The following is a 57,671-nucleotide window of genomic DNA, read 5'->3' on the forward strand; positions in this document are numbered from 1 at the left end:
AGTTTTTCACCACGGTGCCCTTTGGTCTGACCGCGCAGGAAATGAACGGCTGGCTCTATTACGGTGGCGGCCTGGAGCTGTGGCAGGAACTCTATGCCCAGTTCAATCTGGTGCCGGCAGCGGCGGGCAATACCGGTGTGCAGATGGGCGGTTGGTTCAACAAGGAAATCAACTCGCTCGACGACATTAAGGGCATCAAGATGCGCATTCCCGGCCTGGGTGGCGAGGTGCTGAAACGCGCCGGCGGTACACCGGTCAATCTGCCGGGCGGGGAGATTTTCACCTCGCTGCAATCCGGTGCCATTGATGCCACCGAATGGATCGGCCCCTATAACGATCTGGCCTTTGGGCTCTACAAGGCGGCGAAGTACTACTACTACCCCGGCTGGCATGAGCCCGGCACTACGCTGGAGGCAATCGTTCACAAGCCCAGTTTCGACAAGCTGCCCGAGGATCTGCAAGCCATCGTCATGGCCGCGTGCAAGGTGGTCAATATTGACATGCTCTCAGAGTACATGGCGCGCAATCCAGCTGCGCTGACAACCCTGGTTGAAGAACATGGTGTTGAGGTGCGGGCCTATCCCCAGGATGTGTTGGTGAAGTTGCGCGACCTCTCGGGCGAAGTGGTGGCCGAGATTGCTGAGAAAGATGACTTCTCCAAGCGGGTCTATGCGTCTTATCATAAGTTCCTCAAGCAGTCGCAGGACTGGAGCAAACTCTCTGAATACGCCTATCTGAACGCTCGCGATCACGCCTGAGTGCGCGTTCAGTTGCGCTAGTGTGCATCAAGCGCCGTTTTGCGGCTGGTCCGCCACCACTGGCGCTTTATGTGCACTGGCCTTGGTGTCTGCGCAAGTGTCCCTACTGCGATTTCAATTCCCATCCGCTGTCGGCGCAGCGGGCCTCACTCCAGCCTCAGGCCGCCTATGTGGATGCGCTGCTGGCGGATCTTGACGCCGAGCTGGTCTGGCAGCCGGTTACTCAGCCCGTTGAGACTCTATTCATCGGTGGCGGAACTCCAAGCCTGTTGGCTGGTTCTGAGTTGGCACGCTTGCTGGAGGGCATTCGCGCGCGGCTCGATCTGAGTGCCGAAGCCGAACTCACCCTGGAAGCCAATCCCGGCGCTGTCGATGCGCAAGTCTTTACCCAAGCGCTAGCCGCCGGTATCAATCGGTTGTCGCTGGGGATACAGTCACTCAGCGACAGCAAGCTGCATACTTTGGGTCGGCTGCATGATGCCAAGCAGGCGCGCCAGGCTGTGGCGGCGGCCCGACAGGCTGGCTGTCGAAATCTGAATCTCGATCTGATGTTCGGGCTGCCGGGGCAGACGCTGGCCGAGGCGCGTAAAGATTTGCAAGCTGTCCTGGCTCTGCAACCAGAACACCTTTCCTACTATCAGCTCACCCTGGAACTTGATACCGCCTTTGCCCGCCAGCCGCCGTCGCCGCCGCTGCCCGAGGACGATGTGCTGGCCGAAATGGCTGAGCAGGGCCAGCGACAATTGGCGGCCAGCGGCTATCGGCACTATGAGGTGTCTGCTTATGCCCGACTAAGTCAGGTTTGTCGGCATAACCTCAACTACTGGACCTTCGGCGACTATCTGGGGCTGGGGGCCGGCGCCCATGGCAAACGCACCGACATCACCACCGGCCAGGTATGGCGCCGTGCCAAGTGGTCGGATCCGCCGCGCTATCTGAGCGCAAGCCAGGCCAGCCAGCGCGATCCTATGGCGCTGTTGGCCGACAGTCATACACTGCACGAGAGCGATCTGGTACTGGAGTTCGCGCTCAACGCCCTGCGGCTGCACGATGGGGTGCCGTTGTCACTGTTTGAGTGTCACACCGGCTTGCCCTCAACCCGGCTGGCAGCCGCCTGTGCCCATGCGCAACAGCAAGGGCTGCTGGAGCGCAGTGCTACCCATCTGCGTGCCACAGCCTTGGGGCAGCGGTTCCTAAACCAGCTGCTGGAATGCTTTGCGCTGGACTGATTTCGCGCCTGGGTGTTATTGCACCTGCCTCCAGAGAATTCCAGTGATGGGTGCAATTACAAGCAGCAACACCAGCAACAATGGGATAACAAAGGCCTTGAGTTTATAATGCCTTGCAACAGTTTTCAGGCAGTCATCACACCAGCTGCCAGTATAGGGAACCGCTCCGGGGAAATGTTGCGTATGCCCGGGTTTTCCGCATACTTCACAGTTGCCGCAATAGCCCAGGGGAATTCCATTGTTCTCACGATATTGGTTGTCGATGGTGTCGCAATAACATGGGTTTTTCATTGGTTGGGGGCAACCTTCACGTAACTCGAATCTGGTATAGGTTGAATCGTACGTGTAATTTACAGGGCGTCGATCATCAGGGTGGCCAGCCCGAGAAAACTGAAAAAACCGGCAATATCGGTGATTGTGGTCAAAATAATGGAGCCAGACTGCGCCGGATCCTGCCGTAACAGCGTCAGAATCAATGGAATCGCCGCACCGGCCAGGCCGGCAATGATCATTGAGAGCACCATGGCGATGGCGACAACCAGCATCAATCCAACCGATTGGCTCCAGACATACACGCCAATTGCGGTCACCAGGGCGATGGCTAAGCCGTTGAGTGCGCCCACTAGCGCCTCCTTAAACAGCACCCGCGGACCGTGACGCAAACGGATCTCGCGCAACGCCAAACCGCGCATGGTGACGGCCAGTGCTTGGGCGCCAGTATTGCCGGACTGGCCCGCTACCACCGGCAGCATCACCGCCAGCGCGGTGACCTGGGCAATGGTGGCCTCGAACAAACCGACCACCGCTGCGGCAGCAAAGGCAGTGAGCAAATTGATGTTCAGCCAGGGCAAGCGCCGTTTCACCGACAACCAGGGCGAGGACAGTGCGCGTTCGTCCTTGCTGACACCGACCATGGTTTGATAGCCGACCATGGCTTCGCTTTGTACCGTCTGTATTAGAGTTTCGTGACGAATTACGCCCAACAGATGCCCATCAAGATCGACTACGGGCAGTGCCGCCATTTGACTGTGCGTCAGGATTTCAACGACTTCCTGCCGGGGGGCCGTGGCCTGCACGGTGAAGGACGCCGGTTTCATGTAGCGTTCGAGCATTTCTTCCGGTTCGGCTAGGGCGGCATCGACCAGCGGCACAATTCCCAGCAGCTTACGATCATCGCCCACCACCGTGAGGTACTGGGGCGCGGTGCGGCGCAAGGCCGATGATCGACGCAGGATCTTGCGTGTGCCAAGCAGGGCATCACCGATGGTGGTTTGCAGACCAAAGGCGGGCACCCGGCGATCCATCAGGCTGCCCGCGCTGTCGAGTGGATAATCCGTAATTTCGCGGACTTCCCGCGCTAAGGCGGCGGGTAATCGATCCAGGTACAGGGTTCGCGATTCGGCATCCAGTAAGGCAAAAATTTCAACGATCCGTGCTTCATCAAGCGCGGTTAAGAGTTTGGTGGCGCGCTCCTCGCTAAGCAATGACAAGCATTGGGCAGCCAATTGCGCGCCGATTCTGCGAAAGATCGCATCGGCGCGCGCCAGGGTTTCGTTCTCCAGCAGGGTTGCGATCTCCTGCTGATCTTCGCGGCCGAGGAGCGTTGCGGCCTCATCCGGATATCGATCCAGGACATGCTGCACAAGAACGTCTGAGTAACTCATCATTCACCGCCATTTTGATCAAGCCTTTGCGGGATTACCTCTCAAGAGCGCATTCAGGCCGGCAAATGCTCCTCCAGCCAGTGACGAATCTGCTGTGAGGAGCGCGAACCGCTAAAGCGTCCGCGTTCCTCGCCAGCACAGAACAAAATCACGGTTGGAAAACCGCGCACGCGTAATCGCCCGGCAACCTTCATATTCTCACCCGCATCGACTTCGAGCTGCGCCAGGCGCAGTTGGCCTTGATAGTCATCCAGTACACGAAAAAGATGGGGTGTCAGCGCATGGCAGGGGCCACACCAGTCGGCCCAGAAATCCACTAACACGGGGGCTTGGTGAGAGGCTTCAAGGACAGCGGCCTCAAAATTTTCGTGTCCGACATGGAAGCTGTGCGGGCTGTCGTGATGGTTGAACGTCATGGGAGAGTGACCTCGCGGGCTTGGGATATGCGACAAGTGATCCTATCATGCGCGACTGTTTTGACGACAACAGCCGCCCTGTCAATGGCCCCTGAGCCTTGGCTGGCGTGTATTGCCCGGATCCGTAAGTTTGAGGCGCCTAATAGCCAATGGAGCGCTGTCCCAAGTGTCACGCCCGCAGCAGCGGCACCCTCATGGAGTAGGCGGTTGAACTTTCGGATGATGCCGCCAGAGTCGATCACGCTGCTGGCGTGACAACTTGGGTGGCTCCAGCGGTGCCGCCGCAGACGGTGCCGCCGGCCATCGAAACTCGATGGCTCCTGTGGTAGCCGTATTGAGAGTCGGGATACCCAGGCGCTTGGCGCGCTCGACAACCCCCTGGGCTGGGAAGCCGTAACGGTTGGCGAAGCCGGCCGAGACAATCATCCAGCGCGGCTGGACCTGCTGCAGGAAGGCGCGCGATGACGAGGTCGCGCTGCCATGATGACCGGCGACCAGCACATCCGCCTGCAACGTTTGGCCATAGCGGGCTATAAGCTGTGCCTCGACCGCCTGGCTGGCGTCGCCGGTCAGCAGTACGCTGGCGCTACCCGTTGTCACCTTCAGCACACAGGAGCTGTCATTGCCTTCCAACTGTTGGCTGGGTGGCGGGTAGAGCATGTCAAAATCAATCCCATCCCAGTGCCAGTGCTGACCAGCCTGGCAAGGCTCGGCACGCACGGAGCTCTCCGCTGCCAGCTCCGGCTTTAGCTCCAGCTCAGCGGGTTCGCCACTCAGCAGGCGTGCAATGGGTATCTGACCGACCAACCCCTGGAGTCCGCCGGCATGATCCTGATCGGCATGGCTGATGACCAGCACATCGAGTGATCGGATTCCCAAGGCACGCAGATAGGGCAGTACCACCGCCGCGCCGGTGTTGAAGCCGCTGGGATAGCGCGGCCCCAGATCATAGACCAGCGTATGGCGTGCGGTGCGCACACTGACCGCCAGTCCCTGACCGACATCCAGTACTGTAACCACGGCGGCGCCCGGTGCGGGTGGTACGGGGCGCACCAGCAGCAGTGGCAGCAGATAGACAAGTCCCAGCCAGCGGGCCGGCAGTCCGCGCGGGGCGAGCAGCAGTCCAACCCCCGCAAAGGCCGCCAGCCACACCCACCCGGGGCGCTCACCCAAACCTAGGCTGGTCCAGGGTAGATCGGCCAGCCATGCCAGCCCCGCGAATCCCTGCTCCAGCCCCGTGCCGACCAGTGCCAGGGGTAGTGCCCAGCCGCTAGCCAAACTCATCAGGGTCGCCAGCAAAATCAGCGGTAACAGGATTGTGAATAAGGGGACGGCGAGCAGATTTACTGGCGGCGCAATCAGTGAGGCGCGCCCAAACAAGAGGAGCAGCAGTGGCAGCAGCCCCAGTGCCACCGCCCATTGTGCCTGGCTCCAACGCAGCAGATGACTAGGCTGGCGCAGGCGACCGCTTAGGGCATAGAGCAGGGCGCTGACAGCGGCGAAGGACAGCCAGAAGCCGTAGGACAAAATCGCCTGTGGATCGAGACTCAACACGGCGATCAGCGCCAGGCTGATGGCCGACCAAGGGCGCAGGGTGCGTCCGGCCAGCTGGGCGATTAGCACCACCGCCAGCATGGCCAGCGCGCGCTGGGTGGAAATGGCGAATCCGGCCAGGGCGGTGTAGCCGATGGCGGCGGCCATGGCCAGCAGGGCCGCTGCACGCGGGGCGGGTAGATAAAGACTGAGCACCGCCACCCGCGTCCACAACCAGCGGCCAACCCACAAAGCGACAGCCGCAATCAGGCCGATATGCAGCCCCGAGATGGCCAGCAGGTGATTGGTGCCGGTGCGTGTCAGCACCTGCCAATCTTGTGGTGAGAGTCCATCGCGATCCCCGAGTACCAGCGCGCGCACCAGGGCGGCAGCGCGGGTGGCGCCTAGTTCGGCTTCAATGCGGGTGCGCAGCGACTGGCGCAGGCGGTGCAATCCATAGGGGCCGGGGTCGGCATCCAGGCGCTCATTGTGCTCGCTGTTGCGCACATACCCCGTGGCACCAAGGCCGTGCTGAAACAGCCAGCGCTCGTAGTCGAAGCCAGCGGGATTCACAAAGCCATGCGCGGGCTTCAGGCGCACCAGCAGACGCCAGCGCTCGCCGGCCTGTAGTGGTGGCGGCTGCTGGTACCAGCTGAGTCTGACCCGGCGCGGCAGGCGCACCGGCTGTCCGGCATGGCTGGCATGCTCGATGGCGATGACAAAGCGGGTGCGCTGCGCGTTCTGATCGGGCAGATCGGCGATGCGCCCTTCGATCAACAGATTCTGCCGCACCAGGGATTCGGGAAAGGGCTGATCCAAGGCGGCGGCAGTCCTCCAGTGCGCATAGGCAAAGCCGCAGGCGATACCACAGGTGAGAATGATCGCTACCGCCAGCCAGCGCCAGCGCCGCGCACCCAGCGCCAGCATCAACACCAGCAGTAAGCTCAGGCCCAGGAGCAGCAGGAGCAGGGGCGTTGGCAGTCGCTGCGTTTGCAGGAAAAAGGCCCCGATGCCAGCGGCAAAGGCCAGCGCCGCTGCGGGCAGCATGCGGTTATCCCGTGGTGTCTCCCGCGACCAGAGCACCGTCTTCGAGTCGCCAGGTCTGATCGGCGCGGGCAGCGAGTTCCAGATCATGCGTGACCAGCACCACGCTGCTGCCCAGGTCGCGGTTCAGGCCCAGCAGCAGCTCATGAATGTCGGTGGCGGTACGTCGGTCGAGATTGCCGGTGGGTTCGTCGGCCAGCACGCAATTCGGGCTGGTTACCAGCGCTCTGGCAATGGCCACCCGCTGACGCTCGCCACCGGACAGCTCGGCCGGTTTGTGATCCATGCGCGCACTCAGACCGACGCGCTCCAGCAGCTCGGCAGCCTGAGCGCGCGCTTGGGCGGCGCGCAGACCGCCAATCAGCAAGGGCAGGGCGGCGTTCTCGAGTGCGCTGAACTCGCCGAGCAGATGATGAAACTGATAGATAAAGCCGAGCCGGCGATTGCGCAATTGGCCACGGCGGCGCTCCGAGAGCTGCGCGATGGACTCACCCGCCCAGCGCACCTCGCCGGCACTGGGTCGATCCAGGCCACCCAGGCAATGCAGCAGGGTGCTCTTGCCGGACCCCGAGGCGCCCACCACCGCAATACGTTCGCCCGGATTGACGCGCAAATTCAGTCCGCGCAGGACGCTGACCTCTTGCGGGCCTTCGCGAAAGGACTTGCTCAGCTCAATGGCCTCCAGTGCCGGGGGGCAGGGTGGATTATTCATAGCGCAAGGCCTCGGCTGGGTCGGTGCGTGAGGCGCGCCAGGCCGGGTAGAGGGTGGCGAGGATCGACATGGCAAAGGCACCACCGGCAATGCTCAGCACATCGCTCAGGCGCACATCGGAGGGCAGGGCGCTGATGTAGTAAATACTCGGGTCGAGAAAATGCACGCCGAACACCTGCTCAATGTTGGCGACAATGGTTTCGACGTTCCAACCCAGCAGTACGCCACCAATCACTCCCAGCAGGGTGCCGACCAGTCCGATGCTGGTGCCCTGTACCATAAAGATGGCCATGATGGTGCGCGGCGCGGCGCCCAGGGTGCGCAACACGGCGATGTCACCGCGTTTGTCGGTTACCACCATGACCAGGGTTGAGACAATGTTGAAGGCGGCCACGGCGACAATCAGAAACAGAATAATGCCCATCATGCGCTTTTCCGTGCGCAGTGCGGCGAAGAAATTACGATGCACCTGGGTCCAGTCCGTCACCCGATAGTAGCCGCCGAGGGCTGCGGCCAGTTCGCGTGCCATGCGTGGTGCCTGAAACATGTCGGTGAGTTTCAGCCGGATGCCCTCGGCCGCATCATCGCCCAAGCGCATCAGCTTGGCGGCATCCTGCATGTGCAGGAAGGCGGCGCCACGATCATATTCCGCCATGCCAACTTCAAACAAGCCGACGATCCTGAACCCTTTCATCCGTGGCATGACACCAATGGGCGTCGCGTTCAACTGCGGAGTGACCACAGTCACCTGATCCCCCAGGCCGACGCCGAGCGCCATGGCCAATTCGACGCCGAGGATGATGTTGAAGTCGCCGGGAGTCAGGTCCTCAATGCGACCGGCCGTCATATCGGCGCGCAGGGTCGAGACCTCATCCTCCTCGGCCGGCAAGATGCCGCGCAGCAGGGCCGCATTGGTTTGGCCGTTGCTCATAAGCATGGCCTCGATCTCGACGAAGGGCGCGGCCCCGAGCACCTCGGGCGCGGCGCGCACCTGAGTCAGCAGCTCCCGCCACTGGTGGAGTCCTCCAGGCTCGGGGTTGCTGAGGGTGGCGTGCGAGGCCATGCCCAGGATGCGCTCCTGGATTTCCTTATGGAAGCCGTTCATCACCGAGAGCACTACGATGAGTGCGACGATACCGAGCATGATGCCCAGCATCGAAATCAGCGAAATAAACGAAATAAAATGGTTGCGACGCTTGGCGCGGGTGTAGCGCAAGCCAACGAACAGCGGCAGGGGGTGAAACATCAGATGGCGTGACAGAAAAAATTGCGGCGAAGCGGGGCATGAACGGATTGCACCCATGGGGCAATGCACGTTATCATTGTCGGTTGTTTTATTCCAAACGGTTTTTTGCTTGTTCTAACTACCGCAAGCAAGGCCGCTCAATCCATGCCACTTCTAGCTAATTAGGATTCATGCATGCCTAACGTTCGTGTCAAAGAAAACGAGCCATTCGAGGTCGCCCTGCGTCGCTTCAAGCGTTCTTGTGAAAAAGCCGGCGTTCTCGCCGAGGTTCGCCGCCGGGAATTCTACGAAAAGCCCACCGCTGAGCGGAAGCGCAAGAAAGCCGCTGCTGTGAAGCGCCATCACAAGAAACTGTCACGTGAATCGCGCCGCTGGGAACGCCCATTCTGACCCCAGGCCTGTTTGAGAGCCACGCATGTTAAAGCAACGCTTGCAGGATGACATGAAAGCCGCGCTCAAGGCCGGCGACAAAGAACAACTGGGAACCATCCGCTTGATCAACGCCGCCATCAAGCAGCGTGAGGTCGACGAGCGGATTGAGCTCAGCGACACCGATGTGCTGGCGGTGCTTGAGAAAATGGTCAAGCAGCGGCGCGATTCCTTCGCGCAGTACCAGAACGCCGGGCGTGAGGATCTGGCGGCCAAGGAAGCAGCCGAAATCGTTATCTGTCAGAAATACCTGCCCGAGCCGCTCAGCGAGGCGGACATTGATGCCTGCATTGATGACGCCATCACCGAGGTGGGGGCCAGCTCCATGCGTGACATGGGTCAGGTGATGGGGGTGCTCAAGCCCCGCATTCAGGGTCGCGCGGACATGGGGCAGGTCAGCGCCCGCATCAAACAGCGCCTTATGGCCTGAAGTCCTTCGCCTTCAAGGGCGCAGACATTTTACAAAAATCTGCTAGCTTTAAAGTTCATGGTCGGCAGAATCACACCAGAACTCAAAGAGCAGATCCTCGCGCGCACCGATATCCTGGAGATTGTCGGTGCGCGTGTGCCCCTGCGCCAGGCCGGCCAGCTCTATAAATCCTGTTGCCCTTTCCATCAGGAAAAGACCCCGTCCTTTACCGTCACCCCGGCGCGGCAAAGCTACCATTGCTTTGGCTGCGGCGCCCATGGCAATGCCATCGATTTTCTGATCGAATACGATCGCCTGAGTTACCCCGAGGCCATGGCCGAACTCGCTCATCGCGCCGGTATGCTGCTGCCGGAGGCGGGCACTGATCAGGAGGCTGCGCCGCCGGTGGATCTCAGTCCGCTCTATCGGATACTCGCAGAGGCTGCGGCCCTGTACCAGCAGCAACTGCGCGACAATCCACAGGCGGTAGCTTATCTGAAGGGACGCGGGTTGAGCGGCGCCATGGCGGCTGAATTCAGGCTTGGTTTTGCACCGCCTGGTTGGGATTTTTTGCTTGGTCGGCTGGGGCGCGATCCGGATCAACAACAGCGGCTTATTGAGGCTGGTCTGGTGATTGAGCGCACCAAGGAAGGGGAAACCCGCCGCTATGATCGCTTTCGCCATCGCATTATCTTCCCGATTCGCGATCAGCGCGGGCGCATCATCGCCTTTGGCGGGCGCGTGCTCGATCAGTCCGAACCCAAGTATCTGAACTCACCCGAGACCGCTGTTTTTCACAAGGGACACGAGCTGTATGGCCTCTATGAGGCGCGTCAGCGCCAGCATCAGATGCCCCGGCTGCTGCTGGTTGAAGGCTATCTGGATGTGATCGCGCTAACCCAGTTCGGTCTGCCCTATGCAGTGGCTACTCTGGGCACTGCCACCACACCTGAGCAGTTGCAGCGCCTCAAGCGCCACACCGATGAACTGGTGTTTTGTTTCGATGGTGACCAAGCCGGACAGGCCGCCGCCTGGAAGGCGCTACGCATCAGCCTGCCGCTGGTCAGTGAGCGCCTGAGTATTCGCTTTTTGTTGCTGCCCTCTGGGTACGATCCCGATTCGCTGCTGCGGGCGCAGGGCCGCGCGGCCTTCGAGGCGCGGCTGGAACAAGCGCAGCTGTTGTCCGATTTTCTGTTCGACGGTCTGCGCGAGCGCGCCCAGCTGGAATCGGCCGAGGGCCGCGCGCGCTGCGATGCCGAAGCACGCAAGCTCATTGCGCTGGCGCCTGAGGGAACCTATCAGCAACTGCTGCTCCAACGTTTGGAATCCCTGGTGGGCATTCAGCGGTCATCTTCCACCGCTGCGATGCCGGGAGTGCCAGCCACGTTCGCCCGCTCGTCGCAGCGACCGCCATACGCTAGACCGCTCCAGGGGGCAAGAACGCATCCCGTGCCGGTGCGCCCCCAGCTCACTCCGGTGCGCCTCGCCACCGCGCTGCTGCTGCAACGCCCACAACTGGCGCTGGCGGCGCGCGCGATGCCCGAGCACTGGACCAGCTTGGCGGTGGAAGGTCGGGAACTGTTGAGCGAACTCCTGGCACAGGCCGATGCCGATCCCGCAATGACCCCGGCAAAACTGCTCGAACAGTGTCGTCATTGCGAGCAAGAGCCACTGATGGCGGAACTTGCAGACCCAGAAACGACTCAACATATCCCAGCCGAGGGTATGGAGGCTGAATTCATCGGTGCCCTGTCGGTGCTCAACCGTCAGGCCGAGCGCGAACAGCGCTACCAGTGGCTCAGTCGCGGCGATCTGGAATGCCTGTCCGCCAAGCCGCAACAGGCTCTAACCCCATAAGCTACCAGCAAAAAGACGCAATGATCGCACGCCAACGGGTAAATTTTTCTGGAGAAATTCAATTTATCTGTTACAATTGTGAGTTTTCCCCGTCGTTCGTATCGATTCGATCGGTCGTCTTCGGTCAAGCTTCTTTAGCGTGCCATGTCACGGGTCTTCTTGCGGGAAGATCGTAATGTTGTGCGCAAGCCAGATACAATAGGTGCTATATGGACCAGGAACAGCAACAGGCGTCGCTGTTGAAGCAGTTGATCGCGAAAGGTAAGGAGCAGGGCTTCCTAACCTATTCAGAAGTGAACGACCATTTGCCGGACAGCATTGTTGAGCCTGAGCAGATCGAAGACATCGTGCGCATGATCAACGACATGGGCATCACGGTCCATGAATCAGCCCCGTCCGAAGTTGATTCACTCAGCGATTCTGTCATCTCTGACGACGAGGCGGCCGAAGCCGCCGCCGCCGCCCTGGCTTCGGTGGACAGCGAGTTTGGCCGTACCACTGACCCGGTGCGGATGTATATGCGCGAAATGGGTACGGTGGAACTGCTCACCCGCGAAGGCGAGCTGCGCATCGCCAAGCGTATTGAGGAAGGCCTGAATCAGGTGCTGAGTGCGCTCTCGATTTACCCCAAGACGGTGGGGATGCTGCTGGAACTGTTCGACCAGGTTGAGCGCGAGGAAATGCGCATCACCGATGTGATCACTGGCTTTGATGATGGCAGTGACGAGATCGCTGAGCCGATCAACAAAGGCGCCGCCAAGGATGCGAAGGACGCCAAGGATGTGAAAGAAACCAAGGATGCGAAGGACGGCGGCGAAGCGAACGACGACAGCGACGAAGAAGCCGAGGTCATCGATACCGGCCCTGATCCGGAAGAATTCGCTCAGCGTGTCAAAGCCCTGCGCGAAAACCATGAGCACCTGATCGTCTGTCTGCATGACTATGGCCGTGACGATGAGCGCACCCGTGCCGCTTTGCAGCGCACCTCGGAAGAATTTCTTGGCTTTAAGCTGGTCGCCGGCGTCTTTAACGATCTGATTCGCACCCTGCGTCAAAGCATCGAACGCATCCGTGCACAAGAACGCCAGATCATGGGGCTCTGCATCGACGGCGCCCGTATGCCGCGCAAGGTCTTTATTGACTCCTTCCCTGGTAACGAAACCAACGCCGACTGGCTCAATCAGCACCTGGAATCTAAAGCCAAATATGTCAACCGTCTGGGCGAATATGCTGAGGAAATTCTCCGTGCCCAGCAGCGCCTGCGGGAACTGGAGGAAGAAAACGTTCTCAGCATTGGCGAGATCAAGGAAATCAACCGTAAGATGTCCATTGGCGAGGCCAAGGCCCGTCGCGCCAAGAAGGAAATGGTCGAGGCCAATTTGCGTCTGGTCATCTCGATTGCAAAAAAATATACCAATCGCGGCTTGCAGTTCCTGGATTTGATTCAGGAAGGCAATATCGGTCTGATGAAAGCGGTCGACAAGTTCGAGTATCGTCGCGGCTACAAATTCTCGACCTATGCCACCTGGTGGATTCGCCAGGCCATCACCCGCTCCATTGCCGATCAGGCGCGCACCATCCGCATCCCGGTGCACATGATCGAGACCATCAACAAGCTCAACCGCATTTCCCGGCAGATGATCCAGGAAATGGGCCGCGAAGCCACCCCCGAAGAACTGGCCGCGCGCATGGAAATGCCCGAGGACAAGGTGCGCAAGGTGCTGAAGATCGCCAAGGAACCCATCTCTATGGAGACGCCCATCGGCGACGACGAAGACTCGCATCTGGGCGATTTCATTGAAGACTCCAATGTCATCTCCCCGGTCGATTCCGCCACTGCCGAGGGTCTGCGCGAAGCCACGCAAAACATGCTCGCCAGCTTGACCTCACGCGAAGCCAAGGTCCTGCGCATGCGCTTCGGCATCGACATGAACACCGACCACACCCTGGAAGAAGTGGGCAAACAATTCGACGTCACTCGTGAACGCATCCGCCAGATCGAAGCCAAAGCCCTGCGCAAGCTTCGACATCCCACCCGCTCAGACAAACTGCGCAGTTTTATTGACGGCGAATAAGCACTACCTGCCCACCTGTCAGCACATCACATCAATAACGGGCCGTTAGCTCAGCGGTTAGAGCAGGGGACTCATAATCCCTTGGTCCGGGGTTCGAATCCCTGACGGCCCACCAATAAATACAGCGGTTTTTAATCGGTCGTTACGCTACGCCTCTTGCTGTGCCCCCCGAGGTGGGATGCGCTCGGAAGGGCGGTCTGATCCGGCCAGAGTGGCGGCTTTGTCGAGGGCTTGCAGGTGGCGGTTCAGGCGGGCGGCGGCTTCGCTCGGTACCAGCAGGTGGGTGGTTTGTCCGGCGCGGGTGCGGCCTTTTTTCAGGGCGGGATTCAGTTGTTGGAGCGCTTGGGCTGACAGGCCGCTGGCGGTGGCAACGGCGGCCAGTTCAACTGGCTGTTGGGTGGTGACGACTACCAGCGGTGCGCCGCCGGGCAGGGCGGGCAGGTGTTGTCCGTAACGCCCGGGGTTTTGCACCAGCGTGGCGACGGCCAGCAGTTTGGGTACATAGTGTTCGGTTTCACTGGGCAGGTCGAGCGACCAGTAATCCGTGTCCAGACCGGCGCGTTTATTGGCGCGTTGTGCCGCCTTTACCCGGGCGGGGCCCGCGTTGTAAGCCGCCAGTGTCAGTGCCCAGTCACCGTTGAAGGTCTGATTGAGTTCGCTCAGGTATTGAATGGCGCCACGGGTGGCGGCCAGCACGTCGTAGCGGCCGTCATACCAGGCATTTTGCTCCAGTCCCATGCGTTTGCCGGTGTAGGGCATGAACTGCCACAGGCCGGCGGCGCGCATCGGGGAGACGGCGCGCGGATTGTAGCGGCTCTCGATCTCGGGCAGCAGGGCGAGTTCGGCGGGTAGACCGTTGCGCTCGAGTTCGCTCAGAATCAGGTGCAGATAGGGGCTAGCGCGATTGGCGAGCTGGTTAAGGTAGTGTTTTTTTCTGGTCAGTTGGGACAGGGCGTCGTTGACGCGCGGATTGGACGGAATGCCCAGGTGGCGACCGCTGCGGATGCGCTGCCAGGGATCGCCAGCGCCACCGATGGCGGCGGTGCGCATTGGCGTCGAGCGACCTGAACGACCGGTTTGAGCCAGGGTGTGGGGATCAACCGCCGGGCGCACATAGCCGTATTCGCGCGCTGAAACCGAGCGGGGTTCCTCGGGGGTTGGCATGGCATTGCGCGATGGCAACAGGGTGCAACCGCTGAGAGCGGTCATGGCCAGTGTGAGTGTCAGGCCGGGGGCTAGCGCCGAATTCTTTATCACAGTCACGCACGAATTCCTCCGCATGAGGGCAGGCGAGGGAGCCGCCAGTGGATGTATTAACCCCCCTATGATAAGGGAAAACCCTGATTCTGGCTAGTCAACAGCTCGGGGCTGGATTCAGCGCGGCTCTAGCAATCGCGGTATGCTGTGCCGCCTGTTTCGCCTGTGCTGAAGCGAGAGATGTCGTCAACTACCCCGCGCTGAAGGGCGGAGCTTGTAAAGACAAGCTGGGTTGACCAGGGAAAGCGGTGAAAACCCGCTACGTTTGCAACAGGTCGTTGAGACCCACTCCGGGATGCTTCCTCAGTTCCGGACCCTGGAAGATTAGGATCATGCGGGCGAAAGGCAAAGCGCCGAAGGTTTTGATCGCTGCCGTGAGGCCGGAGCCGGTTGCAGACAGTCCCGAGGGGAGCGGGCTGCAAAGCCCCGTCACCAGGCCCGTAAGGGCAGGAATTGAAATGGCTGTCTTCGTATTGGACCAACAAAAAACACCCCTGATGCCCTGCTCAGAAAAGCGGGCACGGTTGTTATTGGAACGCGGGCGAGCGGTGGTGGTGCGATTGCATCCGTTCACCATTCGCCTTAAAGACCGCATCGGCAGTGAAACCCAGCCGCTGCGCCTATCGCTCGATCCGGGCAGCAAGACGACCGGAATCGCTTTGGTGCGCCATCTTGAGCGCATCGACCTTGAGACGGGTGAGGTGAGCCGCGAGGCACATGGGCTGTGGCTGGCCGAACTAACCCATCGTGGCGCCCAAATTCGCGAGCGGTTGACAGCTCGTTGCGCCTTTCGCCGCCGTCGGCGCTCAAAGAACCTGCGCCATCGCGCCCCACGCTGTCACAATCGCACCAAGCCTCAAGGCTGGCTGGCTCCCAGTCTGCGCCATCGGCTGGACACGACGCTGGCCTGGGTGAATCGTTTGCAGCGTCTTGCGCCCATCACCAGCCTCCGTCAAGAGTTGGTGCGCTTCGACACTCAGGCACTCCAGAGCCCTGAGATCAGCGGAGTCGAATACCAACAGGGTGAACTCGCCGGTTATGAGGTGCGCGAATATCTGTTGGAGAAGTGGCAGCGCGCCTGCCGCACCTGCAATCAACGCAAAGGCCGTCAGCCGATTGAGGACGTTCTGAGCAACCAGCCCGAGCGCCTGCGCCGCCTTCAGTCACAGGCCAAAGCCCCGCTTCACGATGCGGCGGCGGTCAATGCGACGCGCTGGGCACTCTTTGAGCGATTGAAGGCCGCGGGCTTGCCCGTGAGCACGGGCTCGGGCGGTCAGACCAAATACAACCGCCAACGCCTCGGCATTCCCAAGACCCATGCGCTCGATGCGGACTGTGTGGGGCAACTCACGGCGCTCCATGGCTGGAACATCCCGACGCTCACCCTTCAGGCCACTGGACGCGGCCGCTATCAGCGCACCCGCCTGAACCGCTTCGGCTTCCCACGCGGCTACCTGATGCGCGAGAAGCGCGTCCACGACTTTCAGACCGGGGATCGGGTAATCGCTGAGATGCCAACAGGCAAGAACGCTGGCATCCATGTCGGGCGCGTAGCGGTGCGTGCCTCGGGGTACTTCAACATCCAGACCGCAACGAATCTGGTACAAGGGATTTCACACCGCCATTGCCGCGTGGTGCAACGCGCCGACGGCTATGGCTACTCATCCACCCCAACCCAAACGGAGGAAGCGAGACAGGTGGGTTAACCGCGCTGCGCGCGGTGCGCTCTGCCTCCCCGCCCTGAAGGACGGGGTTTCTCGCGTAAGACTGATGAACACCACCCATTCTCTGCTGGTCGTCGATGACTCGCCTGAGAATCTTAAACTCATGGCCAGTGTGCTAAAGCAGGAATTCTCAGTTCATGCGGCCACCAGTGGTTTGGATGCGCTGGACTTTCTCAGCCAATCGGATCCTCCCGATCTGATCCTGCTCGATATTATGATGCCAGGCATGGACGGTTATGAATTGTGCGAGAGAATCAAAGCCAATCCCGCCCTGCGCGAGGTGCCGATTATCTTCGCCACCGGGCGCTGTGACTACGACAGCGAAACCCGCGGCTTTGACCTCGGGGCGGTCGATTACATCACCAAACCGATTCATCCGCCGGTACTGCTGGCGCGCGTGCGCGCGCACTTGGCACTGGCTGAGCAAAACCGCCAGACGCGCCGCGAGCGCGACGAGATCGCGTCGCTGGCCCGGCAGCTGGAGCAGGAAGTGGCCGAGCGCCAGACACATGAAACCCGGCTGCGCGCCCTGGGCGAGGCGGTAGACAAGGCGCCGGCCTCGGTGGTGATCACCGATGCCGATGGCGTGATTCTGTACGTTAACCAGTATTTTACCGGTGTCACCGGCTACTGGCCGGATGAAGTCATCGGCGAGAATCCGCGCCTGCTTAAATCCGGGCAGCATGACGAGGCCTTTTATCAGAGTTTATGGCAGACCATTGCCAACGGCGACATCTGGCGCGGAGAGATGGTCAACAAAACCAAGCATGGCGAGCTGCTGTGGGAGTCGGTGGCAATTTCACCGATCCGCGACGAGCAGGGCGCTGTCGTGCGCTATGTTGGAATCAAGGAAAATATCGATGATCGCAAGCAGCTCGAACGCATTAAGGCCGATGTCGAGCGCATCATGCACCATGATCTGAAAACCCCCCTCAACGCCATCCTGGCGATTCCCGAGCTGCTGCTGATGGATGAAAACCTGAACGCGGAGCAGCGCGAATCCATCGGCCTGATTCGCGAATCGGCCTACAGAATGTACAGCATGATCGACATGTCGCTGGATCTGTACAAAATGGAGACCGGCCAATTTCATTGCCAGCCGCAACGCTTCAGCCTGATCCCCATTCTCCACGAGGTCATTAGCACCAGCGCCTGGAGCGCAGCGGCCAAACAACTCACCACGGTTCTGCACCTGGATGGCCGCGAACTGGAATCCAACACGCAAGTGTTCATTGACAGCGATGCGCGCCTGCTGTCGTCGCTGTTTAACAATTTGCTCGCCAATGCCATTGAGGCCTCACCGTTGGGCGCAACACTGCATCTCGACATCCAGTCCAACACATCCGGCTATATTGTGGACATACGCAACCGAGGTGCAGTCCCGGTGCCGATGCGTGCGTGCTTTTTCGAGAAATATCGCACCCATGGCAAGGCGCGCGGCACAGGTTTGGGCACCTACTCGGCCAAACTGATTGCCGATACCCTGGGATACAAGCTAAGCATGCACACCAGCGATGCCGATGACAGCACCTGTCTCAGTCTCAGCCTAACCCTGCCCAAGCACGACTGAGGCGCATGGAGACACTCTGGCTGGCCACGGCCTTGCTAAGCATCGGGGTGATCGCTGGCTTCTGGCTGGCTCGCTTACTTTTCGTTAAAAAAAGATCCAGTTTGGGCTGTCGCGAGGCCTATTGGCGGGCGCTGGTCGAGACCACCGGTGATGGCCTGGTGGTGCAGCAACGCAATGGGGCCATTATCGAGGCTAACGACGCGGCCACGCGCATTTTGGGGCTCAGTCGCAAAGACTTGCTGGCACTGGATGCTTTCGATGCCTGTTGGCAAGCGCAGGATGCCCAGGAGCAGCCACTGGCGCCGCTGGACTTTCCCGCCCTCAAAACGCTGCGCACTGGCGAACCCCAAGATAGGGTGATCATGAGCATCGAGCTTGGCACCAGGGGGCGACGCTGGTTGCTGGTCAACAGCTACCTGCTGCCGAGCAAGGTGCTATCCAATAATACAGCAGCGGTGGTCACCACCTTCAACGACATCACCCAGGTGCGCGCGCTGGAGGAGGAACTGCGCGCCACAGCTGAGGCGGCTGAGGCGGCGAACCATGCCAAGAGCGCCTTCCTGGCCAATATGAGCCACGAAATCCGCACGCCAATGAACTCTATCATCGGCATGATCTACCTGACCCTGCAAGGGGAACTCGACAGCCACCAACGCGGATATCTTGAACAAGCACAACGTGCAGCCAAAGCTCTGCTTGGCATGTTGAACGACATTCTCGATTTGTCACGCATTGAAGCCGGTCGCCTCAGCTTGGAACGCACCCCCTTTTCGCTTTCCCGGGTACTGGCCGACCTGTCGGCCATACTATCCGGGCAGGCAGCGGACAAGGGTCTGGAGCTGCGTATCGAGTGCGCGCCCGATGTCCCCGATGCCCTGATCGGCGATCCGATGCGCCTGGAGCAGGTGTTGATCAATCTCGGCAACAACGCAGTAAAATTTACCGCAACCGGACAGGTTGAGATTCGGGTGCAATGTGATCTGCTCGCCGAGGAGACCGCCTATGTGCAATTTGCCGTGACCGATACTGGCATCGGCATCAGTGTTGAACAGCGTGAGCAGCTATTCGAGCCCTTTCATCAGGTGGACGCATCCATGTCACGCCACTATGACGGCAGCGGACTGGGGCTGTCGATCTGCAAGCAACTCATTGAGCAGATGGGCGGCCACTTCGAGGTGGAGAGCCAGCCAGGGCGGGGCAGCACCTTTGTCTTCAGTCTGGGATTGGACCTTGATGACAGTGCGGCCAAGCCCTCCGCACCAGGTTCTGCCAACTACGACACGCTCTGCGGTCGTCGCGTTCTGCTAGTCGAGGACGACCCGCTGAGCCGCCTGATGGCGCGCACCATGCTTGAACAGTTCGGCCTGGTGGTCACTACAGCCGTTCACGGTCGCGACGCGCTCAACAAGATCCAGGCGCAAGGCATCAATGCCTGGGATCTGATCCTGATGGACGTGCAAATGCCGGAACTCGATGGGCTGGAAACCACTCGGCAGATCCGCGCACGCGCCGACGGAACACGAATTCCCATCATTGGTTTCACCGCACTGGCGAGTAAAGACGAGATCGCCGCTACCTGCGCCGTCGGCATGAATGCCCATCTCAGCAAACCGGTTGAGCCTTTCAAGCTGCGCGACCAGTTGTTACGCCAGCTCGAGGATTTTTCACGCCACGACGACAGACGGGAGCATGGGCGCGCGACCGATCATCCAGCCAAACATGCCGCCGCCAGCCTGACGGCTACGTCTGCGGAGCTGGCCGCACACCTGGCCGAACTGAGTGCCCTGGCCGAGTCCAACAATATCGCGCTGGAAGAAGGCTTCGCGCGCCACCGCGAGGCGCTGGTGGCCGTGCTGACGCCGGATGATTTCAGCGCCCTGGCACAGCACATCAATCACTTCAACTTCCGCGCCGCTGCTGAGCGGCTGGTACAGTTGCGCGCTCAGATCGCCGCCCCCGATCACTGACCGCCCCTTTCAATAAGAGCTTAAAAAAAACACAATATGACTGATATTGAAGAGAAAACCGCCACGCTCAAGGCACTTGAGCATACCCGGCATTTCTCCGAACAGCTGCTCAACAACATGGCCGATGGCTTCTCGGTGGTGGACGCGCAGGGTCGGCAGCAGATTGCCAACAAAGCGTTATGCAGGATGACCGGGTTCAGCGAGGCGGAACAACTCGGCTGCAAGCCGCCTTTCCCCTACTGGCCGGAAGAAGCGTTCGAAGCCATCAATACAGTGCTCCAGAAAGCACTGATTGGTGAAGTCGGTGATTTCGAGTTGATGTTCAAGCGCAAGAGTGGCGAGCGCTTCCCGGTGCATGTGTCAACCGGCTCGTTGTACGATGCTCAGGGGCGGATTACCCATTTATGCGCCAACATCACTGACATCAGCGAGCGTCGCGAGGCGGAGCGTCAGCTCAAGCGCGCGCATGACTTTCTTGCCCAGACCAGCCGCGTCGCCCGGGTGGGCGGTTGGGAATACGATCTGATCAGCGGAAAGCTCGAATGGACCGACTCCATCCGGGAAATCCACGAAGTTCCACCGGATTTCGAACCCAGCTACGAACAGGCGCTAGCCTTTTACACGCCAGAGACCAGCGCGCAACTCCAGCAGGCCATTGAGCAGGCCATTGCTGAGGGCACACCCTATGATCTGGAAGTACAGATTATCACCGCCACCAGCAAGGCCCTGTGGGTGCGCGCCATTGGCAACGCCGAATTCGACAACGGGCGCTGCAAACGGCTGTATGGCACCTTTCAGGATATTGATGAAGCCCATAAGAGTCGCCACGCGCTCGAACAGGCACGGGCGGAAGCCGACGCGGCCAATGCGGCCAAATCGGAATTCCTCGCCAACATGAGCCACGAGATCCGCACCCCACTCAACAGCGTGATTGGCTTCAGCGATCTGCTGCGCCAGTCGCAGCTAAGCGACACTCAGCGCCAGTATGTAAGCTATGTGAATCAGTCAGCCAAAGCGCTGCTTGATCTGCTGAACGACATCCTGGATTTTTCCAAGATTGAGGCCGGCAAGCTGGAGCTGGCCGAGCAACAGATCGACCTGGACGAGCTGACACGCCAGATTATCGATGTGGTGCGCTACAAGACCAACGAAAAGGGGCTGGAGCTGCTACTGAACATCGCCTCTGAGGTGCCGCGCCTCATCCACACCGACCCCATCCGTCTGCGTCAGGTGCTGATTAATTTGATCAGCAACGCCATTAAGTTTACCGAAGCCGGCTTCATTCGCATCGACATCCGCGCCCAGCCCACATCAACCCCAGGTATCAGCGAACTGCACTTTGCCGTGAGCGACAGCGGCTGTGGCATTGCCCTGGAACAGCAGGAGCGCATTTTCGAGGCTTTCACCCAAGAGGACGCCTCGACCACGCGCAAGTTCGGCGGCACCGGACTGGGCTTGTCGATTTCTAACCGCTTGCTGCATCTCATGGGCAGCCATCTCGACCTCAAAAGTACACCGGGCGAGGGTAGCACCTTCTCGTTTCGCGTGCGCCTGCGCAGTGAAGGCGGTCGGGGGCTAGATCTGGCGGCTGATCGGGCCGTGCTCGACACCATTGAGCATGTGCTGGTAATCGATGACAATCTGAATAACGGCCAGATCATCCAAGACATGCTTGATCTGGTCGAGGTGCCCTGCACCACGGTGGACAATGGACTGACCGCGCTGTCCCTGCTACAGAAGCGCACCATCGACCTCGCCATCGTTGATTACCAGATGCCCTTCATGGACGGCCTTGAGGTGATCCGCAAGATTCGCACCGAGCTGGGCCTTGAGGCCGAACATTTGCGCATCATGCTGTTGCACAGCTTGGTCGATGATGACCAATTGCGCACCCAGGCCGCCGCACTGGGCATCCAGCATTTCGCCAACAAACCAATCGACAGCCGCCAGTTGTACAGCGCGCTGGTGGCGCTGAAGCAAGGCGCAGCACCAGCCATGGCCAGCCAAATGGCAACCGCAACTGCCGTCGCGGCCAACGCTGCAGAAGTCACAACTAACGCCGCTGCCGTGCGGATTTTGCTGGTGGATGATCATCCGCTCAACCTGATACTGGCGCGGCACATGGTGGCCGAACTCCTTCCGCATGCGCAGATCGAGGAAGCCCATAACGGCGCCGAAGCCGTGCAGCGGTGTCGCGACAGCCGACCGGATCTAATCCTGATGGACGTGCAGATGCCAGGGGTGAATGGTTATGACGCCACCCGGCAGATTCGCACCGAGGAAAACGAACCACCAGTGCCCATCATCGCCCTGACCGCTGGCACCCTGAAAGGCGAAAAGGACCGCTGTCTGCACGCTGGCATGAATGACTTCCTGGTCAAACCGATTGTTTCCGAACAGCTTCAAAAGTGTCTACATCAGTGGTTACTGCAACGACCAGCGCAGCCATCCGTTAAACCGCGCGATGCAGACAACGCCAGCCCGGAACCAGTGCATTTCAACCGCGCCGCGCTGCTACGGCGCCTTGGCGGTAACGAACAAGCACTACAGGAAATGCTCGATCTGATCCGGCAAGGCATCCTAACCGAGAGCCTGAGGCAGTTGACCAGCCGTCTGGCTGATCCGCTCCTTAACCTTGAGCAGGACCAGGCCAGCCTCCGTACGCTAGCCCATCGCATCCGTGGGGTCGGTGCCAACTGCGCCTTCGAGCACTTGGCCGCGCTGGCCGAACAACTGGAACATCTGACCCCCTTCGACCCACAGCAGGTCATGCATCTGGTGCAAGCCATGCAAGAGGAAGAGCGCTGCATCATCGCGTGTCTACAAGCGGATGACGACCAGGCTTCATGAAGTGAGTCGTTTCACCAGGGCCCCAGGCTCTCTCTTGCTCCAGAATCTCTCCAAAATTTGTTCGCGATTGCTCCACATTTGTTGATTAAACTCAATCAAGAGTGTAACAACAATGAGTATCTAAATCTGGTGTCTCAACCTGGAGTCTCAATGCGCATCGGTTTAACCGGGAAACTGCTGTTGGTCCTGGGCCTGACCAGCACGCTTTCCGTCGTGGGCATGGGGCTGGCGGCGCGCTGGAGTTTCCAATACGGCTTTCTCGACTTCTTGGGTCAGCAGGAACTGAAACGCCTCAGCCCCATTGGCGAGGCCTTGCTACAAGCTTATGGCGAGGAAGGCTCCTGGGACTTTCTCACCGACCATCCCCGCCTCTGGCCGCGCATGGTTGATGAAGCCATGGAATCCGTCATCGGCGACGCTGCCATCACAGAACCGCCGCCTCCACCTCGACCCCGACCACAGCCCCCGGGTGCTCCACCGCGGTCCCCACTTTTTCGTCCTCCCCCGCCCAGCTTCCGACCGCCGCCGCCACCGCGACACGAACAACTGCTCGCGCGGCTGCGCCTGCTCGATGCCGAGCAACAGCTGATCGCCGGACACCGCATTGATGCGCCAGCGGCGGCCAAAGAGGTGCTGACCCCGCTGACCCACGATGGCCTGGTGGTCGGCTGGCTGGGACTGTCCGCGCCCATCTGGCTGGAAAATGAGTTGGCGCAACGCTTCTACCGTCAGCACAATCGCTCCCTGCTGTGGATCAGTCTGGTCGCACTGACGGTGGCACTGCTGCTGGGTACGGTGTTTGGCGCCGCCCTATTGCGACGCATCCGCGCGGTGGCCGAAGGTGCGCGGCGACTGGCGCAGGGGAACTACCAGACTCGCGTGCGACTCAAGGGGCGCGATGAACTGACCGGGTTGGGCCAGGATTTCAACCAGCTGGCCGTGACGCTGGAGCGCAGCGAAGCCCTGCGCCGCAGCGCCATGGCGGATGTTTCCCACGAATTGCGCACCCCGCTGGCCGTCGCTCGCGCCGAGCTGGACGCCCTGATCGATGGCATTCGCCCCTGCGGCAAGGAACGGCTGGAACAACTCCAGGGACGCCTGCTAACCCTCGGGCGGTTATTGGACGATCTCTATGATCTGGCCCTCTCCGACAGCGGCGCATTGCACTACCGTTTTGAGCCCCTCGACCTGAGTGCCATCCTGCGCGCCACTGTCGCCGACGGGGAGGCCTCGTGTGCTAACCGTCAGCTCGCCTTGCATGCCCAGATCGATGATGGCTTGCGCATGGAGGGCGATGCTGGGCGCCTGCGCCAAGTGCTGGACAATCTGCTCACCAACAGCCTGCGCTACACCGATGCCGGGGGCCTCATTCGTATCACCGCCACAGCGGCTGGCGGCACCCTGCTGATCGCCATTGCAGACACAGCACCGAGTGTCGATCCCGCCCTGCTGGAACATCTGTTCGACCGCTTTTATCGCGTGGAAGCCTCGCGCTCGCGGGCTAAAGGTGGGGCTGGGCTGGGGCTGGCCATCTGCCGCACCATCGTGGAAGCTCATGGCGGTTGCATCACCGCCCGCACCGCCGACTGCGGGGGACTGGAGATCCAGCTGCGCTTCAACCTGGCTCAGGCTCAGGTTCGTAGCGGTAGCCGACCCCGTAAACGGACTGGATGAACTGCTGCCCGTCAAACACCGCCGCGAGCTTCTTGCGCAGATTTTTGACATGCGTATCCACGGTGCGCTCGGTGACGACGCGATTGTCGTCATACAGGCGTTCGATTAAGCGCGCGCGCGAATAGATGTGCCCCGGATGGCGGGACAGGGTATCGATCAAGCGAAATTCCACCAGTGTCAGTTGCAAGGCCCGCGTGCCAACGCACACTTCCAGGCGATCGGCATCCAGGCGGAGTCCCCGGGATTGCTCCGGCGCTGATGCCAAGCCCGGTATCGAAGCCGCAGCCTGCGTCAGCATCTCTACTCGTCTTAACTGCGCCTTGACCCGCGCCACCACTTCGCGTGGCGCAAAGGGCTTGCAAACATAGTCGTCCGCGCCGAGCTCAAGCCCCAGCAGCCGATCAATTTCCTCAACCCTGGCCGTGACCATAATGATCGGCACGTTGGTAAAGGTACGCAGCTCACGACAAATCTCCAACCCATCGCGTCCCGGCAGCATCAGGTCGAGCACAATCAAATCCGGCGCCCGTTCTTGCACGTATGGCACCACCGCCAGACCATCGCTGAGGCAGTCAACCGCAAAAGCCGCCGCGTGCAGATACTCAGCCAGCACCTCCGCCAACGCCAGCTCGTCCTCGACAATCAGTACAGTCTTCGCAGCCTGGTTGTACATGACAGCGTCTCTAACAGTTGTTAACGACATCTATTCGCAATGACGGCGCCTGCGCGGTTTGAACGCTCAACAACGCTGCCAGGCTCCAAACTTCGCTTGCCTTGCATTGAGACAGCGAACGGCGTCACACAATTTCTGTTTTTCTCCACATTGCCTCCATGATTGCCCGCTAGTCTTTGGGTTGTAGCCGGCCGGATTAATCCTTTGTCCCAAAGCAGGAGTTTTATCATGATCGCTGCCCATTCATTCTCCCATGAATCTGCATCCCACTCATCGCTTCACGCGGCTGTGACAGCCCGCCCGCGAACGTCCATGTCTCTGGCAGGTGCTGTGGCAGCCCTAATGGCCACCAGTCTGCCAACGGCCGCTCTGTTTGCCCAGGAGGCTGACCCGGGGCTTCAGTCGTCCTGGCTCGATCAGTATGATCTGAACTGGGATGGGCGGGTGGATGAGCGCGAAATCAGCGCCTTTCTGACCCGGACCTACCCCATTGTCGATACCGGGCAGGTCCAGTGCTTCGATGACAACAGCACCATCGGCTGCCCCGGCAGCGATAGCCCCTGGTTTGGTCAAGACGCCCAATACTTCGGCAACGAGCCGCGCTATCTCGACAATGGCGATGGCACGGTCACGGATCTGATCACCGGGCTGATGTGGTCGCAGAATCCGGGCGCGAAAAAGACCTTTGCCGAGGCCATCGCCGGCGCTGCAACCTTCAACCTCGCCGGCTATGACGACTGGCGTTTACCCACCATCAAGGAACTGTATTCGCTGATTCTGTTCAGCGGCCGCGATGTCAGCATCTGCATGGAGGACGCAAGCTGCGCGGGGATTCCCTTTATCGACGCCGAGACCTTTGCGTTTCAATACGGTGACACCAGCATCGGTGAGCGCATCATCGATGCTCAGTATTGGTCAGCGACGCAATACATCAGCACCACCATGAATGGTGCAGCCACGGCATTTGGGGTGAACTTTGCCGATGGGCGCATCAAAGGTTATCCGGAGGCCATGGGTGACGGTTCGGCCAAGACCGAGTTCACCCTCTATGTCCGTGGCAACCCGAACTATGGCATCAATGCCTTTAGCGACAACGGCGATGGGACCGTCAGCGACGAAGCCACCGGACTGTTGTGGGCACAGGCCGACAGCGGCGTCGCATTCGACTGGCCAAGCGCGCTCAGCTACTGCGAAACCCTGAGTCTGGCCGGACGGGATGATTGGCGCTTACCCAATGCCAAGGAGCTCCACAGCCTGGTCGATTACACCCAAGCTCCGGCGGTCACCGCAACCCCAGCCATCGACACGATTTTTCAGGTCACGCCCATCACCAACGAAGGCGGCCAGCTCGACTACCCCTGGTACTGGACATCCACCACCCATGCAAACATCGACGGCAATGGCAGCTTTGCCGCTTACATCGCCTTCGGCGAGACGCTGGGCTATATGTCCTTCGGTTCCAGTGGCATCACCGAGTTGATGGACGTGCATGGCGCCGGTGCCCAGCGCAGTTCACCCAAGACCGGCGACGAGGCCGACTGGGCCGGTGGTCATGGACCGCAGGGTGATGTGATTCGCATTAATAACTTCGCGCGCTGCGTGGCTGGCGGGGTTGCGCCTGACATCCTCATTGATCCCAGCGCGGATCCAACACTACCAACCGATCAACCGCTGCCACCAACCGAACAGCCACAGCCTCCGGTCGGCCCCATGAATCCACCGCTGTTTGGCGGACCAAACAACGCGGGGCAGCCGCCAGCCAGACGCTGAACAGCAAGGGCTCCCTATACTCAAATCAGGGAGCCGTCGCTGTGCTGTTGCGGAAGAAGTTCAGCACCTCCAACAACTGCTGAGCATCCTCACGCATCTGCCGGCCAATGGTGCCGATTTGCTCGACGGCGTTGCGCGTGCGCAGGCTGGAGTGATCCTGGCGCTGGGTGGCGGTTTCGATAGTGTTCATCATCTCCGCCATGTCGTTAATCGAGTGGGCGATATTGGCAAAGGAATCTGACAGCGCGCGGGCGGTGTTTTCGACCATATTCTGGCTGGAAGCATCCGTCTCCTGGGACGCTGTGATTGCCTCGCCCATACTGGCGCGGATGCGCTGCACCAGGGACGCGATCTCCTGAGCCGCCTGGGCCGATGAGCCGGACAGGGTCTTGACCTCATCCGCCACCACGGCAAAGCCGCAGCCATGCTCGCCGGCACGCGCGGCCTCAACCGCCGCATTCAACGCCAACAGATTGGTCTGATTGGCAATCTGGTGAATGCGGCTGGTGAACTGACTGATCTGCTCGGACTCCTCGTCCAGCGTCTGGATCTGACCATTGAGCTTGAGCAGCACAGTGCGAATCGCATCAAGATCGGCGCGAGTCTGGTGCACATTGTCGGCGCCCTCATCGGCATGTTCGCTCATGGTCTTGGCCAGCTCAATGGCCTGAGCTACGTTGCTGATCACATCTTCGATACTGGCGCTCAGATCCTGGTTGGCCTCCTGAAGGTCATGGCTGGACGCATCGAGATGGGCAACCGAGCCGGACAGACCGCCGGAGACGGATTCAATCCGCTGCACGAAATCGCGCAGACTGTTGACCATGGCGTAAACCGAATGGCCCAGCATATCCTGCTCGCTTTTTGGCTCGATATTGCGTGACAGGTCGCCATGAGCGACATTATTGGTCACTCTGACCACCTCCTCAATCTTGTCGAGCATGGCGTTGAAGGTCTGAGCCACTTCGCCCATCTCGGTGCCAATCTCGATCTCGACGCGCTTGCTGAGGTCGCCGGTCTTGCCGATGTAATGCATGGCCTCAATGGCATCCAGATGCGACATGCGAAACCCATGCTCAGCGACGTTGAGACCGCGCACTTCATCCTCGCGCGACACCCGCATGCCGCCGGTGGTGATGTCGATGCCTTTAATGACCAGAAAAGCGACGCTGAAAGTCCAGAGAAAGCATGCCAACACGCCGAACAACTGCACACTGATCTGATCGAAGCGACTCAGGTCGCCGAGATGCTCGGGCAGAATAAACAAGCCGAGCGCGAGGGTGCCCCAGGCGCCGCAGAAGCCATGCACCGAAACGGCGCCGACCACGTCGTCGAGCTTGAACACCTTCTCCATGAGCTCAATGCCGATGTAGACCACCAGACCGGACCCCAGCCCGATCCACATCGCCCCCATGGTATCGACAAAGGCGCAGCCGGCGGTAATGCCCACCAGCCCGCCAAGCAGGCCGTTGGTAACCATCTCCACCTCCGGGCGTTTCAGCGGACTCAAACCCCAGCTGATGAGCGATGCCGCCAGGCAGCCAAAGCAAGCCGCGATCAGGGTATTCATCGCGATTACAGCGATGTCAGGTGAGGCCTCCAGGGTGCTGCCGCAGTTGAACCCGAACCAGCCGAAGAACAGGATGAAGGCGCCGAGCACTGCCATAGTCATGCTGTGCGGCGGCAGCCGTTGCGGGGTGCCATCGTCCTTGAACTTGCCGATACGCGGGCCGACCACGATCACGCCCACCAGGGCCGTCCAACCACCGACCGAGTGCACCACGGTGGAACCGGCGAAGTCCTTGAAGCCGCGCGCCTCCAGCCAGCCAGCCTGATCGTGCAACAGCCCGCCCCAGGCCCAGTGCCCGAAAACCGGGTAAATCACCGCCGAAATCAGCCCAGAAATAATCAGATAGGTGCGAAACTTGGCCCGCCCGGCAATGGCGCCGGAATCAATGGTGGCTGCGGTGCCAACGAACACCGCTTGGAAAACAAAGAACGCCAGCCGCCAGGGATCCTCAACATTGATGAAGAAATCCCCCCAGCCGAACCAGCCGCCCTGGGTCTCGCCAAACATAATCCCAAAGCCGATCATCCAGAACAAAATAGCGGCGATGACAAAGTCCGCCAGGTTTTTGATGGCGACGTTGATCGAGTGCTTGGCTGCCGCCAGCCCGGCCTCCAGACACATAAACCCCGCCTGCATCAGAAACACCAGTGCGGCGCAGACCATGACCCAGACGAAATTCAGATGTGTCGCAAGCGTGGCAGTAGTTTCCATTGATGTGATCACTCAATCGGCTGGGTAGGCTGGCAATGATTTAAGACACAAAAAGGGTTTATTCAAGCGAATTGTAAACCACAAGCGCTCATTATTGCATTGATACAAATTCCGATCAATTGAAGGCTGCATGATAGAAAACAGCCACCTGCAATCTGACTTACATCAGATATGGGTAGCATTCATCAACGCTAATCATTAACAATCGGCAAGCACTGTTCATTCAGGGTGCAATAATGCGCTACCCTGATGCATAAGCATTTCATTAAATGCAAAACGCGCTCTCATGGTGCAAAGAGTACAGCCAGGGTTTAATAATGACAAAACGTTTCAGATGACAGTATGGCAGAAAAACGGAATTGGCCTGCCCGCTGATGCCTTGCGCGCTATGATGGATTCAGCTGTGCCAGGTGATGGCCGAAGTGCAAAGCTCTGCGCCTGAGGTCAGCCTAAAGCAGTCAGGATGCTGCGCACGAAATTTCCGAGCTGGCTACGCACAGCCGTGGAGTAGCTGAAAGCGCCGGCGCCATGATCGAAAAATCGTCCCCGCCACTGAGGAAACCGCCGCCATGATTCAGAACATCGTCCAGGCCAGTCAGCAGCAGAAGCAGGGCGCTGAACGCATCGCCGCAGCGATCAAACGCCTTGATGCTGTCATCCTCTCCAGCAGCTCCACCTTCCAGCAAACCTCCGCAATGACCAAGCAGTTGCTGCACAATGCCGAGTATATGCAGCGGTTGATTGGTTTTTTCGTCATTGGAGGTGCCAAGCGGCTATGAAAGCGATCTGGCAGCATTTGCTTAACAACCTGAGCGTGCCGCTGTGGCTCTATGCGCCCGACGGCACACTCATGTTTACCAACACAGCCGGATCAGCCCTGCTGGGCGACAGCCCGGAACACTTGATTGGCCGCAAGCTGCGCGACTTCATGCCTGATCAGGCACAGGCGGACCAGGCACTGCACCGCATCCGTCAAGCCTGGGACGACAACGCAGCCGGGGAATATCTTGACCAGGTGACGCTGACTGATCGGTGCCAGTGGTTCAAATCAACCTATCAGCCGATTGCTGATGAACACGGCGTCCAATTGGGGGTGCAAATCACTGCTCAGGACATTACCGGGCTCAAGCAGTCGGAGGATGAACTCAAGCGCATGCATCACCTGCTGGAATTCGTGATCCAGCATGATCCCAATGCCATCGCCATCTTTGACAACCAACTCAACTACATTTATGTCAGTGATCGCTACCGCAAGGATTACAACATTGAGGGCTTGGATGTCATCGGCCGCCATCATTACGACGTATTCCCCGAGATTCCGCCACAGTGGCGGGAGATTCACCAACGCGCACTCGCTGGCAGGATCGAGTCTTCAGACGATGACCTCTTTGAGCGTCCGGACGGAACCATCACCCATACCCGCTGGCAGTGCCACCCGTGGAAGTGGCCAGATGGTTCCATCGGCGGAATGGTTAAATACACGGAAGTAATCACCGAGCGCAAGCTGGCTGAGCAGGAAACCATTAAACTCAAAAACCACCTTCAGTCTCTGTGGAATATCGCCAGGCACACCGAGGCGACTTACCGAGAACTGTGCGATCTGGTGCTTGAAGAGATCCAGCGCATGACCGAGAGCCAGTTCGCCTTTTTTGGATTCCTTGACCAAACCGAATGCGAACTGATCATTCATGCCTGGTCCAAAACCACCGCACCCTCGTGTGCCGTTCAGGACCAAGCCATCCATTTCCCCATCGACCAAGCTGGGCTGTGGGCTCAAGCCGTGGTTGATCGCAAACCCTGCATCTTCAACGACATGACCCTGGAGCACCCCAGAAAAAAGGGGCTGCCTCCAGGGCATGTGCCGCTCTCGAATCTGCTCTCCGTCCCCATTCTCCGCGACGGCCAAGTAAGAGCCCTGTCCGCTGTCTCCAATAAGTCCGGAGACTACACTGAAGAAGATGTCGAAATGGTGCATGCCTTCACCTCAAGCGTCCTGTCGCTGCTCGATAAAAAAAGGGCCGAAGAGTCGCTCCGCACCATCGAATGGATGCTGGAGAAAACATTAGAGCCGGTGAAAGCCCCACCGCCGCAGGATCATGGTGACCTGACCGAGACAAACCGCTCGCGTGTCATTCTCGATGCCGTGGGGGCTGATCTTCTGCACCAGATCGCCAATGACTACATGGCCCTGCTGGACACCTCCTCAGTGGTGCATGAAAAAAACGGCGATTATGCACTCGCGATCGCCTCGTCAAGCTGGTGCAGACGCATGGTTCAGGCCTCGCGTGGCTTGTGCGCCTGTCAGGACAATGCAGAAGCCCTCGCCAGCGGCCAATGGCTCTGTTACGAGTCTTCCTGGAACCAAGCATCAAAGATTGCCATCGAAACCGGCGAACCGACGGATATCGCCTGTCATGGCGGCCTTCACTTGTATGCCGTCCCGATCCGGGCGGGAAGTGACATTGTCGGCGCCATCGATTTCGGCTATGGCTCCCCGCCCACAGACCAAGAAACCTTGGAGCAGCTGGCAGAAAGCTACCAGATTCCGGTGCAAGAACTTGGGAGCCTAGCAGCGCAGTACCAGCACCGGCCGCAATTCATTATCAATGAGGCCAAATCGCGACTGACCACTTCAGCCCGGCTCATCGGTGAGATCGTCGCTCGCAGCCGCAGCGAACAGCAATTGGAACAAGCCAAAGCAAGCGCCGAAGCCGCCAACCGGGCGAAGTCTGAGTTCCTGGCCAACATGAGCCATGAAATCCGCACCCCGCTCAACGGGGTCATGGGAATGTTGCAGCTGCTGAATGACTCGGGCCTGGACGAGGAATCCTCGGAGTATACCAATGTTGCCCTGGAGTCCTCGCGCAGTCTGTTGACCATCATCAATGACATTCTCGACTTTTCCAAAGTCGAGGCGGGAAAACTTGATCTGAGCCTCGGTCCGTTTGGCATCGACTCCCTGCTCAAATCCCTGCTGTTCACCTTCACCCCCCAAACACAGAGCAAAGGAATCGCGCTTGACTACCAGATAGCTGCGGAGGTGCCGAAGGAAGTGGTCGGCGACATGGCCCGCTTGCGCCAGGTGCTCTTCAATCTGGTAGGCAATGCGGTCAAATTCACTGACCAAGGCAGTGTACGTATCGAAGTACGCCCCCGCAAGGAACAGGAAGCAACGCCTCAACACCAGCGTCTGCAATTCACCATCACAGACACCGGTATCGGCATTCCGGAGGAGAAAATCGACGCGCTGTTTGAACCCTTTACCCAGGTGGATGGTTCACACACCCGAAGATTCCAGGGCACTGGCCTGGGACTGTCCATCGTCAAGCGGCTTGTCGAGCTGATGGGTGGATCTGTTGGCATCGATAGCACACCGGGGCGCGGCACAAGGATTGAATTCGACATCCTGTTCAGGTTCGCGGACCCCGGGATGGTGGATACATTTGCTCAAAAATCCCCATAGGGGCCAGTGGTGTCACGCCACTTGGCATCGCGGCGGGACTGCTGGCCGGGCGATTTTGAGCAGACGCTTGCGGTTCTGGAAACGCCGGATTGGCCGCTGTTTGTGGCGCGATGATGTTCACCCCAGTCGCTTATTGAAGCGCAGGGAAGCAAGCAACAGGCCGATCAGCATGAAGCCAAGCAGCCACAGGGTGTCTTCCTGGATATCCTCAAGCCTGGCGTCACGCAGCAGCACGGCGCGGATGGCGCGGATGAAGTGGGTCGCCGGCAAGATCTCGGCGATATGTTGGGCGGCGAGTGGCATACCCTCGTAGGGAAACATGAAACCCGACAGCATAATCGACGGCAGCAGAATGAAAATCGTCATCTGCGTGGCCTGCAACTGGCTCTTGGCGATGGTGGAGAGCACCAGTCCGAGTGACAGACTGGCACCGATGAAAACCAGCGTCAGGCAGGCCAGCGCCAGCAGGCTGCCGTACAGGGGCACTGCAAACACCAGATGCCCGAGCCCGAGAATAATCCCCGCCTGCACCAGACCGATGCCGACATAGGGCAGGATTTTGCCAATCATCAGCTCAATGGGACGCACCGGGGTATTGATCAGCATTTCCATGTTGCCGCGCTCGCGCTCGCGCACGATGGCGGCCGAGGTGAACATAATCATGGTCATGGTGAGGATCACCCCGACCAGGCCGGGTACAATGTTGACCACGGTGCGCTGGGAGGGGTTGAACAAAAGCGCCACCGCAAAAGTGGGCACAGTGCGGTTGACCGGCTCGCGCATCAGCTCGGCCAGGGGCATGCCGCGCAATCCTTTGATGGCGCCGGCAATGACGGTATCTGAGGCATCCACCAGCCATTGGGCCACGGGACGGCTGAGCTCCCGATCGGTCGCGGGCGGCGTGGCCAACTCGGGGCGCACGCTGCCGCTTCTGGCCACCCGTTGGGCGAGATCAGCCGGGATGATGAAAGCCGCGCGCACCCGGCCCTCGCGAATCGCGTCCTCGGCGGCGGCGATGTCGGCATAATGCTCGGTGAAGCGCACCACCTGAGTTGCTTCCACCGTCTGCGCTAGCACCCGCCCGAGCGCGCTGTTGCTCTGATCGACCAGGGCAGCGGGAATGTCGCGCACCTTAGTGTTGATAGCGTAGCCGAACAGCATCAGCTGGATCAGCGGAATCATGATCACCATGGCCAGGGTGACCCGATCGCGACGCAGTTGCAGCAGTTCCTTGGTCAGGATAGCGAGAATGCGGCGCAGGGCTTTCATGCGGCCACCTCGTTGGCCTCGCGCTGCTGATCCTGTGGCCGATTCTGCCCGGTGCAGGTAACAAAGACATCTTCCAGACTGGGACGCACCGACGCAATCTGGGTCAGATCCCGCGCCACCGGCAGTTCCTTAAGCCAGCGCTCGGGCTCGGTGATGCGGTCGCGCACCAGCACCCGCAGGCGGCTGCCGAGCTGGGCGGCGGACAGAATCTCCGGCAGCGCCGTCAGTGCGGTCTTGGTCTGGCGCAGATAGGGGCCTTCCACCTCCAGCACATGGGCGCCCATGGCGGCCATCAGCTCCGCTGGGGAGCCGTCGGCACGCTTGTGACCGTTTTCCAGAATCGCCAGGCGATGACAGCGCTCGGCCTCATCCATGTAATGGGTGGACACCAGAATGGTCGCACCGGCGTCGACCAGATCGAACAGCCGTTCCCAGAAGTCGCGGCGGTGTTCGGGATCGACCGCCGAGGTTGGCTCATCGAGAAACAGCAGCGCCGGGCGATGCAAAATCGCCGCCGCCAGACTGAGGCGCTGCCGTTGCCCACCGCTCATGCTGCCGGCGCGCTGATGCTTGAGCGGTTCGAGCGCATAGGTACCGAGCAGCTCGGCGATGCGTGACTTGGCATCATGTGGCTCAAGACCATAGACACTGGCAACAAAACGCAGGTTCTCCAACACCGTCAAGTCCTCGTAAAGGGAGAACTTCTGCGTCATGTAGCCAATGTTGCGCTTGAGGATTTCGGCCTCTGCTGGCAGCCGATGGCCAAGCACCCTAACCTCGCCCGCGCTAGGTGTCAGCAGGCCGGTTAACATGCGCACCGTGGTGGTCTTGCCGCAGCCATTGGGGCCGAGAAACCCGTAGATGCTGCGCGGTGCGATTTGCAGGTCGAGCGCGTCGACCGCGATCAAATCGCCGAAGCGGCGGGTCAGACCCCGTGCCGAGATCGCAACGTCGGAATCAGCTGCCGCCTCGCTGACCGCGCAGGCATCGGCGGCGGCGGTCATTGCTGGGCCACTGGTGGCAATTCAACCTGCACCGGCACGCCATTAGGCAGATCAGCGGCGGTAGCGGGCAGTTGCACCTCAGTCAGATAGACCAGGCGACTGCGGTCCTCGGCATTCAAGGCATAGTAGGGCGTGAAAGCCGGCAGCGCGCTAATCCAGCGCACCTGGCCGCTCAGCGCGTCCTTCAGACCATCAATGCGCACGGTCAGGGCATCGCCTTCCTTGATGGCGACGCGATGGGGTTCGGGCACATAGACGCGAGCATAAGGGGCTGTGCCAGCCAGCATCACCGCCACCGGGCTGCCGACGGTGACGCGCTCGCCAAGATTCCATGGCAAGCTATCGAGGATACCGTCGCGAGTGGCGACAATGGTGAGATCATCCAGCAACGCCTGCTGATAACTCAGGCGGGCCTCGGCGGCGTTCAGCTCGGCCTGGGCTTGCGCCAGTTCCTCAACCCGGGTACCAGCCAGCAGTTCATCGAGCTGTTGCTTGGCCTGGTCAAGGTCGGCCTGCGCGCCATCGCGTTGTGCCAGGGTGCGATCGAGTTCGGCTTTGCTGACGGACTTTTTCTCCATCAACTCCTGATTGCGCTGATAGGTGATTTCAGCATCGCGCAGCTCCGCCTCAGCGCCGGCCACGCGGGCGCGGGCGGCGGCGATCTCCTCGGGACGCGCGCCGTTGCGCAGCTGTTCGAGATGGGCCTGCGCCTGCGCCACTTCCGCCGTGGCGCGTTCGACCTCGGCCTGCTGCTGGCGCGCGTCAAGCTGCGCCAGTACCCTGCCCTTGGTGACCTGCGTGCCCTCGACAACCGGCAGATCGACGATGACCTCGGCTACCGTGGCTGTCAGCGCGATTCGATCACGTTCCAGGGTACCAAGCGCCAGATCGGCGTCATCCTGCAAGCAGCCGCCCAGCAGCAGACTGCTCAACAGCCAGGGGCTGAATCGATTCACTGCAAGCCCTCGCAAGTTCATCCCCGGTTGCCTGCCGCCGGGGGAATGTCAGTAAACAAAAAAGCGCCGGTAACGGCGCTTTTGTAGAGTCAATGGACAGCGAATGATCGGCTTTCTGTGTCAGCCGGAAAAGGCCGCGTTGCAAATACCAAGTAACGAGGCGGGAAAAATACCCAGCAGTAAAACCGCCAGGCCGTTCACCGTGATGGCAATTTTGGCATCACCGGCCAGCCTCAGCGGCGTGCTGTCAGCGGCTTTATCGAAGTACAGCAGCTTGATGACGCGCAGATAATAGAAGGCGCCAATGATGGAGAACACCACCGCAACCACCGCCAGCCAAGTCAAACCCACACTGACCACGGCATCAAGCACTAAGAGCTTGGCAAAGAAGCCAACCGCTGGAGGCACACCCGCCATGGAGAACATCATCAGCGCCAGCATGGCAGCCAACCAGGCATCGCGGTCATTCAGCCCCTTCAGATCATCAAGCTGTTCGACCTCAAGACCGTTAATCGAAATCATCGCCAACACGCCGAAGGCTCCAGCCGCCATCAGGGCATAGACCACCGTGTAAAACATTGCAGCGGCATAGCCTTCCTGAGTCCCGGCCAGCAGCCCCAGAAAGATAAAGCCCACATGGGAAATGGTCGAATAGGCCAGCATGCGCTTGATGTTCGTTTGAGCAATGGCAACAACATTGCCCAAGCCAATCGACAGAATGGCGAGAATCATCAGAATTTCCCCCCAATCCGCCTGCAAGGCACCAAGGCTGTCGATCAGAATGCGGGTGGCCATGGCAAATGCAGCAATTTTCGGTGCACTGGCGAGAAACAGCACCACCGGCATGGGCGCACCCTGATAGACATCAGGCAGCCACATGTGAAAGGGCACAGCACCAAATTTGAAGGCCACCCCAATCAGCACAAACACCAGACCGAAAACCAGAATTTTATTCTCCAGCCCCTCGGCATTCACCACCTCGGCCACGTCGGCAAAACCAAAGCTGCCCGTGGCTCCGTAGAGCATGGAAATACCGTAGAGCAACATGCCAGAGCCCAAGGCGCCCAGCACGAAGTATTTCATAGCCGCTTCCGCACCGGGCTTGGAGTCCCGATCAAAGGCCACCAGCGGATAGAGACACAGTGCCAGCAGCTCAAGCCCAAGATAGAGCGTTAGGAAACTGTGCGCTGAAACCATGATCAGCATGCCCAGGGTGGCAAAAAGCACCAGCACATGATACTCACCGACCCACAGGCCCCGTTCGCGCATGTAATCGCGTGAATAGACGAAGGTGAAAATCGTCAAAATCAGAATAATGCCTTTGAGCAAATCGCCAAAGGGATCACGAATAAAGCTGCCACTAAAGGCAATGGTGACGCCATTGTTGCTTAACAGTCCGACAGTACCCAGGGTTGCAGCCAACCCGAGAATCGCCAGATTGTGATTCCATCCGCGCTGCTCATCGTTAAGATACAGATCCAAAACCAGGACCGCGCACGCAGTCGCGAGCAGTATCAGCTCGGGAAGGACGGTCGCTAGAAAAGCGGTTTCAAACGGCATAGTGAGAAATCCGTTGGGTACAACAGCAACAAGGAGTTAAGGAAGCCGTTACGGCTTCAGCGGCACTTCGGGCTGATTCGCCAGCGCCGGATCGTTTCCCGGCAATTTACTGATTTGAATCTGGGCCACCAGGTTTTCGATGGTGGGTTCCATGACGTCAATCAGCGGCTTGGGCCAAAGTCCGATGGCTAGCACCGCAGCAGCCAGCATGCCCAGATTGAAGGTCTCGCGGCGATTCAAATCCTTGAGTCCCGCCACCCGATCATTACCCACCTCGCCAAAGATCACCCGCTTGACCATCCAGAGGGTGAAAGCGGCGGCTAGAATCAAGGTAGTTGCCGCCAGGAAGGCATACCAGAAGTCAGCGCGGAAGGACGCCAGGATGACCATCAGCTCGCCGACAAAGCCGGAGGTGCCAGGCAGACCCGCATTGGCCATGGCGAAGAACACGACGAAGCCGCCAAACCAGGGCATGACATTGATGACACCACCATAATCGGCGATCTCACGGCTATGCAGGCGATCATAGAGCACCCCGACGCACAAAAAGAGCGCACCGGAGATAAAGCCGTGGGAAATCATCTGCACCATGCCACCCTCAATGCCCATCACCGCACCGGTGCTGACTTCGGGCTGGCGGAAAATGGAAAATACCAGGAAAAAGCCCAGGGTGACAAAGCCCATGTGCGCAATTGATGAGTAGGCGATCAGCTTCTTCATGTCCTTTTGCACCAAGGCCACAAAGCCAATGTAAACAATCGCTATCAGCGACAGCGCAATCATCAGACCATCAAGCGCAGCACTGGCATCCGGTGTGATCGGCAGACTGAAGCGCAGGAAACCATAGCCGCCGATTTTCAGCATAATGGCCGCCAGGATCACCGATCCACCGGTCGGTGCCTCAACATGGGCATCAGGCAGCCAGGTATGCACCGGAAACATCGGCACCTTCACGGCAAAGGCCAGCAAAAAGGCAATAAAAATCAGTATCTGCGCCTTCATGCCCAGCGCCAGGGCGTGATAATCGAGAATGCTGAAACTGCCGGACTGGAAGTACATGTAGATGAGCGCCACCAACATGAACACCGAGCCGAAAAAGGTGTAAAGAAAAAACTTAATGGTCGCATAGACGCGGTTGGGCCCACCCCAGATCCCGATGACAATGAACATCGGGATCAGCATGGCTTCCCAAAAAACGTAGAACAAAATGGCATCCAGCGCCGAAAACACACCGACCATGACACCTTCCATAATCAGGAAAGCCGCCATGTAGAGCGAGGGTCGATAGCTGATGACATCCCAGCCGGCCACCACCACAAAAATCGTGATGAAGGTGGTCAGGATAATCAGCGGCATCGAAATACCATCGACACCGAGGAAATAATACACATCAAAGGACGGCACCCAGGGCGCGTGCTCAACAAACTGCATGCCCGCTTGAGACGCATCGAAGCCAAACCACAGCGGCAGGCTGACCAGAAAGGTGGCCACTGCCACGCCCAACGCTAGGCGTTTAGTGAATTCCGGCCCGCTTTTCCGATCAGTTTTATCGCCGCTGACAAGCACCCCGATGCCGCCAAAAATCGGCAGCCAGATCGTCAATGTCAGCCAGGGAAAATCGATCATGCCCTTATTGCTCCCGTCGCATCACTTAAAACACCACATAGAGGGTCAATAACCCGACCAGACCGACAATCATCGCCATGGCATAGTGATACAACAAACCGGACTGCAACCAGCGCACCTGACCGGCCAGTCGCCCAACCGAGCGTGCCGATCCATTGACCACAGCGCCGTCAATCAGTACCTGATCACCGGCATTCCAAAACAACCGCCCGAGACCCAGGCCACCACCGGCAAAGACGCGCTGATTGAAGTCATCAAAGCCATATTTATCCTGCAGGATGCGCGTCAGCGGACCGCCAGCCCGTTGCAACAGCGCGTCGAGATTCGGCATCAGCTTGACTCCGAACCACCAGATCAGCGTTGCCAGCCCCAGCCCCGACATTGCCAGCAGGAAGGGCCAGCCGTGCATGCCATGTTCAATAAAGGCCATCTGCCCATGCCAGTGCTCGGCCAGTGCATGCAGACTATCGTGCTCATGTGCGACATGTATGGCATCGCCTAGCCAATTGCTCACCAGCAGCGGCTCCACGGTAAACCAGCCAATAAAAATAGAGGGAATCGCCAGCGCAATCAGCGGCCCGGTCACCACCCAGGGTGTTTCGTGCAGGTGCGAGCGGGTATGCTCATCCATGCGTGGCTTGCCGTGGAACACCAGGTAGTACATGCGGAAGCTGTAGAGCGCCGTGACTAGGGCACCCACCGTCAGCAGGATCCAGGCAAAATGAGCACCAAAGACCTGCGAATGTCCGACGGCCTCAATGATGGCGTCTTTGGAGAAAAATCCCGAGAAGCCCGGAAAGGCAATCAGCGCCAGGGAACCCACTAGGGCGGTCAGCCAGGTGATAGGCATTTTCTTCCACAGGCCACCCATATTGCGGATGTCCTGATCATGATGCATGGCAATAATCACCGAACCGGCGGCAAGAAACAGCAGCGCCTTGAAAAAAGCATGCGTCATCAAATGGAAGATACCGGCGGCATAGGCCGAGGCACCCAGAGCCGCAACCATATAACCAAGCTGCGACAAGGTTGAATAGGCCACCACCCGCTTGATGTCGTTTTGCACCAGACCAATCAGGCCCATAAAAAAGGCGGTGACGGCACCAATAATCAACACAAAGGACAGGGCCGTGGTGGACAATTCATAGAGCGGTGACATGCGCGCCACCATGAAAATACCCGCCGTGACCATGGTGGCGGCATGGATCAAGGCCGAGATTGGTGTCGGGCCTTCCATGGAATCCGGCAGCCACACATGCAGTGGCACCTGCGCCGATTTACCCATGGCACCGATGAACAGCAAAATGCAGATCAGAGTCATCAGGGACACTCCACCTAGGATTGCCACCTGAGTGTCGGCAAACTGCGGTGCCTGAGCAAAGACCTCGCTATAGTTCATGGAGTTGAAATACATCCCTACAGCAGCAATGCCGAGGATGAACCCGAAATCCCCCACCCGATTGACCAAAAAGGCCTTGAGATTGGCATAGACTGCCGATTCGCGCGTCGCCCAAAAGCCAATGAGCAAATAAGACACCAGACCCACAGCTTCCCAGCCAAAAAACAGCTGGATGAAGTTGTTCGACATCACCAGCATCAGCATGGAGAAGGTAAAGAGCGAAATATAGCTGAAGAACCGTTGATAGCTGTGCTTGCCCGCCAATGAACCCTGCGGCCAGTTGTGCTCGTCATCGGCCATGTAACCGATGGTATAGATATGCACCATGAAGGAGACAAAGGTCACGGTCGCCATCATGAGCGCTGTCAGGCGATCAACCAGAAAACCGATTTCAAAGCGGATGCCATCGGCGATCATCCAGGTATAGATGCTGTCATTAAAGACTTTCAGATCACCCCAGATGAAGCCCGCCAGAACAGCCAGCGAGAGGGCGCAGGAGATGCCAACACCGAGAATCGTCATTCGATGCGCGCCCACCCGACCCAGGCGCGCGCTGAAAAAGCCCGCACCAATAGCGCCCGCCAAGGGGGCCAGAACGATAAGCAGGTATAGGAAAGCCATGCGTCAGCCCTTCAGCAAATCGAGTTCGTCGACGTTGATGGTCTGGCGCCCGCGGAAGAGTATCACCAGGATCGCAAGCCCAATGGCCGCCTCGGCGGCCGCAACCGTCAGAATAAAGAATACAAACACCTGTCCGGCCGTATCACCAAGGAAATGCGAGAAAGCAACGAAGTTGATGTTCACCGCCAGCAGCATGAGTTCAATGCACATCAGCAAGATGATCACATTCTTGCGATTGATAAAGATCCCTGCCACAGCAATGGCAAACATCAGCCCGGCCAGCAACAGATAATCCGAGAGCGCAATCATTGGTCATCTCCGTTCTTGCCACCCGCAGCCGCTTGGGATACCGGCGCGGGAACCGGCTCAGTCGGCATCTTGACGATGCGCAGCCGATCCGGCCCTTTGCGCACCCGTACCTGGGCGGAAGGGTCGAGATACTTGGTTTCCGGCCGGCGACGCAGGGTCAAGCGAATGGCCGCAACAATAGCCACCAGCAGAATTACCGCCGCGATCTCAAACTGGTACAGATAGGTGGTATAGAGCTCACGGCCGAGCACCTCGGTATTGCTGTAATCCAGCGCCGCAGCCGCCGGTTTGGCAAAGTGCTCAAGTCCGAAATGACCGGGTCCCAGAACCAGAATCATATTGAACATCATCAGACCAACAATCAGCAGGCCCAACGGCAGATAACGAATAAATTGCGCGCGCATGGCCGCAACATCGATATCCAGCATCATCACCACAAAGAGAAATAGCACCATCACGGCACCGACATAGACCAACACCAGCACAATGCCAAGGAACTCCGCCTCGATCAGCAACCAGAGCGCGGCGGTGGCGACAAAGGTCAGCACCAGATACAGGGCCGCATGCACCGGATTGCGGCGAGTCACCACCATCCCTGCACTGAACAGGGTTATGATGGCAAACAAAAAGAAGAGAAATTTCTCAAAGCCCATGATTCGGATTTATCCAGTAGTGAACTCAGGTTCGCGCGCCTGAGTGAAACAAACTGCGAGAAAACGGTCGGACTTAATGTCAGCGCACTCGAGACTTACCGATAAGGCGCGTCAGCCGCGCGGGCCGCTGCAATGCGCTCTTCGTATCGATCACCAATGGCAAGCAGCTTGTCCTTGGTCATGATATTGTCGCCGCGATTCTCGAAATGGTATTCGTAAATATCGGTTTCGACGATGGAATCGACCGGACAGGATTCCTCACAAAAACCGCAATAGATACACTTGAACAAATCAATGTCATAGCGCGTGGTGCGTCTTGAGCCATCCTCGCGCGGCTCGGCTTCTATGGTGATCGCCAGCGCCGGGCACACCGCCTCGCACAACTTGCAGGCAATGCAACGCTCCTCGCCATTCGGATAGCGGCGCAGTGCATGCAGGCCGCGAAAGCGCGGTGAAATCGGCGCCTTCTCTTCCGGATACTGAATGGTGAACTTGCGCTTGAACAGATAGCCACCGGTCAGGCGTAAGCCTTTCAGCACCTCAAGTAGTAGCAGGCTGTTCAGGTAATCGCGCGCACGTTGCAGCATGGCGGTTCTCAAAGTCCTGTCAATCTCTTGTCAATCCGATTCAATCGGATCGATTCAATCTGAATAATCAGCGTTGCAAGGCCTGTCATCAGGCCGGCGACCACCAGGGCGGCACTTCCAGCACCACGCCGAGCGCGACCACCAGAATCCAAACAATCGTAATCGGAATGAACACCTTCCATCCGAGACGCATAATCTGGTCGTAGCGATAACGCGGCAGTGTCGCACGCAACCACAGGAAGACGAACATAAAGAAAAAGGTTTTCAGCAGCAGCCAGATGATGCCGGGCACCCAGGCAAAGAGCGGCTCCAGTACCGGCAGCCCCTGGAAGGGCGATAACCAACCGCCGAAAAACAGCAGGGTCGTCAGCATGGCGATCAGCACCATGTTGGCATACTCAGCCAGGAAAAAAACCGCGAAGCCCATGCCGGAATACTCAACATGGAAACCAGCCACGATTTCTGACTCCCCCTCAGCCACATCGAAGGGCGCACGGTTGGTCTCAGCCACGCCAGAGATGTAATACACCCCCAGCAAGGGCAGCAAGGGCAGCCAGAACCAGGTCAGAATCGTGCCGCTCTGAGCTTCGACGATGGCACTGAGATTCAGGCTGCCGGCGGCCACCAGCACACCAACCAGGGCAAAGCCCATAGCAATCTCATAGGCCACAATCTGCGCTGCCGCACGTAGCGAACCCAAGAAAGCATATTTGGAATTCGACGCCCAGCCGGCAATGATGACGCCATAGACCCCCAGTGAGGTCAAAGCCAGCACATAGAGCAATCCGGCATTGATGTCGGCCAGCACCAGCCCGGCATCAAAAGGCACCACCGCCCAAGCCGCTAGCGCTGGTGCGATGGCAATCAGGGGCGCAGCAAAAAACAGCCCCTTATTGGCCCGGGTTGGCACCACGATTTCCTTCACCATCAGCTTGAGCGCATCGGCGATGGGCTGCAACAGACCGCGCCAGCCAACCCGGTTCGGGCCGATGCGCACCTGCATATAGCCAATCACCTTACGTTCGGCATAGGTGTACCAGGCCACCGCTGCCAGCAAGGGCACCAGAATGGCCGCAATGGCCATAAGACTGCGCAATGGCAGGGGTAATAGCGACCAGAGGTCTGTCATCGGTCTATCCTCGTGCCTTGGTCAGCGCCACAGGTCCAATCTGCGCGCCCAGGGTTTCACTGCCCGGAACGGCGGCGGGAATGCGGGCACACCCCTTGGGGACCGAGTCGGTAATCACCACCGTCGCTGTGGCGGTGGCATCACCCTGGCGAATGCTGACACGCTCGCCGTGCGCAAACCCAAGTTCGCCGGCCTGCTCCGGATGCAGATGCACAGCGATGGACTCGCCAAGCGGGGTATGTTGCAAAGCTGCTGCATGACGGGTCAGCATATCGCTGGCATAAATAGGCACCTGGCCCACACGCATCAGCTGCTGGTCGATGTCCGGCACCTTGAGAGCTGGACGCAGCGCCCGGGCACTATTGTCAAAGCTACTGTTCGCGCACAGGGTTTCCAACTCGGTGCGCAACTCACGCGCGCTGTCGTAAGCAAAACCTTCCAGCTCCAGCAAATTGCCCAGCACCCGCAGCAGCTTCCAGCCCGGGCGGGCCTCACCCGGCGGCGCCACCGCGCCCTGGAATCCCTGCCAACGCCCTTCGGCATTGACAAAGGTTCCAGATGTCTCGGCAAAGGCACTGATCGGCAGCAGCAGATGAGCGTGCTGTTCCAACGCCGGGGTGCGGAAGCTACTACAGGCAACCACCAGTTGCGCATCAGACAGCGCCACTTGCGCGAGTGCCGGATCCAGCACATCAGCCGCCGGATCAATATCCCACAGCAGGTAGGCACGCCTTGGAGAAGTGAGCATCTCCCGCGCATTCAGTCCAGGCGTCTCTAACACCTCGCCGGCCGGTGCCCGATGCGGCAGCGCTCCCGCCAAGGCGGCCCCCGTGCTGTTGGCCGCACTAGGCAGATAGCCAAGCCGAACCCCGCTGCCAATCGCAATGGCCTCGGCCAGTGCCTTAATTAAGGTATAGTCCGGATCGGCCTCAGCCAAAGCACCAAGCAAAATGAGCCCGTTGCCGTCATTACGCGCGGCGCGCAGCTGTTGAGCCAAGGCATGATGCGCGTCCTCCGGTTTGGCCAGCCCGATCAGTTCCCGCACGGCATCGGAAGAACCACGCAACTCAAGCGCAGCCGCCAGCGCGGCCAATTCCACCAGCAAACACCCGGGAGGCGCTGTGAAGGACTGATGCGGATGCGTCAGCTCCACATTGAAATAATTGAATACGGATACCTGGGCACCGGCCAGTGCCGCCTTGCGGATTCGATGCGCCAGCAAAGGTTGTTCAGCCCGCAGATCGCTGCCAATCAACACCAGGGCTTTCTGTTGTTCCAACTCAGCAATGGAAACTCCGAGCCAGGGGCGTTGTGGATCGGAAGCATCACCGCGAAAATCCTGCTGCCGCAAGCGACTGTCGATATGCCCGCTGCCAAGCGCGCGTAGAAGTTTTTGCAATAAAAACTGCTCTTCCAGCGTGGCGCGTGGTGACACTAAACAGCCGATAGTGTCGCCCTCGACAGCGCGCAGCCCATCAGCAGCCAGCTTCAGCGCCGATGTCCAATCGATATCGTGCCAGACGCCATTGCGCTTGACCATCGGTTGATCAAGACGCTCAGCGGCATTCAGACCCTGATAGCTGAAGCGGTCCCGATCCGAAATCCAGGTTTCGTTCACCGCCTCATTGGGGCGCGGATGCACACGCAACACCTGATTGCGGCGCACATGCAACTGTAGATTGGCCCCCACACTGTCATGCGGAGAGATCGAGTCGCGCTCAGTCAGCTCCCAGGCGCGGGCGCTGAAGCGATAGGGTTTGGAGGTCAGGGCACCGACCGGGCAGAGATCGATAATGTTTCCTGACAGTTCATGCTGCACAGTCTGAGCCGTGAAAGTGCCGATACGCATCTCCTCGCCGCGTCCGGTGGCTCCCAGTTCGCGCACGCCAGCAATTTCAGCACCAAAGCGCACACATCTCGTACAATGAATGCAGCGCGTCATTTCAGTGGCAATCAGCGGACCCAGGTCTTCATCCTGCACCACGCGCTTGCGCTCACTGAAGCGCGAAATATCCTCGCCATAGCCCATGGATACGTCTTGCAGCTCACACTCGCCACCCTGATCGCAAATTGGGCAATCCAGCGGGTGATTGATGAGCAGGAATTCCATGGTGCCGCGCTGCGCTTCGAGTGCCTTGTGCGAGCGTGTCTGCACCTTCATGCCATCGGCGACCGGCGTGGCGCAGGCCGGCACTGGCTTGGGAAAAGGCCGACCGCCCTGCTCCGCCTCGACTAAGCACATGCGACAGTTCGCCGCAACGGATAGCTTGGGGTGATAGCAAAAACGCGGAATGGCGATGCCCTCGCGGTCGGCAACCGCGATGATCATCTCGCCGAGCGCCGCTTTACAGGAGCGACCATCGATTTCCAGTGTGATCTTGTCGGACATCGCGTCTAGGCTAGGTTCATTGATTTGCCATGCTCGATCAGGTGTTCGAACTCATGGCGATAATGTTTCAAAAAGCTTTGCACCGGCATGGCTGCGGCATCACCGAGCGCGCAGATGGTACGCCCGCCAATGCGCCCGGCAACGCTGTCGAGCAGCTCCAAGTCCTTTGCCTGCCCCTGCCCGGCCCGAATGCGCTCCAGCACCCGTGCCAGCCAGCCGGTTCCTTCCCGACAGGGCGTGCATTGTCCGCAGGACTCATGGGCGTAGAAGTGCGCCAAATTGGCTAGCACCTTGACCATGCAGGTGCCTTCGGCGATTACGATCACTGCACCTGAGCCCAACATGGAACCGGCCTTGGTGATGGAATCGTAATCCATATCCACGCTCATCATGCGCTCACCGGGAACCACCGGCACGGAAGAACCGCCGGGGATGACCGCTTTGAGAGCTCGACCGTCCTGCATGCCGCCAGCCAGTTCAAGCAAATCCTTAAAGGGCGTGCCCAAGGGAACCTCAAAATTGCCCGGCTTGGCAACATGGCCAGTCACCGAGAACAATTTGGGGCCGCCGTTATTGGGGCGTCCCTGATCGAGAAACCATTGACCGCCCTTCTCCAGAATCACCGGCACCGAGGCCAGGGATTCGGTGTTGTTAATAGTGGTCGGGCGCCCGAACAAACCCGCTTGTGCCGGGAATGGCGGCTTGTAACGGGGCTGCCCCTTCTTGCCTTCGATTGACTCCAGCAGCGCCGTCTCCTCACCGCAAATATAGGCTCCAGCCCCGAGGTGGGTGTAAAGGTCAAAGTCCACCCCCGAGTCAAAGACATTTTTGCCAATCAGGCCGGCACCATAGGCTTCTTCAAGTGCAGCTTCAAAGCGGGCGATCGGCTCGTAGAACTCGCCGCGAATGTAGTTGTAACCCGCCGTCGCCCCAATGCAGTAACCGGCAATGGCCATGCCTTCGATGAGTTGATGGGGGTTATAGCGCAGGATATCGCGATCCTTGCAAGTGCCCGGCTCACCTTCATCCGAATTGCACACAATGTATTTCTGCCCAGGCGCCTGCCGCGGCATGAAACTCCATTTGAGTCCGGTGGGAAAACCAGCCCCACCCCGACCGCGCAATGCGGACAGCTTAAGTTCCTCGATCACATCACCGGGGTCAATCCGGTTGCGCAGAATGCGTTCCCACTGCTGATAGCCACCCAGTGCGCGGTATTCTTCCAACCGGTAACGTCGCTCAGGCGGCAAATGCATCGTGCGGAAGCAGACGGTATTTTGGTTTTCAACCATATTCGCAATCCCAGCCCTAACCCGCGCTAGTCGAGGACATCAATGAGCTTGTCGAGTGCCGCCGGGGTCAAACACTCATGGTAAACCTTGTCGATCAGCACTGCTGGCGCGTCCTTGCAGGCACCGAGGCACTCGAACTCCTTGAGGGTAAAGCGACCATCCTCGCTGGTTTCCCCTGGAGCGACGCCATAGCGTTCGCGCACATGGTCGATCAATTCCTCACTGCCATTGAGCATACAGGAAATGCTGTTGCAGACGCAGACCTTGTGGCGACCGACCGGCTCAAGATCATACATCCCGTAAAAGCTTGCAACTTCATACACGGACATTGCCGGCATATCGAGATAGGCGGCAACAGCGTCCATCAGTTCACGCGTCAGCGAGCCACCATTGGCATCCTGCACCAGAGTCAGGGTCGGCATCACCGCCGATTGCTTCCATTCCGGTGGATATTTCGCAATCTCGCGATCAATCGCAGCACGAATATCATCTGTAAACAAACTGGACTTATCGGCATCACGCGCGACAGTCAGCGGAGCGGTACGAAAGCTCATCAGCGGTCGACCTCCCCAAAGACAATATCCATGGTGCCAATGATGGCCACTACATCGGCCAGCATGTGACCTCTTGACATTTCATCCAAAGCCGAGAGATGTGCAAAGCCCGGAGCCCGCACCTTGAGTCGATAGGGTTTGTTGGCGCCATCGGCAATGATGTAGCAGCCAAACTCACCTTTGGGCGCCTCAACCGCAGCATAGACCTCGCCTGCCGGCGGGCAATACCCCTCGGTGAAAAGTTTGAAGTGATGAATCAGGGCTTCCATATCATCTTTCATGCCCACCCGATTCGGTGGCGTCACTTTGTGATCACCTAGCATCACCGGGCCGGGATTGGCACGCAGCCAATCGAGGCATTGACGAATAATCCGGTTTGACTGGCGCATTTCCTCAACGCGTACCAGATAGCGGTCATAGCAATCACCATTGACCCCCACCGGAATATCGAAATCGACCTTGTCATAGGCCGCATAGGGCTGCTTCTTGCGCAAATCCCATTCCACGCCCGAGCCACGCAACATGGGACCGGTAAAGCCGATTGCCTGCGCACGCTCGCCATCGACCACCCCAATGCCGACCGTGCGTTGCTTCCAGATGCGATTATCAGTGAGCAGGGTCTCGTATTCATCGACCAGCGCCGGAAAGCGCTCGGTGAAGTCCTGAATGAAATCCAGCAACGACCCTTCGCGTGCCTGATTGCGGCGGCGGAACTCTGCTGAGCTATGCCATTTGGTTTTGTCATCGGCAAAGCGCGGCATTTGCCCCGGCAGATCGCGATACACCCCGCCGGGTCGGTAATAGGTCGCATGCAGACGCGCACCCGACACGGCTTCATAGCAGTCCATCAGGTCTTCGCGCTCGCGAAAACAGTAGAGGAACACGCTCATGGCGCCGACATCCAGCGCATGCGCCCCCAGCCACATCAGATGATTCAGAATCCGGGTGATTTCATCAAACAGGGTACGGATGTATTGCGCCCGCTCAGGCGCCTCAATGCCAAGCAATTTTTCGATGGCGCGCACATAGCCATGCTCATTGCACATCATGGACACGTAATCGAGACGATCCATGTAGCCAATGCTTTGATTGAAGGGCTTGGTTTCGGCCAGCTTTTCGGTACCGCGATGCAAGAGACCGATGTGCGGATCGGCGCGTTCAATGACCTCACCGGACATCTCCAGCACCAAGCGCAGCACCCCATGAGCGGCCGGGTGCTGGGGGCCGAAATTCAGCGTGTAGTTGCGAATCTCAGGCATCCGCCCCTCCATTGCTCAGGGCATCACCGAGGTAGCGGCTGTCATCACGGATGACGCGCGGCACCAGTACCCGTGGATCAATTTCAACCGGTTCGTAAACGACTCGCTGTTGTTCGGGATCATAGCGCATCGCCACCTGACCACTCAGGGGGAAATCCTTGCGAAACGGATGGCCAACAAAGCCGTAATCAGTCAGAATGCGGCGCAAATCGGGATGCCCGCTGAACAGGATGCCAAACAGATCAAAAGCCTCGCGTTCAAACCAGTCTGCCACCGGCCACAGCGGCACGACAGAATCGACCATAGGGGGCGAACCTGGGGCATCAACGGGTGCATACACGCGCAATCGCAGCCGGCGATTGTGCTTAAGCGACAGCAGGTGATAGACCACCGCAAAACGTTGGGGAGAGTCGAGTTGCAGATCCGGTTCGCGATCAACACCGCGCCCGAAACCACTGGAGGCGGCCAGCTCCGTCTCCCATTCCGACTGACCCAAGGCGGCATAATCCACCCCGCACAAATCGATGAGCTGTGAGAACTGGAACTCAGGACGATCACGCAAGTCGCCACACACAGAAAGGAGTTCGGAGGCCTGAACAACCAGGGTGATTTCGCCATGTGCACTGTGCAATTCAAGTGCGCGTGCGGCAAAAACTTCGGCCAGGGACACAGCCAGCGCATCCAGGCGCGCATCACCGGTCGTCGCGGAAGGTGCGGTTACAACAGGTTGATTCACAGCAAGCTCAGAGTTTTGCAGACTTAGCGAGCGATCGTATTGGTACGACGGATTTTGTTCTGTAACTGCAGCACGCCATACAGCAGTGCTTCCGCCGTCGGAGGACATCCGGGAACATAGATATCAACCGGCACGATACGGTCACAGCCACGCACCACTGAATAGGAGTAGTGGTAATAACCACCGCCATTGGCGCAGGAACCCATGGAGATCACCCAGCGCGGCTCGGCCATTTGATCATAGACTTTACGCAGCGCAGGAGCCATTTTGTTTACGAGGGTCCCAGCCACAATCATGACATCGGACTGACGTGGACTGGGGCGAAAAATGATCCCGAAGCGATCCAAGTCGTAACGGGCGGCACCGGCATGCATCATTTCAACCGCACAACAGGCCAAGCCAAAGGTCATCGGCCATAATGAGCCGGTGCGAGCCCAGTTGATTAGCTGATCAGCTGTCGTGGTGACAAAGCCTTCTTCCAGCAAGCCTTCAATGCTCATACCGCACTCCTGTCATTTCACAGGCCCGATAACTCTCGTCACTCAGGCCGACAAGCCGTCGATGTGTCTGCTTCACTCCCATTCGAGCGCTCCTTTTTTCCACTCGTAGATGAAGCCGACCACCAGAATCCCCAGAAACAAACTCATGGCGAGGAATCCAGCCATGCCCAATTCATCCAGAACAACGGCCCAAGGAAACAGAAAGGCGATTTCCAGATCAAAGACGATAAACAGGATGGCTACCAGATAATAGCGCACATCAAATTTTATTCGTGCGGACTCGAAGGCATCAAAGCCGCATTCGTAAGGGGAGTCTTTTTCGGCGTCTGGCTTGCGAGGCCCAAGCAGAGCACCCAACACTAAGGGGCCGACGCCAATGAGCAGCGCCACCACAACAAAGATCAGAATGTGCAGATAGCCCTCAAGCATGCGAGTCTTTCCCCTCGATGATCCACTGGGATCGTTTACAACATTTGGTGCCGACGGCCGGACTCGAACCGGCACGGCTTGCGCCACTGCCCCCTCAAGACAGCGTGTCTACCAATTCCACCACGTCGGCGAATACTTTCGTTATCTCACACCACCACTATCATGCTTCATGATCATGCTGCATGCAGTATCTGCTGCTTGCTTGGGCTTATTGCTCTGTATCATCAGCTGCCGCATCACCATCGACGGCCGGGACTGCCACTGGTGGCATATCGGAGCTTGGCTCATCGAGCTTTGCGCCTTCTGAGTTGCCAGACTCTAAACCGGAAGCCTCTGAACTGGCCGCCTCAGCAGGCATTTCGACGCTGGGCAAATCACTCGGCTGATTGACCGGCGGCCCATCTTCCGGCACCGAACCGTTCACAACCGGCAAATCAGTATTCTGATCAGAGCCTAAATCAGTCGGCGGTTCAGGCATCGAGCGCTGAATCTCTGTCTGCGGCAGGTTGTCCATTAAGCCCGCTGGCTCTTCAACTTTGGTCGCATAGTAGGCGAGCGCAATACTGGTCAGAAAAAAAGCGGTTGCCAGAATCGCAGTCGAACGCGACAAAAAATTACCTGAACCCTGCGCACCAAAGACGGTCGCCGAAGCTCCGCTACCGAAGGCAGCGCCAGCATCGGCGCCTTTGCCGTGCTGTATCAGGATCAGTCCGATCAGCCCGATCGCGAGTAACAGATGTAAGATGGTTAAAATCGTTTGCATGAAACACTCGCGACATCAAGCGGTCACTGCTTGGTTTGCGATTCCTGATTAACTCTATAATACGCTTTATGCTAGTGTAACACGCTTAGGCATTGGCCTCAGCCGCAGCACAGATGGCCAGAAAATCACTAGCCTTCAACGCTGCCCCACCGATCAGCCCGCCGTCGATGTCGGCCTGACCGATTAATTCCATCGCATTGACGGGCTTCATGCTGCCACCATAGAGAATGCGCACGGCATCGGCTTGAGGTTGGCTTTTGGCACGAATACGCTGGCGCAAAAAGGCATGAACCTCTTGAGCCTGTTCAGGTGTGGCGGTCACACCGGTACCAATAGCCCAAACCGGCTCGTAAGCAATCACACCACGCCCAATCGCCTCGGCACCCAGTCCTTCGAGAACAGCGTCGAGATGGCGGGCTACTACTTCTTCAGTGCGGCCATGTTCGCGCTCTTCGAGCGACTCCCCTACACAGAGGATCGGGGTTAAATCACTGGCGAGTGCCTGCTCATACTTTTTAGCAACAATGGCATCCGTCTCAGCATTAAACATACGCCGCTCGGAGTGACCAATAATGGCATAAGTACAACCAAAATCTTTCAGCATGACAGCGGAGACTTGGCCAGTGAACGCACCATTGGTCTCGCGTGAGACATCCTGCGAACCCCAGCGAATACCGGTTCCGGCTAGCAGCTCTTCCATCTTATAGAGATACGGAAAAGGCGGGCAGACGGCAATTTCTGCCTTATGGATATTCGCGGCTCCAGCCTTGATACTGTTCAACAGATCGGCAGCATCGGCTTTGCTGCCGTTCATTTTCCAATTTCCCGCAACCAGTGGTTGGCGCATGTCAAACCCTCGGTGAAAGAGCCGTGCATATTAGCGATAATGCGCGCGATGCGCAACACCAGTGCGCAATCTCTTCGCATGCTGCGCACGACAGGCGCGACTGAACTTGGCCGTCAGACCCGATCAATCTTTCTGATTCAAACATTTGAGCAATACCCGGCATATTTTGCCACAATATGGCCCGGCACTCCAGATCAAGCGGTTGGACCTTGCGGTCTGATCCCCTGAGCGCTAAATAAAATCGCAGAACCCCAGGCCCTCGCGCCCGCTCGGTCCGATCCATAGCAGCGCCGGCCATCTGCCTGCCGCGGCCAAGCACAGGAATTTTTCACTCATGACCCCGGATTCGAATAACGCCAACCCTCCATCCGCCACTCAAACGCAAGTTACCCTGCAGCGCAACCCGACGGGCACCAAGGTGCTGGCCGTGGTGAGCAACGGCGAACAGCCGCTGACGATTGACAAAAACTGGCTTGTGGCCGAACTGAACAGCAGCGGCCTCAAGGGCGCCCAGATTTCCAAGCAGGGCATTCAGAAGCTGCAGCGGATGTTGCTCAACAAAGAGGATGGCGAGATCGAAATCGGTGAATGTCATGATGCCATCGTCAGCCTCCAGGTGAGCGAAGACAAGCTGTCGGCCAAGCTGTTGCTAAAAACCGCGCGCGGAGGGGAGCCGGCGACGGTCGAGCATGTCACGGAAGTCATCAATCACTTCAACCTCGCCAGCCAGCTGATCGATCATGCTGCCATTAACCGTCTGCTGGCTGCCGCCCCCAAGGCCACCGCCGGCACGACCTTGCAAATCGTCATCGCGCGCGGCAAAGCGCCCGTTGATGGCCAACACAGCATTTTTGAACCACTGGTGGAAATCACCGAGCGACGCCCGACCCGGCGCGCCGATGGCTCTTTGAATTACCGCGAACTCGGTGCCATCCCAACCGTCAACCCCGGCGATCACCTGATGCGCCGCCACCCGCCAACGCCAGGGGTCGATGGTTACCGGGTCAACGGCGAACCCATCAAAGCCAAAAACGGCCGTCTGCTCCAGTTCGGCCCCCACAAAGGTGCGGTGGTCTCCGAGGAAGACCCGAATCTGCTCGTCGCATCCATCACCGGCCAGCCGGTACTCCAGCCCAATGGCGCCTCCGTTGATCCGCTGCTGAAGGTCAAGGATGTCAATCTGCGCTCCGGCAATATCGACTATGACGGCAGCCTGCTGGTTCAGGGCAGCGTCAGTCCCGGTATGCAGATTCGGGTAACCGGCGATGTACTGATCACAGAGATGGTCGAATGCGCCGAACTCATCGTTGGCGGCAACCTGAATGTAAAAATGGGTATTTCCGGGCCGACCGAAAAAAGTAAGCAGGAGTATCAGGATTTGAGCATGAGCGTCCGCTGTGGCGGCAACCTGAGCGCCGGCCATGTCGAAAACGCCACCCTGGATGTTAAAGGCGACATCACCATCAAAAGCCAGCTCACCCACTGCCAGGTCAGCTGTGACAATCAGCTGATTGTCGGCTCAGCCGGTCAACAGCGCAGCGGCATCGTCGGCGGGCGCGTCCGCGCAACAAAATTGATTCGCGCCTACAACCTGGGCGCCGAAGCCGGCATTGCCACCGCCGTGATGTTGCAATGCTCCAACGAACTCATGGAGCAGCTTAACAAGGTCAAAGAAAACATCGTCTACAAGCAGGGTGATCTCGCCCGCCTGGCGCGAAAAATGGTTGAGCAATCCAAGAAAAAAGATGCTGACACCGAAGAACGCCTAAACGAACTCAAGCAACAGAGCGAAGCAGCTAAGGCAGATGCGCAGGCATTAGCCACCGAGCGCGACCAACTTCAGGCCGTCATCACCGCTATGCTCGACAGTTCCATTGATGTCCCTGGCAATGTCTATCCGCGCGTATCCATTACCATCGGCGATCAAACCCAGGAAGTGGGCAAGGTGGCACGCGAAGTGAGCTTCTCCTACGACGATGGCAAACTGCTGATGCGCCCACTCGAAAAAGACGCAAAAGCAAAAGCAAGGAAATAACCCGTTACGCCCCGGAGGCCAGCTCCGAGCGCTCCGGGGCCGCAACCGCATCATTGGCCGACGAGGCCGGCTTTTTGCGCGCCGTCGGCGCTGGCGCGGCCTCCTTACCCTTGAGAATTCGCTCAACTGTGCGAGCATGGCGCGCGAGATGAATCGTCAGCTCCTCAAGATCCGTATCCGGCAGGTTGGGCAGCACCTGCTCATCGCGCAGCCACTGCGCCAGAGCATCGGCAACATCCAGCGCCTTATCGTAAGCATCCGCTTGTTTTTTATCGGCCGTTCGCAAGCGTTCCACTCCCTGCTTGTCTTTGACGATGTATTCAATTTCAATCACGGTAACGGCTCCTGTCGTCTGGCCTGCTGTCCTCAGCGCTTTGAGATCGGCACATAATCGCGCACCTGCGGGCCATGATAAATCTGCCGGGGCCGGCCGATGCGCATGCTCGGCTCACTCATCATCTCCGCCCAATGTGAAACCCAGCCGACGGTGCGCGCCAGCGCAAACATCACCGTGAACATGTTGCGCGGAATGCCCAAGGCCTGATAGATGATTCCAGAGTAGAAATCAACATTCGGATAGAGCTTGCGCTCGACAAAATATTCATCCTCAAGCGCAATGCGCTCCAGCTCCAGGGCCAGATCAAAGAGCGGATTCTTGTTATCCGCCAGCTCCTCTAACACCTGATGGCACACCTCACGAATGATCTTGGCACGCGGGTCGTAATTCTTATAGACCCGATGCCCAAAGCCCATCAACCGAAACGGATCATCCTTATCCTTGGCTTTCTCGATGAACTTGGCGACATTCTCGACCCGGCCAATTTCCGTCAGCATATCCAGCACCGCCTCATTCGCCCCACCGTGCGCAGGCCCCCAGAGCGAGGCTACGCCAGCGGCAATACAGGCAAAGGGATTGGCCCCCGAACTGCCGGCCAGACGCACGGTTGAGGTACTGGCATTCTGCTCATGATCGGCGTGCAAGATGAACAGCAGATTCAGTGCCTTCTCCGCGATCAGACGTGGTTCGTAATCGGCGCAAGGCGTTGCAAACATCATGTAGAGAAAGTTGGCGCAATAGCGCAGATCATTGCGCGGATACATGATGGGCTCACCGACATTATGCTTATAGGTCGCGGCGGCAATACTGGGAATCTTGGCAATTAACCGATGGGCGGAAATTTCGCGATAGCGCGGATCATTCACATTAATCGAATCGTGATAGAAGGCCGACAAGGATCCCACCACCCCGCACAGCACCGCCATGGGATGCGCATCGTAGCGAAAGCCGTCGAGAAAACTCTTGAGGTTCTCATTCAGCATGGTATGCCGCATGATCACCTCTTCAAAGTCATTCAGCTCCTCCTCGCTGGGCAAATCGCCATAAAACAGCAAATACGCCACTTCAAGAAAACTCGCCTTGGTGGCCAGCTGCTCAATCGGATAGCCGCGATACAGGAGCACGCCCTTTTCACCATCGATAAAGGTAATGGCGCTGTGACAACTGGCGGTCGCCATAAAACCGGGATCATAGGTAAAGAACCCCGCATCCCGATACAGCGATGAAATATCCACTGCCGGCGGCCCGAGCGTCCCATGCTTGAGCGAATACTCATGCTGGGTGCCATCGGCGTTATTGGTAAGGGTGATGGTCTCGTTGGTCATGACAGGACTCCTGGGGACAGACTGCATTGGAGCCGATCCCACAAGGGTGGTGCCGCGCACTATCGAGATGCGCCGGGAAGGATCAGGCGGATGACCAGTCGGCACCCTGGTGCCTGACTGTTGGTGGGATATGCTAAGTCATCCGAGGCGGAGGCTAAAGCACCTTTTTCATGGCGCAAGCAGAATCAACCAGTTGCACAGGGTGCAACCGGAGAAAAACACATACTAAGGCGGGGCGCCCGCGTCCTAAAGGTAGGCAGCCGGGAACCGGACAGACCGCGCAGCCAAGGCGGTCTGACCAACCGAAACAAGCGAACGCGATTTAGCGCGCGTACTTGCGGCGGAACTTATCGATCCGACCGGCGGTATCAAGGATTTTCTGCTTGCCGGTGTAGAAAGGATGGCAGGCCGAGCAGACCTCAACGTGCAGCTCCTTGTTCAGCGTCGAACGGGTGGAGAACTCGTTGCCGCAACTGCAAACGACCTTAATATCCTGATATTCTGGATGAATTCCTGCTTTCATGGAGCACCTTCTCAAAGGAACCAACGACACCAACAAGGTATCGGTAAACCGCGCAGTATAACCAGCCATGAACGGCTTGCAAAGGGTCAACGCGCGCCGCCGCACTCAGACGCGCGTCCCCTTGGGCACCACCACCACCCCTTCGGGCGAAACGGTGAAACGCGCCCGATCCTGCTTGCGGTCAACGCCGATGCGCGCGCCAGGTGAAACCACCACATCCTTGTCGAGAATACAGCGGTTGAGTTCCGCCCCCGCCCCCACCTGCACACCATCGAAGAGAATGGCACCATCGACAATGGCACCATCATCCACTCTGACACAGGGAAAGAATACCGAGCGATTGACAGCCCCACCCCGGATCAGGGTTCCCGCCGCCAGCATGGAATTGACAAAAACGCCCTCATTGCCCGACCCCGGCCCAGGTACCGTGCGTGCCGGTGCATGCTGGCCTTGATAAGTAAAAATGTGCCAGCCAGGCTGATAGAGATCCAGCGACGGACGCGCTTCCAACATCGCCATGTGCGCTTGATAATAGGCATCGATCGAGCCCAGATCACTCCAATAGCCATCCCGTGACACCCGCCCGCGCGTGCCGCCAAAGCGATAGCCAAACACCCGCTCCGCACTGGCATGTTTCAGCAGGGTTGCCACAAAGTCAGTTTCCGGCTGACCATTGCCGAGGTGCAACAAAGCCTCAAGCTGCTCCAGCAGATAGTCTTTGTTGATGACCATTACCCCCATGGGCGCCAACCCCGACGCTGGATGCTCAGACGCCGGCCCCTGCAATTCGAGAATCCGATCATCCTCGCCACAGTGCACGCGATAGGCACTGGGCGCAGACTCCTCAGTCATCGGCCGCAACGCTGCTGTCATCTGCGCTTGCTGCTCATCGTGCCAACGCAGCAGCTCAGCATAGTCCATGCGATACACCGCACCGGCGTCGAGCAACAACAAACGCCGCGCCGGCG

Annotated in this window: 45 protein-coding genes, 2 tRNA genes and 1 pseudogene (2 of these 48 cut by a window edge); 16 read left to right on the plus strand and 32 right to left on the minus strand. The window is 58.8% G+C overall.

Annotation, left to right across the window (positions count from 1 at the left end; translation table 11 throughout):
* Both CKO36_RS03255 and hemW read left to right on the plus strand, forming a co-directional pair.
* On the plus strand, window positions 1–758 hold the 3' portion of the coding sequence (locus tag CKO36_RS03255; RefSeq protein ID WP_200280480.1) for a TRAP transporter substrate-binding protein. 331 nt of this gene lie to the left of the window's left edge; the window shows 758 of its 1,089 coding nt (coding positions 332–1,089); its start codon lies beyond the left edge, outside the window; its stop codon occupies window positions 756–758.
* A 20-nt stretch (window positions 759–778) separates the two neighbouring features.
* A complete protein-coding gene (hemW, locus tag CKO36_RS03260; RefSeq protein WP_200280482.1) occupies window positions 779–1,987 on the plus strand; it encodes a radical SAM family heme chaperone HemW in 1,209 nt (402 codons plus the stop codon).
* A gap of 350 nt (window positions 1,988–2,337) precedes the next feature.
* On the opposite strand, the gene CKO36_RS03265 is transcribed toward hemW, so the two are convergent.
* The 5 genes from CKO36_RS03265 to CKO36_RS03285 all read right to left on the minus strand — a co-directional run bounded on the left by CKO36_RS03265 (window position 2,338) and on the right by CKO36_RS03285 (window position 8,602).
* Window positions 2,338–3,654 (minus strand): magnesium transporter, encoded by a 1,317-nt coding sequence (locus CKO36_RS03265; RefSeq protein ID WP_200280484.1) that lies wholly within the window; start codon window positions 3,652–3,654, stop codon window positions 2,338–2,340.
* Window positions 3,655–3,704: 50 nt separating this feature from the next.
* Window positions 3,705–4,067 (minus strand): thioredoxin family protein, encoded by a 363-nt coding sequence (locus CKO36_RS03270; RefSeq protein WP_200280486.1) that lies wholly within the window; start codon window positions 4,065–4,067, stop codon window positions 3,705–3,707.
* Between the two features lie 192 nt (window positions 4,068–4,259).
* A complete protein-coding gene (locus CKO36_RS03275; RefSeq protein WP_242469356.1) occupies window positions 4,260–6,647 on the minus strand; it encodes a DNA internalization-related competence protein ComEC/Rec2 in 2,388 nt (795 codons plus the stop codon).
* Between the two features lie 4 nt (window positions 6,648–6,651).
* Window positions 6,652–7,356 carry an ABC transporter ATP-binding protein gene (locus CKO36_RS03280; protein WP_200280490.1) on the minus strand — a complete coding sequence of 235 codons (705 nt, stop codon included), beginning with the start codon at window positions 7,354–7,356 and terminating at the stop codon, window positions 6,652–6,654.
* On the minus strand, window positions 7,349–8,602 hold the full coding sequence (locus CKO36_RS03285; protein WP_200280493.1) for a lipoprotein-releasing ABC transporter permease subunit: 1,254 nt from the start codon (window positions 8,600–8,602) through the stop codon (window positions 7,349–7,351). The genes CKO36_RS03280 and CKO36_RS03285 overlap by 8 nt, the downstream gene beginning before the upstream one ends.
* Window positions 8,603–8,776: 174 nt before the next feature.
* Between CKO36_RS03285 and rpsU the strand changes: the two genes are divergently transcribed.
* The 5 genes from rpsU (at window position 8,777) to CKO36_RS03310 (ending at window position 13,487) form a co-directional block, all read left to right on the plus strand.
* Complete coding sequence (rpsU, locus tag CKO36_RS03290; protein ID WP_200280496.1) at window positions 8,777–8,992, plus strand: 30S ribosomal protein S21; 216 nt, start codon at window positions 8,777–8,779, stop codon at window positions 8,990–8,992.
* A 25-nt stretch (window positions 8,993–9,017) separates the two neighbouring features.
* Entirely contained in the window at window positions 9,018–9,461 is a 444-nt protein-coding gene (locus CKO36_RS03295; protein WP_200280499.1) for a GatB/YqeY domain-containing protein, read from the plus strand.
* 57 nt (window positions 9,462–9,518) lie between these two features.
* Complete coding sequence (gene dnaG, locus CKO36_RS03300; protein ID WP_200280502.1) at window positions 9,519–11,297, plus strand: DNA primase; 1,779 nt, start codon at window positions 9,519–9,521, stop codon at window positions 11,295–11,297.
* Window positions 11,298–11,506: 209 nt separating this feature from the next.
* Window positions 11,507–13,372 carry an RNA polymerase sigma factor RpoD gene (rpoD, locus tag CKO36_RS03305; protein ID WP_200280504.1) on the plus strand — a complete coding sequence of 622 codons (1,866 nt, stop codon included), beginning with the start codon at window positions 11,507–11,509 and terminating at the stop codon, window positions 13,370–13,372.
* Window positions 13,373–13,411: 39 nt separating this feature from the next.
* Window positions 13,412–13,487, plus strand: a tRNA-Ile gene (locus CKO36_RS03310).
* Between the two features lie 32 nt (window positions 13,488–13,519).
* Here CKO36_RS03310 and CKO36_RS03315 read toward each other — a convergent pair.
* On the minus strand, window positions 13,520–14,635 hold the full coding sequence (locus CKO36_RS03315; RefSeq protein WP_200280507.1) for a transglycosylase SLT domain-containing protein: 1,116 nt from the start codon (window positions 14,633–14,635) through the stop codon (window positions 13,520–13,522).
* 452 nt (window positions 14,636–15,087) lie between these two features.
* On the opposite strand from CKO36_RS03315, the gene iscB reads away from it, so the two are divergent.
* From iscB to CKO36_RS03340, 5 genes are all read left to right on the plus strand, one after another.
* A complete protein-coding gene (gene iscB / locus CKO36_RS03320) occupies window positions 15,088–16,335 on the plus strand; it encodes an RNA-guided endonuclease IscB (protein ID WP_200280510.1) in 1,248 nt (415 codons plus the stop codon).
* A gap of 64 nt (window positions 16,336–16,399) precedes the next feature.
* Window positions 16,400–17,923 (plus strand): hybrid sensor histidine kinase/response regulator, encoded by a 1,524-nt coding sequence (locus CKO36_RS03325; RefSeq protein WP_200280513.1) that lies wholly within the window; start codon window positions 16,400–16,402, stop codon window positions 17,921–17,923.
* A 5-nt stretch (window positions 17,924–17,928) separates the two neighbouring features.
* Window positions 17,929–19,890 carry an ATP-binding protein gene (locus tag CKO36_RS03330; RefSeq protein WP_200280516.1) on the plus strand — a complete coding sequence of 654 codons (1,962 nt, stop codon included), beginning with the start codon at window positions 17,929–17,931 and terminating at the stop codon, window positions 19,888–19,890.
* 36 nt (window positions 19,891–19,926) lie between these two features.
* Entirely contained in the window at window positions 19,927–22,740 is a 2,814-nt protein-coding gene (locus CKO36_RS03335; RefSeq protein ID WP_200280518.1) for a response regulator, read from the plus strand.
* A gap of 396 nt (window positions 22,741–23,136) precedes the next feature.
* Window positions 23,137–24,414 (plus strand): ATP-binding protein, encoded by a 1,278-nt coding sequence (locus tag CKO36_RS03340; protein WP_420826311.1) that lies wholly within the window; start codon window positions 23,137–23,139, stop codon window positions 24,412–24,414.
* On the opposite strand, the gene CKO36_RS03345 is transcribed toward CKO36_RS03340, so the two are convergent.
* On the minus strand, window positions 24,356–25,087 hold the full coding sequence (locus CKO36_RS03345; protein WP_200280523.1) for a response regulator: 732 nt from the start codon (window positions 25,085–25,087) through the stop codon (window positions 24,356–24,358). The genes CKO36_RS03340 and CKO36_RS03345 overlap by 59 nt on opposite strands.
* Window positions 25,088–25,429: 342 nt before the next feature.
* Between CKO36_RS03345 and CKO36_RS03350 the strand changes: the two genes are divergently transcribed.
* Window positions 25,430–26,857, plus strand: coding sequence for an Lcl C-terminal domain-containing protein (locus tag CKO36_RS03350; RefSeq protein ID WP_200280526.1), 1,428 nt, complete (start codon window positions 25,430–25,432; stop codon window positions 26,855–26,857).
* Between the two features lie 25 nt (window positions 26,858–26,882).
* On the opposite strand, the gene amt is transcribed toward CKO36_RS03350, so the two are convergent.
* On the minus strand, window positions 26,883–29,138 hold the full coding sequence (gene amt / locus CKO36_RS03355; RefSeq protein ID WP_200280530.1) for an ammonium transporter: 2,256 nt from the start codon (window positions 29,136–29,138) through the stop codon (window positions 26,883–26,885).
* Between the two features lie 569 nt (window positions 29,139–29,707).
* Here amt and CKO36_RS03360 point away from each other — a divergent pair.
* Together CKO36_RS03360 and CKO36_RS03365 are read left to right on the plus strand one after the other, a co-directional pair.
* Window positions 29,708–29,917 carry a hypothetical protein gene (locus CKO36_RS03360; RefSeq protein WP_200280533.1) on the plus strand — a complete coding sequence of 70 codons (210 nt, stop codon included), beginning with the start codon at window positions 29,708–29,710 and terminating at the stop codon, window positions 29,915–29,917.
* Window positions 29,914–32,601, plus strand: a complete 2,688-nt coding sequence (locus tag CKO36_RS03365; protein ID WP_200280535.1) for an ATP-binding protein — start codon at window positions 29,914–29,916, stop codon at window positions 32,599–32,601. The genes CKO36_RS03360 and CKO36_RS03365 overlap by 4 nt, the downstream gene beginning before the upstream one ends.
* A gap of 117 nt (window positions 32,602–32,718) precedes the next feature.
* Here the strand turns inward: CKO36_RS03365 and CKO36_RS03370 are convergent, their stop codons facing one another.
* The 20 genes and pseudogenes from CKO36_RS03370 to tpiA all read right to left on the minus strand — a co-directional run bounded on the left by CKO36_RS03370 (window position 32,719) and on the right by tpiA (window position 52,483).
* Window positions 32,719–33,870, minus strand: coding sequence for an ABC transporter permease (locus tag CKO36_RS03370; protein ID WP_200280537.1), 1,152 nt, complete (start codon window positions 33,868–33,870; stop codon window positions 32,719–32,721).
* Window positions 33,867–34,874 (minus strand): ABC transporter ATP-binding protein, encoded by a 1,008-nt coding sequence (locus tag CKO36_RS03375; protein ID WP_200280539.1) that lies wholly within the window; start codon window positions 34,872–34,874, stop codon window positions 33,867–33,869. The genes CKO36_RS03370 and CKO36_RS03375 overlap by 4 nt, the downstream gene beginning before the upstream one ends.
* Window positions 34,871–35,830 (minus strand): HlyD family secretion protein, encoded by a 960-nt coding sequence (locus CKO36_RS03380; RefSeq protein WP_338053414.1) that lies wholly within the window; start codon window positions 35,828–35,830, stop codon window positions 34,871–34,873. Before CKO36_RS03380 ends, CKO36_RS03375 begins: the two co-directional genes overlap by 4 nt.
* Before the next feature lie 120 nt (window positions 35,831–35,950).
* Complete coding sequence (gene nuoN / locus CKO36_RS03385; RefSeq protein WP_200280543.1) at window positions 35,951–37,390, minus strand: NADH-quinone oxidoreductase subunit NuoN; 1,440 nt, start codon at window positions 37,388–37,390, stop codon at window positions 35,951–35,953.
* A gap of 48 nt (window positions 37,391–37,438) precedes the next feature.
* Window positions 37,439–39,016, minus strand: coding sequence for an NADH-quinone oxidoreductase subunit M (locus tag CKO36_RS03390; RefSeq protein WP_200280545.1), 1,578 nt, complete (start codon window positions 39,014–39,016; stop codon window positions 37,439–37,441).
* Window positions 39,017–39,041: 25 nt separating this feature from the next.
* Window positions 39,042–41,036 (minus strand): NADH-quinone oxidoreductase subunit L, encoded by a 1,995-nt coding sequence (nuoL, locus tag CKO36_RS03395; protein WP_200280547.1) that lies wholly within the window; start codon window positions 41,034–41,036, stop codon window positions 39,042–39,044.
* 3 nt (window positions 41,037–41,039) lie between these two features.
* The gene (nuoK, locus tag CKO36_RS03400; protein WP_200280550.1) at window positions 41,040–41,345 is read right to left on the minus strand and encodes an NADH-quinone oxidoreductase subunit NuoK; all 306 of its coding nucleotides are present in this window, start codon (window positions 41,343–41,345) and stop codon (window positions 41,040–41,042) included.
* Window positions 41,342–41,998 (minus strand): NADH-quinone oxidoreductase subunit J, encoded by a 657-nt coding sequence (locus CKO36_RS03405; RefSeq protein WP_200280552.1) that lies wholly within the window; start codon window positions 41,996–41,998, stop codon window positions 41,342–41,344. Before CKO36_RS03405 ends, nuoK begins: the two co-directional genes overlap by 4 nt.
* Window positions 41,999–42,093: 95 nt before the next feature.
* Window positions 42,094–42,585, minus strand: a complete 492-nt coding sequence (nuoI, locus tag CKO36_RS03410) for an NADH-quinone oxidoreductase subunit NuoI (RefSeq protein WP_200280555.1) — start codon at window positions 42,583–42,585, stop codon at window positions 42,094–42,096.
* 88 nt (window positions 42,586–42,673) lie between these two features.
* Window positions 42,674–43,714, minus strand: coding sequence for an NADH-quinone oxidoreductase subunit NuoH (gene nuoH, locus CKO36_RS03415; protein WP_200280558.1), 1,041 nt, complete (start codon window positions 43,712–43,714; stop codon window positions 42,674–42,676).
* A 4-nt stretch (window positions 43,715–43,718) separates the two neighbouring features.
* Complete coding sequence (gene nuoG / locus CKO36_RS03420) at window positions 43,719–46,103, minus strand: NADH-quinone oxidoreductase subunit NuoG (RefSeq protein ID WP_200280561.1); 2,385 nt, start codon at window positions 46,101–46,103, stop codon at window positions 43,719–43,721.
* A gap of 5 nt (window positions 46,104–46,108) precedes the next feature.
* Window positions 46,109–47,395: an NADH-quinone oxidoreductase subunit NuoF gene (gene nuoF / locus CKO36_RS03425; RefSeq protein ID WP_420826310.1), complete on the minus strand. Its 1,287-nt coding sequence runs from the start codon at window positions 47,393–47,395 to the stop codon at window positions 46,109–46,111.
* 26 nt (window positions 47,396–47,421) lie between these two features.
* Window positions 47,422–47,949 (minus strand): NADH-quinone oxidoreductase subunit NuoE family protein, encoded by a 528-nt coding sequence (locus CKO36_RS03430; RefSeq protein WP_200280563.1) that lies wholly within the window; start codon window positions 47,947–47,949, stop codon window positions 47,422–47,424.
* Window positions 47,949–49,208 carry an NADH-quinone oxidoreductase subunit D gene (locus tag CKO36_RS03435; RefSeq protein WP_200280565.1) on the minus strand — a complete coding sequence of 420 codons (1,260 nt, stop codon included), beginning with the start codon at window positions 49,206–49,208 and terminating at the stop codon, window positions 47,949–47,951. Before CKO36_RS03435 ends, CKO36_RS03430 begins: the two co-directional genes overlap by 1 nt.
* A complete protein-coding gene (locus CKO36_RS03440; protein ID WP_200280567.1) occupies window positions 49,201–49,944 on the minus strand; it encodes an NADH-quinone oxidoreductase subunit C in 744 nt (247 codons plus the stop codon). The genes CKO36_RS03435 and CKO36_RS03440 overlap by 8 nt, the downstream gene beginning before the upstream one ends.
* A 23-nt stretch (window positions 49,945–49,967) precedes the next feature.
* Window positions 49,968–50,444, minus strand: a complete 477-nt coding sequence (locus CKO36_RS03445; RefSeq protein ID WP_009146990.1) for a NuoB/complex I 20 kDa subunit family protein — start codon at window positions 50,442–50,444, stop codon at window positions 49,968–49,970.
* 72 nt (window positions 50,445–50,516) lie between these two features.
* The gene (locus CKO36_RS03450; protein WP_200280569.1) at window positions 50,517–50,873 is read right to left on the minus strand and encodes an NADH-quinone oxidoreductase subunit A; all 357 of its coding nucleotides are present in this window, start codon (window positions 50,871–50,873) and stop codon (window positions 50,517–50,519) included.
* Window positions 50,874–50,918: 45 nt separating this feature from the next.
* Window positions 50,919–51,003, minus strand: a tRNA-Leu gene (locus CKO36_RS03455).
* A 237-nt stretch (window positions 51,004–51,240) separates the two neighbouring features.
* Window positions 51,241–51,636 (minus strand): annotated as a pseudogene (gene secG, locus CKO36_RS20380) (preprotein translocase subunit SecG); the annotation flags it as partial.
* Between the two features lie 85 nt (window positions 51,637–51,721).
* Entirely contained in the window at window positions 51,722–52,483 is a 762-nt protein-coding gene (tpiA, locus tag CKO36_RS03465) for a triose-phosphate isomerase (RefSeq protein WP_200280573.1), read from the minus strand.
* Between the two features lie 334 nt (window positions 52,484–52,817).
* Between tpiA and CKO36_RS03470 the strand changes: the two genes are divergently transcribed.
* The gene (locus tag CKO36_RS03470) at window positions 52,818–54,518 is read left to right on the plus strand and encodes a DUF342 domain-containing protein (protein WP_200280575.1); all 1,701 of its coding nucleotides are present in this window, start codon (window positions 52,818–52,820) and stop codon (window positions 54,516–54,518) included.
* Between the two features lie 4 nt (window positions 54,519–54,522).
* On the opposite strand, the gene CKO36_RS03475 is transcribed toward CKO36_RS03470, so the two are convergent.
* The 4 genes from CKO36_RS03475 to CKO36_RS03490 form a co-directional block, all read right to left on the minus strand.
* Window positions 54,523–54,852, minus strand: coding sequence for a YebG family protein (locus CKO36_RS03475; protein ID WP_200280578.1), 330 nt, complete (start codon window positions 54,850–54,852; stop codon window positions 54,523–54,525).
* 32 nt (window positions 54,853–54,884) lie between these two features.
* Window positions 54,885–56,180, minus strand: coding sequence for a citrate synthase (locus tag CKO36_RS03480; RefSeq protein ID WP_200280581.1), 1,296 nt, complete (start codon window positions 56,178–56,180; stop codon window positions 54,885–54,887).
* A gap of 322 nt (window positions 56,181–56,502) precedes the next feature.
* Window positions 56,503–56,703, minus strand: coding sequence for a 50S ribosomal protein L31 (gene rpmE, locus CKO36_RS03485; RefSeq protein WP_200280585.1), 201 nt, complete (start codon window positions 56,701–56,703; stop codon window positions 56,503–56,505).
* A gap of 105 nt (window positions 56,704–56,808) precedes the next feature.
* Window positions 56,809–57,671 carry the 3' portion of a glucose-1-phosphate adenylyltransferase family protein gene (locus tag CKO36_RS03490; RefSeq protein ID WP_200280588.1) on the minus strand. Its footprint extends 340 nt past the window's final position, so the window shows 863 of its 1,203 coding nt (coding positions 341–1,203); its start codon lies beyond the right edge, outside the window — the gene reads right to left on this strand; it ends in the stop codon at window positions 56,809–56,811.

Origin of the sequence: Rhabdochromatium marinum (assembly GCF_016583795.1) — a bacterium.
In the GTDB taxonomy this organism is placed as follows: domain Bacteria; phylum Pseudomonadota; class Gammaproteobacteria; order Chromatiales; family Chromatiaceae; genus Rhabdochromatium; species Rhabdochromatium marinum.

Bases quoted from the DNA above. Each gene is read 5' to 3' on its own strand.
- CKO36_RS03295 (WP_200280499.1), top strand. From the start codon at position 9,018: ATGTTAAAGCAACGCTTGCAGGATGACATGAAAGCCGCGCTCAAGGCC.
- CKO36_RS03435 (WP_200280565.1), bottom strand. From the start codon at position 49,208: ATGCCTGAGATTCGCAACTACACGCTGAATTTCGGCCCCCAGCACCCG.
- CKO36_RS03275 (WP_242469356.1), bottom strand. From the start codon at position 6,647: ATGCTGCCCGCAGCGGCGCTGGCCTTTGCCGCTGGCATCGGGGCCTTT.
- amt (WP_200280530.1), bottom strand. From the start codon at position 29,138: ATGGAAACTACTGCCACGCTTGCGACACATCTGAATTTCGTCTGGGTC.
- CKO36_RS03350 (WP_200280526.1), top strand. From the start codon at position 25,430: ATGGCCACCAGTCTGCCAACGGCCGCTCTGTTTGCCCAGGAGGCTGAC.
- CKO36_RS03285 (WP_200280493.1), bottom strand. From the start codon at position 8,602: ATGTTTCACCCCCTGCCGCTGTTCGTTGGCTTGCGCTACACCCGCGCC.
- rpmE (WP_200280585.1), bottom strand. From the start codon at position 56,703: ATGAAAGCAGGAATTCATCCAGAATATCAGGATATTAAGGTCGTTTGC.
- CKO36_RS03365 (WP_200280535.1), top strand. From the start codon at position 29,914: ATGAAAGCGATCTGGCAGCATTTGCTTAACAACCTGAGCGTGCCGCTG.
- CKO36_RS03325 (WP_200280513.1), top strand. From the start codon at position 16,400: ATGAACACCACCCATTCTCTGCTGGTCGTCGATGACTCGCCTGAGAAT.
- CKO36_RS03405 (WP_200280552.1), bottom strand. From the start codon at position 41,998: ATGGGCTTTGAGAAATTTCTCTTCTTTTTGTTTGCCATCATAACCCTG.
- nuoF (WP_420826310.1), bottom strand. From the start codon at position 47,395: ATGGTTGAAAACCAAAATACCGTCTGCTTCCGCACGATGCATTTGCCG.
- CKO36_RS03270 (WP_200280486.1), bottom strand. From the start codon at position 4,067: ATGACGTTCAACCATCACGACAGCCCGCACAGCTTCCATGTCGGACAC.
- iscB (WP_200280510.1), top strand. From the start codon at position 15,088: ATGGCTGTCTTCGTATTGGACCAACAAAAAACACCCCTGATGCCCTGC.
- CKO36_RS03480 (WP_200280581.1), bottom strand. From the start codon at position 56,180: ATGACCAACGAGACCATCACCCTTACCAATAACGCCGATGGCACCCAG.
- CKO36_RS03430 (WP_200280563.1), bottom strand. From the start codon at position 47,949: ATGAGCTTTCGTACCGCTCCGCTGACTGTCGCGCGTGATGCCGATAAG.
- nuoN (WP_200280543.1), bottom strand. From the start codon at position 37,390: ATGCCGTTTGAAACCGCTTTTCTAGCGACCGTCCTTCCCGAGCTGATA.
- rpoD (WP_200280504.1), top strand. From the start codon at position 11,507: ATGGACCAGGAACAGCAACAGGCGTCGCTGTTGAAGCAGTTGATCGCG.
- CKO36_RS03330 (WP_200280516.1), top strand. From the start codon at position 17,929: ATGGAGACACTCTGGCTGGCCACGGCCTTGCTAAGCATCGGGGTGATC.
- tpiA (WP_200280573.1), bottom strand. From the start codon at position 52,483: ATGCGCCAACCACTGGTTGCGGGAAATTGGAAAATGAACGGCAGCAAA.
- nuoK (WP_200280550.1), bottom strand. From the start codon at position 41,345: ATGATTGCGCTCTCGGATTATCTGTTGCTGGCCGGGCTGATGTTTGCC.
- CKO36_RS03265 (WP_200280484.1), bottom strand. From the start codon at position 3,654: ATGATGAGTTACTCAGACGTTCTTGTGCAGCATGTCCTGGATCGATAT.
- CKO36_RS03390 (WP_200280545.1), bottom strand. From the start codon at position 39,016: ATGATCGATTTTCCCTGGCTGACATTGACGATCTGGCTGCCGATTTTT.
- CKO36_RS03370 (WP_200280537.1), bottom strand. From the start codon at position 33,870: ATGAAAGCCCTGCGCCGCATTCTCGCTATCCTGACCAAGGAACTGCTG.
- dnaG (WP_200280502.1), top strand. From the start codon at position 9,519: ATGGTCGGCAGAATCACACCAGAACTCAAAGAGCAGATCCTCGCGCGC.
- CKO36_RS03335 (WP_200280518.1), top strand. From the start codon at position 19,927: ATGACTGATATTGAAGAGAAAACCGCCACGCTCAAGGCACTTGAGCAT.
- CKO36_RS03445 (WP_009146990.1), bottom strand. From the start codon at position 50,444: ATGAGCATTGAAGGCTTGCTGGAAGAAGGCTTTGTCACCACGACAGCT.
- nuoI (WP_200280555.1), bottom strand. From the start codon at position 42,585: ATGCTGCAACGTGCGCGCGATTACCTGAACAGCCTGCTACTACTTGAG.
- CKO36_RS03345 (WP_200280523.1), bottom strand. From the start codon at position 25,087: ATGTACAACCAGGCTGCGAAGACTGTACTGATTGTCGAGGACGAGCTG.
- CKO36_RS03470 (WP_200280575.1), top strand. From the start codon at position 52,818: ATGACCCCGGATTCGAATAACGCCAACCCTCCATCCGCCACTCAAACG.
- rpsU (WP_200280496.1), top strand. From the start codon at position 8,777: ATGCCTAACGTTCGTGTCAAAGAAAACGAGCCATTCGAGGTCGCCCTG.
- CKO36_RS03450 (WP_200280569.1), bottom strand. From the start codon at position 50,873: ATGCTTGAGGGCTATCTGCACATTCTGATCTTTGTTGTGGTGGCGCTG.
- nuoG (WP_200280561.1), bottom strand. From the start codon at position 46,103: ATGTCCGACAAGATCACACTGGAAATCGATGGTCGCTCCTGTAAAGCG.
- CKO36_RS03340 (WP_420826311.1), top strand. From the start codon at position 23,137: ATGGAATCCGTCATCGGCGACGCTGCCATCACAGAACCGCCGCCTCCA.
- CKO36_RS03280 (WP_200280490.1), bottom strand. From the start codon at position 7,356: ATGAATAATCCACCCTGCCCCCCGGCACTGGAGGCCATTGAGCTGAGC.
- CKO36_RS03360 (WP_200280533.1), top strand. From the start codon at position 29,708: ATGATTCAGAACATCGTCCAGGCCAGTCAGCAGCAGAAGCAGGGCGCT.
- CKO36_RS03375 (WP_200280539.1), bottom strand. From the start codon at position 34,874: ATGACCGCCGCCGCCGATGCCTGCGCGGTCAGCGAGGCGGCAGCTGAT.
- nuoH (WP_200280558.1), bottom strand. From the start codon at position 43,714: ATGACAGACCTCTGGTCGCTATTACCCCTGCCATTGCGCAGTCTTATG.
- nuoL (WP_200280547.1), bottom strand. From the start codon at position 41,036: ATGGCTTTCCTATACCTGCTTATCGTTCTGGCCCCCTTGGCGGGCGCT.